The sequence below is a fragment of the Nocardioides acrostichi genome (assembly GCF_015319165.1).
Classification (GTDB): domain Bacteria; phylum Actinomycetota; class Actinomycetes; order Propionibacteriales; family Nocardioidaceae; genus Nocardioides; species Nocardioides acrostichi.
The window spans coordinates 1-57,671 of sequence record NZ_JADIVZ010000011.1 but is presented as its reverse complement, the minus strand read 5'-3'; the positions used below and the strand labels follow the sequence as shown (position 1 = coordinate 57,671).

The following is a 57,671-nucleotide window of genomic DNA, read 5'->3' as shown; positions in this document are numbered from 1 at the left end:
CCGGGCACACCCGCCAGGGCGCGCACACCTTCACGGCCGCTTCACGTCTCGATGACCTTCGGCCTGGTTGTGACATTCGTCTCCCCGACCTATTGACGACGACTAGCACGTGCTAGTTCAATGCGTGACACACGCCACACCGGCGTCCGTTCGCACTCACCGTCCGCTTCACCGGCCGCTGTCCGCGGCCCCCGCGAGAGGAATCAACCGTGCCCCACTTCGCCCCCTTCACCGCTGGCTCACGACGCTCCCGATGGGGTGCCGCCGCGCTCGCAGTCCTCGCCCTGGGGATGGCTGGATGCTCGGGTTCCGCCTCGTCGAGTGCGACCGCGGGCGGGCTCGACGACGGCCTGGGCAGCCGGGCCGAGAACCGCACCGTCGACTTCTTCACCTACTACGACCCCAGCGCCGACGCCTTCTGGAAGCAGATCCTCACGGGAGCCGAGGACGCCGCCTCCCTCACCGGACTGAAGATCGAGGCCCAGACCGCCTCGGGCGACACCGGCAAGATGACCGACCTGATCAGCGCGGCCATCGCCAAGAAGCCGGCCGCCATCGTGGTCTCGTTCAACGACCCGTCCTGGGAGAGCGCCGCCTGCGAGGCCTCGAAGGCGGGCATCCCGGTCTTCGCCTACAACGTGCCGCCCTCGGAGACCGCCGCCGACTGCGTGGTCTCGTTCGTCGGCCAGGACTTCCGCGCCGTCGGCAGCATCATCGGCCAGTCGTTGGTCGACCAGGTCGACATCGGCTCCGGCGACAAGGTTCTGTGCCCCGCCGAGGAACCGGACCAGCAGTACGCGATCCAGCGCGGCGGCGGTGTCGACGACGTCCTCAAGAAGCTCGGCACCAAGTGCACCTTCCTGCGCACCTCCGGCGACGACGGCCAGGCGCTCGACGCGATGACCACCTGGCTCACCGCGAACCAGGACGTCAAGGCGATCGTGCCACTCGGGGGCACCCCGCACCGCAACGCCGTGGCCGCCCAGGACGCCGCCGGCGTGAAGGTTCCGATCATCGGCTTCGACACCTCACCCCAGGTCGTGGACGGCATCAAGAGCGGCCGCATCCTGGCCTCGGCCGACCAGCAGGGCTACGTGCAGGGCTTCCAGCCCGTCCTCGAGGTCGCGCAGCTCATCGACTTCGGCATCTCGCCGGCCGACATGAACTCCGGCGGCAACGGCCTGATCACCAAGGACAACGTGTCCAACCTCGAGGATCCCGACCTCGAGGGCATCCGCTACTGACGGCTCCTGTCGTCGCCGACCATCCCACACACCTGGGGAGCCGGAGCCGCGGCTCCGGCTCCCCGACCCCACCCGGAGCCGACCTGATGACCCACGTGTCCCACGAAACCGATGCGGCCAGCGCCGCCCCTCCCCCGAGTCTCACCCTCGACGAGCCGGTGCAGCGCCGTCGGCTGGCCGACTCCCGACCGACCACGCTGGGCGGGCGTCTGCGCGAGACGCTGTACTACATGCGCGGGCGCGGCGCGCTCGAGATCGGGCTGATCTACGCGCTCATGCTCGCGGTCTTCGTCGTCTGGAGCCTCGTCGACCCGCTGGGCTTCCCGTTCCTCTCCAGCAACAACCTCTCCGGGGTCGTCACCCAGAGCGTGCCCGTGCTGGCCATCCTCGCCATCGGGGTCGGCATGCTCATGGTGACCGGCGAGTTCGACCTCTCGGTCGGCTTCGTCCTCTCCTTCGCCGGCATCGTGTTCATCAAGCTGGCCCAGAGCCACGACTGGGTCGTCGCGGCCCTGCTCACCGTGGCGGTCGCGATCGCTGCGACCACCGCCAACGGGCTCATCGTGGTCTACACCCGGATCCCCTCGTTCGTCGCGACCCTGGGCATGTCCTTTGTCTGGAAGGGCGCGGGCATCGCGGTCAACGGCACCGCCCCGGCCTACCTCGCCGGCGCCGACCCCACCTTCGTGAAGACCTTCGCGGGCGACTTCGGCTTCTTCCGCGCGCAGATCCTCTGGATGATCCTGCTCGGGGTCGTCGCGTTCGGCATCCTCCAGCGCCACCGGGTCGGCAACCGGCTCTACGCCGTCGGCGGCAACGCCGGCGCCGCCAAGGCGGTCTCGATCAAGCCCGACCGCATGCGGATGTTCGCCTACGCGTTCTTGGGCCTCTGCGTGGGTCTCGCCGCCATCTTGGTCGTGGCACGCACCTCGACCATGCAGCCCACCACCACCGAGGAGTACACGCTGTTGGCCGTCGCCGCGGCCGTGGTCGGCGGCTGTGCCCTCGACGGCGGCCGAGGCACCGTCATCGGCATGATCGTGGGCGCTGCCCTGATCCGCACCACCGAGAACGCACTGATCCTGGCCAACGCGCCCGGCCTCTACGTGCAGGCCTTCTTCGGCATCTCGATCGTCGTCGCCGCCGTCATCAACAAATACGTCGAGGAGCGTGCCCAGTGAGCACCCTGATCACCCCGCCCGAGCCCACCGTCCCGACCAAGGACGCCACCGCGTTGCTCGAGCTGCGCGGCGTCAGCAAGGACTACGGCCCCAACCGGGTGCTCGACGACGTGTCCTTCGGCATCGGCACCGGAGAGGTCGTCGGCCTGCTCGGCGACAACGGAGCCGGCAAGTCGACCCTGGTCAAGATCATGTCGGGCGTCGTCTCGATGACCTCGGGATCGTGGCTGTGGCGTGGCGAGGCCCTCGACAAGGTGACCCGTCCGGAGACGGAGCGCCGCGGCGTCGAGACCATCTTCCAAGACTCCGCCCTGGTGCCGAGCATGTCGATCACGCGCAACATCTTCGCCGGCCGCGAGCTGACGAACCGCGCGGGCTTCCTGCGGCTGCGCGAGATGGACGCGATCACGACCGACATCCTCGACAGCGTGGTCTCGATCGAGGGCATCAAGAGCGCCAAGCAGTTGGTCAGCTCGCTCTCGGGTGGTCAGGCCCAGGCCGTGGCCATCGCGCGTGCCGTGCACTTCAAGCGCAGCCTGCTCATCCTCGACGAGCCGACCAGCGCCCTGGCCGTGCGCGCCACCGAGGCGCTGCTCAACTACCTCGTGCAGCTCAAGGGCGAGGGGGTCAGCTCGGTTCTGGTGACCCACAACCTCCATCACGCGTTCAAGGTCTGCGACCGGCACATCGTGATGAACCACGGCCGCAAGATCCTCGACGTGCGCCGCGAGGACACCTCGGTGGAGGAGCTGACCGCCGCGGTGGTCGAGGGCGCGGAGGGTGTGCGCCGCTACCGCGCCGGGCGTGATCTGGCCTGACCCGGGACTCACCCGTCGGGGCGTGCGGGACGCCGCCCCGACGGGTGGACATCACCCCTGCGGGTGGCGACCCGTCGCGCCCGCTTGACAAGGACTAGCACGTGCTAGTCCCATGGTGTCCGGCACCACAGTGATGGACGCCACCCCCACTTCTCAGCAAGGAGCCCAGCCCATGTCCGACCTGTCCAAGCTCAAGCTCGGCACCGCCCCCGACTCCTGGGGCGTGTGGTTCGCGAGCGACCCCCACCAGGTGGGCTGGGAGCAGTACCTCGACGAGATCGCCGCCACCGGCTACGTCTACACCGAGCTCGGGCCGCAGGGCTTCATGCCGCAGGATCCCGAGCAGCTCAAGGACGAGCTCGCCCGCCGCGACCTCACCGTCTGCGGCGGCACCGTCTTCGCCGGGCTGCACCAGGGCCCCGAGGCGCTGGAGAAGGCCAAGCGCGAGTTCGGGCAGGAGGCCCGGCTGCTCGCCGCCGTCGGAGCCGAGTACCTGGTGCACCTGCCCGAGCAGTACACCGACATGCACACCGGCGAGGCCACCCAGGGTGCCGACATCGACCCCGAGCAGTGGAAGCACCTGGTCACCGGCACCGACGAGCTGGCCCGCTACCTGCTGGAGTCCTTCGGCATCAAGCTGGTCTTCCACCCGCATGTCGACACCCACGTCGACACCCAGGAGCGCATCGAGCGCTTCTTGCAAGACACCGACCCCGAGCTGGTCAACCTCTGTCTCGACACCGGCCACGTCTCCTACTGCGAGGGCGACAACGTCGAACTGGTGCGCAAGTACCCCGAGCGGATGACCTACGTGCACCTGAAGTCGGTCGACCCCGAGGTGCGGGCCCGCGCCCTGGCTGAGTCGATGCCGCTCTCCGATGCCGTCCAGCACGGCGTCATGTGCGAGCCGTGGGACGGCGAGCCGCACATGCCCACCTTCCTCGACGCCCTCGGCGAGCTGGACCGCGAGATCTTCACCGTGATCGAGCAGGATCTCTACCCGGTCGCCCCCGACGTGCCCTTCCCGATCGGCGCGCGCACCGCGGGCTTCTACGCCGGCTGCGGCGTCGGACCGGTGCGTCGTTGGCGCGGCTCCCGCTGACCCCCTCGGTTCTCGTCCACTCCTCCTCCACCACCCGCCCGCGACAGCGGACCCCACCAGAGAAGAGATCACCATGACCGTGCGCATCGGCGTCATCGGCACCGGCATGATCGGCCAGCAACACATCCACCGCCTCGACACCCTCGTGCCCGGCGCCGCCGTCACCGCGGTGACCGACCACGACGGCGAGGTCGCCGCCCGGGTCGCCGACGGTCTCGACCACGACGTCACCGTGCACCCCGACGGGTTCGCCCTCATCAAGGATCCCGAGGTCGACGCCGTGGTCGTCACCTCCTGGGGCCCGACCCACGCCGAGTTCGTGCTGGCCGCCATCGGCGAGGGCAAGCACGTGTTCTGCGAGAAGCCCCTGGCCACCACGCAGGAGGACACCCTGCGCATCATCGAGGCCGAGGTCGCACACGGCTCACGCCTCGTGCAGGTGGGCTTCATGCGTCGCTACGACGCGGCCTACCGGGCGATGAAGCAGACCATCGCGGACGGCGCCATCGGCGCCCCGCTCGTCTTCTACTCCGGGCACCGCAACCCCGACGTGCCGGCCGCGTACACCCGCGAGATGGCCATCGTCGACACGGCCGTGCACGACTTCGACGTGGCGCGGTGGCTGCTCGACGCCGAGATCACCGCGATCTCGGTCATCGCCCCGCGCTCCAACCGCCACGGCCTGGGCCGCGGCGAGGCCGAGGATCTGCAAGACCCCCTACTGATGACGATCGAGACCTCGACCGGGGCGGTGATCTGCTGCGAGACGTCGGTGAACATCCGCTACGGCTACGACATCCGCGGCGAGGTGGTGGGCGAGGACGGCACCGTGAGCCTGGCCGACCGCGGCCTGGTGCAGGTGCGCACCGCCGGCACGGCTGCTGTCGGCGTTCCCGGCGACTTCGCGTCTCGCTTCCACGCCGCCTTCGACGTCGAACTGACCGAGTGGGTGGCCGAGGTCGCCGCGGGCTCGCCGCTGAGCGGTCCGAGCAGCTGGGACGGCTACGCCTCCGCAGCCGTCTGCGACGCCGGCGTCGAGGCCCTCCAACAGGGTCGTCGTGTCAGCGTCGACCTCGTCGAGCAGCCCGCCCTCTACCGCTGAGCGGGCGCAGCCACCGGCCGCGCCCGACGACCATCGACCCGGAGACCCTGACATGAAGATCGCCCTCGACCCCTACATGCTGCGCACGGTGCCGCTCACCGAGCTGCCCGGCGTGGTGGCCGACCTCGGCTTCGAGTACATCGAGCTCTCGCCCCGCGAGGACTTCACGCCCTTCTTCTTGCACCCTCGCGCCAACGACGCGACGGTTCGCTCCTTCAAGAAGGCGCTCGACGCCGCCGGCGTCCAGGTGGCCTGTCACCTGCCGCTGTACCGCTGGTCGGGCCCCGACGAGATCGAGCGCCAAGCGGCCGTGCGGTACTGGAAGCGTGCCATCGAGCTCACGGTGGAGCTCGACTGCCACGTGATGAACTCGGAGTTCAACGGCCGCCCCGAGGACGCCGAGAAGTCCGAAGGACAGTTCTGGCGCTCGATGGAGGAACTGCTGCCCGTTCTCGAGCGCGAGGGTGTGCACCTGCGCCTGGAGCCGCACCCCGACGACTTCGTCGAGGACGGCCGCACCGCCATCGACATGATCCGTGGCGTCAACTCGCCGCTGGTCAGCTACCTCTACTGCACCCCGCACACGTTCCACATGAACGCGCACACCGCGGAGCAGATGACCGACCTGATGAGCTACGCCGGGGATCTGCTGACCCACGTGCACCTGGCCGACTGCTTCGACCACACCGCGTCGTCGGGGCTGCGCTACATCACCAACCCGCCCGGCAACGCGGTGCGCGTGCACCAGCACCTCGACATCGGCCAGGGCGAGGTCGACTTCGACGCCTTCTTCGCCCACCTGGGCGCGATGGGCTTCGGCCAGCGCGAGGAGACCATCCTCACCAGCTGCGTCTTCGCCTGGGAGGACCGCGCCGAGCAGTCCTGCCGCCACATGGCCAAGACCATCGCCGAGCACGTCGCCCGCTGGTCCTGAGCCTGGATCCAGGCTGAGCCCGGGCGCCGACCACGACGAAAGGGCCCCTCGGACGCTATCCGCGTCCGAGGGGCCCTTTCGTGTGCGACGGACCGCTCGCGTCAGCCGTCGTACTTCACCGAGAGGACGGGGACCGGGCACTCCATCAGCAAACGCTGCGAGACGCTGCCTAGCAGCGCCTTGCCGACCGGGGTGCGGCGCTTGATGCCGATCACCAGTCGCGAGATGTCGTGCTGCTCCACCTCGTCGAGCACGGCCTGCGCCGGATCGCGATCGCCGCGACCGGACCTCTCGATGATCTCGGCACCCTCGGGCAGGTCCATTCGCTGCTCGGCGAGCGGGCGCAGGGCCAGGTTGAGGACGTAGAGGGGCTGGCCGAGCAGCTCGGCCTCGCCCTGCGCGGCGCGCAGGGCGGCACGACCCTCGGCACTGTCGGTGACGGCGACCAGGATGGACATGAGCAGACCTTTCGGGTGGATGACACGGCGTGAGGAGTAGATGGGACGGGACGGCGCGCACCCCCGACCGGTCATGACCGGCTCGGGAGCGCGCGCAGGGCCGAGCAACGGGAGGGGGTCTCGCGGCTCAGGCCGCGCTCATCTCCTCCTCGAACTGCTCGAGGGTCTTGCCGCGCGTCTCGGGCACGGCCAAGGCGATGAACACGATGGAGGCCAATCCCATGCCCGCGAAGACGAAGAACGTCGGCGCGATGCCGAGCGAGGCGACCACGGGCGGGAAGGCGAAGGCCACAGCGGCGTTGGTGATCCAGAGCACGAACACACAGGTGCCCATCGCGAAGCTGCGGATCTTGAGCGGGAAGATCTCGGCCAGCATCAGCCAGACCAGGGGGCCGAGCGAGCCCTGCATGCAGAACACGAAGAGCGCCACCAGGACCAAGATGAGGTAGGGCTTGAGCCCGTTCTCGGGCATCAGCGCCGCCGTGAGGCCCACGGCGAGGTGGAAGAACACGATCAGGCCGTAGCCGCCGAGCAGCATGGTGCGGCGATCGACGCGGTTGATGAGCATGATGCCCGCCGTGATGCCGAGCAGGCTGGCCAGGCCGTAGAGGGTGTTGGCGAGGATCGCGGCGTCGGCGGAGAAGCCGGAGCGCTCCAGCAGCTGAGTGCCGTAGTACATGATCGAGTTGATGCCGGTGACCTGCTGCACCACACCCAGGCCGATGCCGATGAGCACCAGTCGACGCACCCACGGCACCGCCAGGTCGGCCCAGCCGCCGGTCTGCGCCTCCTTCTCCTCCACCACGAGGCTGTGCACCTCGGCCATCTCGGCCTCGGCGCGCTCCGGGGAGCGCACCTGGCGCAGCACCTCCAGCGCCTGGTCGTCGCGACCTTGATCGCTGAGCCAGCGGGGACTCTCGGGCATGCGCAGCATGCCGAAGAGCAGCGCGATGGCGGGGAGCACGGCCACGACCAGCATGACGCGCCAGATGTGCTCGTTGCCGCCCCAGACGTGGAAGATGACGGCGTTGATGACGAAGGCGGCGAACTGGCCCAGCACGATCATGACCTCGTTGCGCGTGACCAGCGAGCCGCGACGCTCGTACGGCGCCACCTCGGCGAGGTAGACCGGCACCGTCGCCGAGGCGCCGCCGACGGCCAGGCCCAGGATCAGCCGGAAGCCGGCCAGCACCTCCCAGATGGGCGAGAGGGAGCAGCCGATCGTGCCGACGATGAAGACGCCGGCCAGCATGATGATGTTGTGGCGGCGCCCGTAGCGGTCGGCGAGGCGACCCCCGAAGAGGGCACCGATGGCGGCCCCGAAGATGAGGATGCTGACGACGATCCCCTCCGAGAGGGGTGTGAGGCCGAGCTGGTCGGTCATCGGCGCCAGAGCGCCGTTGATGACGCCGGTGTCGTAACCGAAGAGCAGTCCACCGAAGGTGGCGACGACCGTGACCAGGCGCAGCCGCGAGACGTGGGGACCAGGGCCGTCCGGTGGGAGGGCGACGGCTCGTTGTCCCGTCGCCGACGACGCGTCGGAGGTGTGCATGGCGATGCCTCTCGTTGCCCCCAGCTCGGGGGGTGAGTCAATGCGTGCCCGAGACACTAGCACGTGCTAGTGGCGTACGTCTCACTCTGCGGGCCATCTTTGTAATAACATCTCGACAATCTCACTTGGAGGTGTCCGTGACCAGTGACACGTACTGGCCCGACCAGATGTTCGCCGACCTCGACCGCACCGGGCCACTCCCCATGTACTCCCAGGTGGCGGAGCGTCTCGAGGAAGCCATCCGCACGGGGGTGATCCCCGCGGGCGGGCGGATCGAGAGCGAGATCGCCATCGCCGAGCGACTGCGGCTCTCACGCCCCACGATCCGGCGCGCGATCCAGGATCTGGTCGACAAGGGACTGCTGGTGCGTCGTCGCGGCATCGGCACCCAGGTCGTCAGCGGCCGCGTGACCCGCGCTGTCGAGCTGACCAGCCTCTTCGACGACCTCGACGCCGCAGGCGCGCGCCCCCGCACCGACCTGCTGCTGCACGAGGCGATCCAGGCTGCCGACGACGTCGCCCACGAACTCGGACTCCAAGCCGGCGCACCGGTGCTGCACGTGCGCCGCGTGCGCTACGCCGACGGCGCACCGGTGGCCGTGCTCGAGAACTGGCTCCCCGGCGACCTCGCCGACCTCACCGAGGAGGCCCTGCGCGAGCGCGGCCTCTACCAGCTGCTGCGTGCGCGCGGCGTCGGCATCAGGATCGCGCACCAGACCATCGCGGCTCGCGGCTGCGCCGGCGACGAGGCGGACCTGCTCGGACTGCCGGCCCGGGCGCCCGTCTTGAGCGTCGAGCGGGTCACCCACGACCACACCGGCCGCACGATCGAACTGGGCCGGCACTGCTACCACCCCGACCGCTATCGCTTCTCCACGACCCTGGTGGCGCGTTAAAGTTAGATTGTTAAGACATTCTCTTGACGAGACGTCTTTCACACGTCAGGCTGGTCCCGCAGACCACGCCCCCGAGGCGAGCCTCCGCTCGTCGACGGCCTGGATCAGGAGAACGGAGCACAAGGCGTGCCATTGAACGAGCAGCCCTACGACGTGGTGTCGATCGGGCGCACCGGCGTCGACATCTACCCTCTCGACCACGGGGTCGGCCTCGACGCGGTCCGTACCTTCGAGAAGTTCCTCGGCGGCAGCGCCACCAACGTGGCCGTCGCCGCGGCGCGCTACGGGCGCCGTGTCGCCCTGATCACCCGCACCGGTGAGGATCCCTTCGGCCGCTTCGTACGTCAGGAGTCCGAGCGCCTCGGAGTCGACCCCCGCTTCATCACGAGCGTGGCCGGCGGACCGCCCACGCCCGTGACGTTCTGCGAGATCTTCCCGCCCGACGACTTCCCCCTCTACTTCTACCGCTACCCCACCGCCCCCGATCTGATGATCGAGCCCGACGACCTGCCGCTGGAGGCGATCGCCGGAGCGCGCATCTTCTGGGCCACGGTCACCGGCCTCTCCCAGGAGCCCTCCCGGGCCGCGCACGAGCAGGCCTGGGCGGCCCGGGGCCGGGCCACGCACACCGTGCTCGACCTCGACTACCGGCCGATGTTCTGGGACGACGCCGAGGAGGCCTCACGCGTGGTCGGCCAGGCGCTGGAGCACGTCAGCGTCGCCGTGGGCAACAGCGAGGAGTGCCGCGTGGCCGTCGGCGAGAGCGACCCCCAACGGGCCGCGGACGCGCTCTTGGAGCGCGGCGTCGAACTGGCCATCGTCAAGCAGGGGCCTCGCGGTGTGCTGGCCGCCACCCGCGAGGAGCGCATCGAGGTGCCCCCCGTGCTGGTCGACGTCGTCAACGGCCTCGGTGCCGGCGACGCCTTCGGCGGAGCGCTGTGCCACGGGCTGCTGGCCGGTTGGGATCTGCGCTCCGTCGTCGAGTTCTGCAACGTCGCAGGGGCCGTCGTCGTCGGCCGCCTCGAGTGCTCGACCGCCATGCCCGACGAGGCCGAGGTGCGCGCCGCGATGAGCGCCCTCATCACCCACTGACCCCCCTGCCGACCCCCTGCGAGGACCCATGACCATGACAGACCTGACCGAGATCCGCGCCCGCCACCCCCACCGGATCGCCGAGGCGTGGGCCGCACGGCGTCGCCGCCGGTTGCTCGAGGACGACGGTCGCCTGATGATCGTCGCCGCCGACCACCCCGCCCGCGGGGCGCTCTCCGTGCGTGGCGAGTCCGGCGCGATGGCCAACCGCCGCGACCTGCTCGAGCGCCTGGCCACGGCCCTGGCGCGACCCGGGGTCGACGGCGTGCTCGGCACGGCCGACGTGCTCGACGACCTGGCGCTCATGGGCGCCCTCGAGGGCAAGGTCGTGTTCGGCTCGATGAACCGCGGCGGGCTGGCCGGCTCGACGTTCGAGATGGACGACCGGATGACCGGGCACACCGTCGAGGAGATCGTCGCGCGCGGCTTCGACGGCGGCAAGATGCTCAACCGCATCTGCTTCGACGACCCCGCCACGGTGTCGATGCTCGAGCGCAGCGCTCAGGCCGTCGACGCCCTCGCCGCCGCCCAGAAGGTGGCGATGCTCGAGCCGTTCATCTCGGTGCGCGACGACGCCGGCCGGGTCAAGAACCTGCTCGACCCCGACAGCGTGATCTCCTCCATCGCGATCGCCGAGGGACTGGGCGCCACCAGCGCCTACACCTGGCTCAAGCTGCCCGTCGTCGACGAGCTCGAGCGGGTCATGGAGGCCACGACGATGCCCTCGTTGCTGCTCGGCGGCGACCCCCAGGGCGACCCCGAGGACACCTACGCCTCGTGGCGCAAGGCCCTGGAGATCGACACCGTGCGCGGCCTCATCGTCGGGCGCGCGCTGCTCTACCCGCCCGACGGGGACGTCGCCTCGGCCGTGGACACCGCCGTCGGCATGGTGCGCGCATGACCCAGCAGACCTCTCCCTGGGTGTGGCCACTGGGCTCCGCCGCGCACGACGGCTGCGACGTCGCCGTCGACGACCGCTTCGAGGGGTGGACGCACACCGGGCTGCGGGTGCTCACCCTGGAGGCCGGAGGCCGCCACGATCTCGAGGCGGGCTCCTGGGAGCTCGTCGTCGTGCCGCTGGCCGGCGGCGACGTCCACCTCGGGGTCACCACGACCGAAGGTCGTCGCCACGAGGTCCGACTGGCCGGTCGTTCCTCGGTGTTCGCCGGCCCCTGCGACGTGGCCTACGTGCCGGCGGGCTCGACGCTGACCCTCGACCCCGACACTCGCGCCGGTTCCGTGCGCGTGGCGGTGTGCGCCGCCCGCGTCGCCTCCCCCGACGCAGCGTCGCGACCCTTCACGCACCTGCCCGCGGGCCGGGTGCCGGTCGAGATGCGTGGGTCGGGCATCTGCTCGCGCGAGGTCCGCAACTTCGCCGTCCCCGGCGTCTTGGACGCCGAGTCGCTCATCGCCTGCGAGGTGCTGACCCCCGCCGGCAACTGGAGCAGCTACCCGCCGCACAAGCACGACGAGGAGCGCCCGGGCGAGGAGTCCGAGCTCGAGGAGATCTACTACTTCGAGACCCAGGTCGAGGGCGCTGCCGCCGGAGCGGCCGGCTCGGCCGCCGCCGACCCCGTCGGCTACCAGCGGGTCTACGGCACCGACGAGCGACCCATCGACGTGCTCACCGAGGTCCGCACGGGCGATGTCGTCCTCGTGCCGCACGGGTGGCACGGCCCCGCGATGGCGGCGCCGGGCTACGACCTCTACTACCTCAACGTGATGGCCGGCCCGGGCGAGACCCGCGCCTGGCTGATCTGCGACGACCCCCAGCACGGGTGGGTGCGCGAGACCTGGTCGCAGCAGTCCCTCGACCCGCGCCTGCCCTTCGAAAGGTGATACGACCATGACCGACCCCCGGACCGTCCGGCTCACCGTGGCCCAGGCCACGGTCGAGTTCCTCGCCCACCAGTGGTCCGAGCGAGACGGGCAACGCCAGAAGCTCTTCGCCGGCTGCTTCGGCATCTTCGGCCACGGCAACGTCGCCGGTATCGGGCAGGCGCTGCTCCAGCACGAGACGGCCGCGCTCGAGGCGGGCGAGAAGCCCGGACTCCCCTACGTGCTGGCCCGCAACGAGCAGGCCATGGTGCACACGTCGGTGGCCTACGCGCGTCAGCTCGACCGGGTGCAGACCTGGGTCTGCACCGCCTCCGTGGGCCCCGGTTCCTCCAACATGCTCACCGGAGCCGCGCTCGCCACCATCAACCGGATCCCGGTCCTGCTGCTGCCCTCCGACACCTTCGCGACGCGTCGCTCGGCACCGGTGCTCCAAGAGCTCGAGCTCCCTCACGCCGGCGACGTCTCGGTCAACGACGCGTTCCGGCCACTCTCGGCGTTCTTCGACCGGGTCGACCGACCCGAGCAGCTACCCGCCGCGCTGCTCTCGGCCATGCGGGTGCTCACCGACCCGGCCGCGACGGGTGCGGTCACGCTCTCCCTGCCCCAAGACGTCCAGGCCGAGGCCCACGACTGGCCGGTCGAGCTGTTCGCCGACCGCACCTGGCACATCGCGGTCCCGCCGCCCGAACGCGCCCGCATCGCCGAGGCCGCCGCTGTCATCCGCAGCGCTCGGCGCCCGATGATCGTGGCCGGCGGTGGCGTGCACTACTCGCAGGCCGAGGACGCGCTCGCCGACCTGTGCCGGGCCACCGGTATCCCGGTCGGCGAGACCCAGGCCGGCAAGGGCTCGCTGCTGCACGGCGACCCGCGGCTCGCGGGCGCGGTCGGCTCGACCGGCACCACCGCGGCCAACGCCCTGGCCCGCGACGCCGACGTCGTGATCGGCATCGGCACCCGCTGGAGCGACTTCACCACCGCCTCGCGGACCGCCTTCCAGTCCGGTGACGTGCGTTTCGTCAACATCAACGTCGCGCCCATCGACGCCGCCAAGCACGCCGGCGTCATGGTGCTCGCCGACGCCCGCGAAGCCCTGGTCGCACTGGGCGAGGAGCTGGCCGGCTGGTCGGTCGACGACTCCTACCTCGACGAGCAGGCACGCCTGTGGGCGGCGTGGGACGCCGAGGTCGAGGCCTCCTACCACCCCTCCCCCGAGGTGACCGGCGCGCTGGCCGACGGCCTGCTCACCCAGGGCCAGGTGCTCGGCCTCGTCAACGAGCTCTCCGACCCCCGCGACGTGGTGCTGTGCGCGGCCGGCTCGATGCCCGGCGACCTGCACAAGCAGTGGCGGGTGCGCGACCGGCGCGGGTACCACGTCGAGTACGGCTACTCCTGCATGGGGTACGAGGTGCCCGCCTCGCTCGGCATCCGCCTGGCCGACGAGACCCGCGACGTCTTCGCCATGGTCGGCGACGGCGGCTACCTGATGATGCCCACCGAGTTGGTCACCGCCGTCCAGGAGGGCATCAAGGTGATCGTGGTGCTCGTGCAGAACCACGGCTTCCACTCCATCGGCTCGCTCTCCGAGGAGCTGGGCTCCCAGCGCTTCGGCACCCAGTACCGCTACCGCGACGACGCCGGCCGTCTCGACGGCGCCGTGCTGCCCGTCGACCTGGCGGCCAACGCGCGCAGCCTGGGCGCGCAGGTCATCGAGGTGCACACCGCCGAGGCGTTCGCCGACGCCGTCCGCACCGCCAAGGCCGGCCCGTCCGATGTGCCCGTGGTGATCCACGTCGACACCGACCCGCTCGTCTACGCGCCCGACAGCCTCTCGTGGTGGGACGTGCCGGTCAGCCAGACCTCGCACCTGGACTCCACGCGCGAGGCCTACGACCGCTACCTGGCACACGCCGCCACCCAGCGCCAGCACCTGCGTCCCGCCACCGGACCGACCACCCGTTCACACGATCGAGGAGCATCATGAGTAGCCCCACCCGCATCACCCACTTCGTCGCCGGTGCCCCCTGGAGTGGCACGGCCGAGCGCACCAGCGCGGTGTTCAACCCCGCGACCGGCGTGCAGACCGGCGAGCTCGACCTGGCCTCGGCCGAGGTCGTGAACGAGGTCGTCGCCACCGCCCGCACCGCGTGGGAGGGCTGGGGCAACCTCTCCCTCGCCCGTCGCAGCCAGGTGCTGTTCAAGTTCCGCGAGCTGCTGGACCGCGACAAGGAGCGGATCGCGGCGCTCATCACCGCCGAGCACGGCAAGGTGCTCTCCGACGCCCTCGGCGAGGTGCTGCGCGGCATGGAGGTCGCCGAGTTCGCCTGCGGCATCCCCCACCTGCTCAAGGGCGGTCACACCGAGAACGCCTCGACCTCGGTCGACGTCTACTCGCTGCGTCAGAGCCTGGGCGTGGTTGCGGTGATCTCCCCGTTCAACTTCCCCGCGATGGTCCCGCTGTGGTTCGTGCCCGTGGCGCTGGCGACCGGCAACGCCGTGGTGGTCAAGCCGTCCGAGAAGGATCCCTCCGCCACCCTCGCGATCGCGGAGCTGTGGACCGAGGCCGGTCTGCCCGACGGCGTGCTCAACGTCGTCAACGGCGACAAGGAGGCCGTCGACGCGCTGCTGACCCACGAGGACGTCAAGGCGATCTCCTTCGTGGGCTCGACGCCGATCGCCCGCTACGTCTACGAGACCGGCACCCGCCACGGTAAGCGCGTGCAGGCCCTGGGCGGCGCGAAGAACCACATGCTGGTGCTGCCCGACGCCGACCTCGACCTGGCCGCCGACGCCGCCGTCAATGCCGGCTTCGGCTCCGCCGGCGAGCGCTGCATGGCCATCTCGGCGCTGGTGGCGGTCGACTCGATCGCCGATGAGCTGGTCGCCAAGATCGCCGAGCGCGTCGCCACGCTCAAGACCGGCGACGGCACCCGCTCGTGCGACATGGGCCCGATCGTGACCGCACAGTCTCGCGATCGCATCGTCGGCTTCATCGATGAGGGCGAGGCCGCCGGCGCGACGCTGGTCTGCGACGGACGCCGCGGCGAGTACGACGCCGACGGCGGACCGCAGGGCGAGCAGGGCTTCTTCGTCGCCCCGACGCTCTTCGACCACGTCACCTCGGACATGTCGATCTACACCGAGGAGATCTTCGGCCCCGTGCTCTCCGTGCTGCGGGTCGAGGGCTACGACGAGGGTCTGGCGCTCATCAACGCCAACCCCTACGGCAACGGCACCGCCATCTTCACCAACGACGGTGGTGCCGCACGGCGCTTCCAGCACGAGGTCGAGGTCGGCATGGTCGGCGTCAACGTGCCGGTACCGGTGCCGGTGGCCTACTACTCCTTCGGTGGGTGGAAGAACAGCCTCTTCGGCGACACCCACGCCCACGGCACCGAGGGCGTGCACTTCTACACCCGCGGCAAGGTCGTCACCCAGCGCTGGCTCGACCCGAGCCACGGCGGCCTGAACCTGGGCTTCCCGCAGAACGACTGACGGGCACCGAACCGCACGCGGCCGGGTCCGCCCCCCAGGGCCCGGCCGCGTGCTCAGCCTGGATCCACGCTCAGTGGCCGAGCTCGGCCCAGAGATCCTCCGGGACGGGCACCCCGAGCATGGCGACGTTGTCGTCGACCTGACCACGGCCACGACACCCCACGGCGACCTGGGTGACGCCGGGGTGACGCAGCGGGAACTGGATGGCGGCGGCGCGCACGGGCACGTCGTACTGCTCGCACAGCTCCCGCACCCGGGCCGCCCGCTGCACGACCGCAGGAGGCGCCTCCCCGTAGTCGTAGGTGCCCCCCGCCCCCGGCTCGGCCATGATGCCGGAGTTGAAGACGCCGGCGACGACCACCCGCACGTCGCGCTCCTCGCACGCCGGGAGCAGCGTCGGGCCGGCCGAGCGATCGAGCAGGCTGTAGCGGCCCGCGAGCATGACGCCGTTCGCCCCGGTCTCCGCCACGATCCGCTGCAGCGGTGCGACCGTGTTCATGCCGGCGCCGACGTGCGAGACCACGCCCTGCTCGCGCAGACCGACCAGAGCCGGGAGCGCCTCGCTCACGGTCTGGGCCAGGTGCTCGTCGGGGTCGTGCACGTAGACGGTGTCGACCCGGTCCAGGCCCAGCCGGGCCAGGCTCGCCTCGAGGGAGCGCAGCACACCGTCACGGCTGTAGTCGAGGACGCGTCGGCAGCGATCGCCACCGAAGAACCCCTCGTCGCCGTCGGTGTCCTCCTCGGTGGGCACCAGGAGTCGCCCCACCTTGGTCGAGACGGTGAACTCCTCGCGGGGCCGCGTCGCCAGGAAGGCCCCGAGGCGTCGCTCGGAGAGGCCGGCGCCGTAGTGGGGCGCGGTGTCGAAGGCGCGCACGCCCAGCTCCCACGCGGTCTCGAGCGTCTCCTGGGCCTCCTCGTCGGTGGTCACCCGGTAGAGACCGCCCAGCTGGGAACAGCCGAGCACGAAGGCCGTGAGGTCGTGCGGGTGCGAGGACGCACTCATACCGAGACCTCCTCGAGGACGCGCTTCGAGGCGTCGCGGGCTGCGAGCTCGACCAGGTCGTAGCGACCCGCGCAGACCCACTCCGCGGGCGCGAGCCAGGTGCCGCCCACGGCGAGCACCGTGGGGAGCGCCAGGTACTCGCTCATCCCCGCGGCCGTGATCCCGCCGGTGGGCACCATGCGGACGTGCGGGAAGGGCGCCGACATCGCGCGCACCATCCTCACCCCGCCCGACGCCGCGGCCGGGAAGAACTTGACGGTGTCGACGCCGGCGTCCAACGCCGCCTGGAGCTCGGTCGGCGTCGCCACCCCGGGCAGGATCGGCAGGCCCTGCCGGTGGCACTCGCGCACGAGCCCGGGGCTGAAGCCTGGACTGACGGCGAACCGGCCCCCGGCCGCGAGCACCCTCTCGACCTGTTCTGGGCGCGTCACCGTGCCGGCGCCGACCATGACGTCGTCGACCGAGCTCATCTCGCGCAGCACCTCCAACGCGTACCGCGAGCGCAGGGTCACCTCGGCGATCGGCAGGCCCCCGGCGCGCAGCGCCGTGGCCACGGCGACCGCGTGGCGGACGTCGTCGAGCACGAGCACGGGCAGTACGCGGCTGCGTCCCATCGCGACCAGCGGCGTCACGGACCTCATGGACCTCATCGCCCCAGCCAGCCGCCGTCGACGGCGAGAACGGTGCCGTGCACGTAGTCGGCCGCCGCGGAGCTCAGGAACACCACGGCACCCGCCACGTCGTCGGCGCTGCCCCAACGGCCCGCGGGGATCCGGCCGAGGATCGCCTCGTGCCGGGCCGGGTCGTCGCGCAGCGCCTGGGTGTTGTCGGTGGCGATGTAGCCCGGGGCCACGGCGTTGACGTTGACGGCCCCCGCGGCCCACTCGTTGGCCAGGGCCTTGGTCAGGCCCACGAGCCCGCTCTTGGCCGCGGTGTAGCCGGGCACGTTGATGCCGCCTTGGAAGCTGAGCAGCGAGGCGGTGAAGACCACCTTGCCGCCCCCGCGGCCAAGCATCCGGCGTCCGATCTCCCGGGTCAGCACGAACTGGCTCGAGAGGTTCACCGCCACGACCCGGTCCCAGAGCTCGAGGGGGTGCTCGGCGGCCGGAGCGCGCTCGATGGTGCCGGCGTTGTTGACCAGGATGTCGACGGGGCCGTCGGCCTCCAGGCGCGCGGCCAGATCGATCACCGCCTCGCGATCGGCGAAGTCGGCCGAGTACGGCGTGAACGTGCGACCGTGCGCCTCCACGGCGCTCCGGGTCGGCGAGTCGCCCTGCGGCATGGACGTCGAGACACCGGCGACATCGGCGCCCGCGGCGGCCAGGGCCGCCGCGACGGCACGGCCGATGCCTCGGCTGGCGCCGGTCACGACGGCGCGGCGCCCGGTCAGGTCGAACGGCGTGCTCATGCTTGCTCCTCGCGGCAGTCGACCAGCACCTTCATGACCTCGCCACCGGCGTCGAGCGTGGCGAAGGCCTCGGCGGCCTCGTCGAGCGGCTGGACCGCGGTGATGAGCAGTTCGGCCGGGATCTCCCCGACGGCGAGCAGTCGCACGGCCTCCTCGAAGTCCGCGCGCTCGTAGACCCGCGCTCCGACCAGCGTCAGCTCGCGCCAGAACACCCGGTGCAGGTCGACCTCGCGTGCAGCGGCGTGGATGCCCACCACCACCAGCCGACCCCGGACCCCGAGCACCTCGAGGGCGCTCGACATCCCGGGCTGGGTGCCGGAGACCTCGAAGGACACCGCGGCGCCCGCGCCCTCGGTCCAGGCCTCGACGTGCGCGGCGACGTCGTCGGACGTGGGGTCGACGACCTCGAACCCCGCCTCGCGTGCCACCGACCCGCGGAAGGACGACGGCTCGACGACGAGCACCTCGGCCCCACGGGCCCGGGCCACGGCGCCCACGAGCAGACCCACCGGGCCCCCGCCGACGACCACGACCTTCTCGCCTGCGACCACGCCGGAGCGTGTCACGTCGTGCACGGCGACCGCGGTCGGTTCCACCAGCGCGGCATCGCGCAGATCCAGGTCTGCAGGCAGCGGCACGATCACGTCGGCGGGCACGACCCACCGGTTGGTGAGCGAGCCCGGGGAGTCGATGCCGACGAAGACCAGCCGCTGACACACGTGCCGGTGCCCGGCCCGGCACGCGGCGCAGGTACCGCACCACACCAGGGGCATCACCGTCACCGGGTCGCCGGGCGCGAGACCCTCGACGCCGGCGCCGCACGACGCGATCCGGCCGCTCATCTCGTGCCCGATGACACCGGGCGGCTCGACGCGGTGGTCCATGTGTCCGTGCAGGATGTGCAGGTCGGTGCCGCAGATGCCGGTGTAGGACACCGACACGACGACCTCGCCGGGGCCGGCCTCGGGCTCGGGTGCGGAGTCGACCGCGATGGTTCCCGCGCCTCGGTACTGGGCTGCGCGCATCAGTGGCTCGCCTCCTGCGCTGCGTTCTCGTCGGCCCAGGCCGCACCCTCGGGGTAGGCATAGCGCGCGAGGGACTCCTCGCGCATCTGGGAGCTGTAGCCGGGCATGGTCGGGGTGACGTAGCGCCCGCCCTCGACGAGCGCGGGGTCCAAGAAGTGCTCGTGCAGGTGGTCGACGTACTCGATGCGCCGGTCCTCCCAGGAGCCGGAGACCGCCACGTAGTCGAACATGGAGAGGTGGCGCACCAGCTCGCAGAGTCCCACTCCCCCGGCGTGGGGGCAGACCGGGACGCCGAACTTCGCCGCCAAGAGCACGATCGCGACGTTCTCGTTGACGCCGCCGACGCGGCAGGCGTCGATCTGCACGACGTCGATGGCCTGGGCCTGGAGCAGTTGTTTGAAGATCACCCGGTTCTGCGCGTGCTCGCCGGTGGCCACCTTGATCGGGGCGACGTCGCGGCGCACCACGGCGTGACCCAGCACGTCGTCGGGGCTGGTGGGCTCCTCGATCCAGTAGGGGTGGTACTCGCCGAGCTTGTTCACCCACCACACCGCCTCGGGCACGTCCCAGCGCTGGTTGGCGTCGATGGCGATCTTGACGTCCTCCCCCACCGCCTCGCGGGCCACGCCCATGCGCCGCACGTCGTCCTCGAGGGATCCACCGACCTTGAGCTTGATCAGGTCGAAGCCGTCGGCGACCGCCTCGCGGGAGAGCCGGGCCAGCTTCTCGTCGCTGTAGCCCAACCACCCTGGCGTGGTGGTGTAGGCCGGGTAGCCCTGCTCCAGCAGGCGGGCCTCGCGCTCACCGCGGGTGGGTCGGGCCGCCTGGAGGATGCTCAGGGCCTCGTCGGCGCTGAGGGCGTCGCTGATGTGGCGGAAGTCGACGATGTCGACGATCTCGTCCGGCGTCATGTCCGAGAGCACCTTCCACAGCGGCTTGCCCTCGCGCTTGGCCCGTAGATCCCACAGCGCGTTGAGCACGGCGCTCACGGCCATGTGGATGACACCCTTCTCCGGGCCGAGCCAGCGCAGCTGGGAGTCGCGCTGCAGCTCACGACCGATGTCGCCCAGGTGGGTCAGGACGTCGTCGACGTCGCGGCCGGCGATCCAGGGGTTGAGGGCGCGGATGGCCTCGGTCTGGATGTCGTTGCCTCGGCCGGTCGTGAACGCGAAGCCGTGCCCCTCCAGACCGTCGCCGGCATCGGTGCCGATCACGACGTAGGCAGCGGAGTAGTCGGGCTCCGGGTTCATCGCGTCCGAGCCGTCCAGCTCCCGAGAGGTCGGGAACCGCACGTCGCGGGTGCGCAGGTCCGTGAAGCGTGGCATGAGCAGATCCTTTGCTGAGAGGTGGAGCGGACGGCGGGGCGAGCCCGGCGTGCCGGACGCCGGGCCGCTGAGGCGGGTGGGGGTGGGATACCGGGCGCTAACCGCGGGCGCGGACGACCCCGATGCGCAGCAGGAGGTTGCCGTAGAGGCGCTCTTCGCCGGTGACGACCACCGCGGCGACCTCCGGGGCACCGGCGGCCCGGTAGAAGTCCCACCGGTGGAGCCTGTCCAGCTGGGTGGGGCCGCCCTCGGCCCGCAGGACGCGCGCGAACTCCGCGAAGATGTCTGGATCCGAGCCCACGGCGTAGGGGCCGTCCTGGTTGGGGGCCATCACCGTGCCGGCCTCGATCGGGACGGCGCCCGCGATCACCTCGGTGACCCGCACGGCGTCGACCAGCCCCGGGGCCAGGTTGAGGTGGATGCGCGGTGCCCCGGGCGGGGACTGCGTCGAGGCCGGGTAGTTGGCGTCGCAGACGAGGATCTGCGCGCCGTGACCGGCCGCGCCGAGGGCGGCGAGCAACGGCGGGTGCAGCAGCCGACCGCGCATCATGAGGCTTCTCCCCTCACGTCACCCAGCCGGTAGAACCGTTCGGCGTTGCCGCCCATGACGGCCGCCTGCTCGGCTGGCGAGAGCTCCTGGACGACTCTGGTCACCGTGGCGTGCCAGGTGAACCAGGTGGTCTCCAGGGTGCACACCGGCCAGTCACTGCCGAAGAGGACCCGATCGGGTCCGAAGACGTCCAGCGCGCGGCGCAGGTACTCGGCGATGAGCGGCTCCGCGCCCCCGCTGGCCTCGGTGGCCAGGCCGGAGAGCTTGCACACGACGTGCTCGTGCGCCGCCAGGCGTTCGAGGTCGCCGGTCCACCGGTCGAGGTCGCCCGAGCCGATCCGGGGCTTGCCGCAGTGATCGAGCACGAGGGTCGTCGACGGGCACAGCCGTGCCAGCTCGACCAGCTCGACCAGCTGGTGGGAGCGCACGCACAGGTCGACGGCGAGGCCGTGATCACCGGCTGCCCGCACCCCGCGCAGCAGGCCCGTGTCGAGGCAGAAGCCGGCGCGCTCGTCCTGGAGCAGCCGGCGCACCCCCACGACCAGGGGGCGTCGCGCCAGCGCCGCGAGGGACTCCTCGACGTCCGGGGATTCCAGCCGGACGGCGGCCACGATGCCGAGCACCGGCACCCCGGAGGCGGCCAGGCTCTCGATCCAGGCCACCTCCCCCGTCGCCGCGGACTCCTCGCAGTCGGCCTCCACGAAGACCAAGCCGTCACTGCGCGGTGCCTGCTGCTGGTACTGCCCGGGCAGCATGGGGCGGAACAGTGCGGGCACCTCGTCCAGCCAGGGGTGCCGCCGGGACGCGGGATCCCAGAAGTGCACGTGGGAGTCGATGACCCTCGGGGCTGTCCTGGGCACGGCTTAGTCCTGTTCCTTGCCGGAGGCGATCCGGCTCACGACCAGGGCACCGAGGATGATCGAGCCGTTGAGGAAGTCGATCCACTCGGCCGGCACGCCGGCCAGGGTGAGCACGTTCTGCACCAAGAAGAGCAGCAGGATGCCGCAGAACGCGCCGAACACGGTGCCCTTGCCGCCGTTGAGGCTCACGCCGCCGATGACCGCCGCTGCGAAGACGGTGAAGATCCAGCCGTCGCCCGAGGAGGCCGACACCGAGGCGAGGCGCCCTGCGAGCAGCACCCCCGCCAGGGCGGCGAGCACGCTGGCGATGACCAGCGTCGTCCAGATGACCCGGTCGACGCGGATGCCCGCCGCCTTCGCCGCGTCGGCGTTGCCGCCGATGGCGTAGAGGGCACGGCCCCAGCGGTGGTAGCGCAGCAGCACCACACCCACGGCGAAGAGTGCCAGCGAGATCCACACCGACGCCGGCAGGCCCAGCCAGATGGCGCTGCCGAGGTAGGTCATGGAGGAGGGCAGCCCGAAGAAGGTCTGACCCTGGGAGATGCCGTTGAGCAGGCCGCGCAGGGTGATGAGCATGCCCAGGGTCACGATGAAGCCGCTGAGCTTGAACTTCACCATCAGCAGGCCGTTGACCAGACCGATGACGACGCCCACGGCCAGGGCGATCGGCAGCGACAAGGCGCCGGGGAGTTCGAGCCCCTGGCCGTGGCCGGGGTCGATCGGCAGGATCAACCACACCGCGATGCCCGGGGCCAGGCCGACGGTCGACTCCAGGCTCAGGTCGAGCTTGCCGACGATCATGACCAGCACCTGGCCCAGCACGACCAGCGAGATCTCGGACTGCTGCTGCAGCACGTTGACCAGATTGGTCTTGGTCAAGAAGTAGGGGTCGGTGAACGACCCGATCACCAAGATCAGCGCGATCGCCGGCAGCAGCGCCAGGTCTCGCAACTGCGCCAGGCGCACGCGGGGGCCGTGCGAGGCTCCCCGCCCGGAGGCGGACCGCGACGCGGTCTTGGTACCGCTCAGCTCTCGCACGTCGGCACCGACTGACTCAGACATTCTCCTGCTCCATTCCTTCGATGGACGCGACGAGGTCGTGTTCGGACCAGCCGGCGTCGAACGATGCGACGAGTGATCCCTGGCGCATCACGAGGACGCGGTCGCAGGGGTAGAGATCCTCCAGCTCATCGCTCACGATGATCACGGCGGTGCCCTGCTCGCGGACGCCGTCGACGACCGACATCAGGGTCTGCTTCGAGCGGACGTCGACGCCCGCCGTGGGGTGCATGAGCACCAGGACGTCGGGGTCGTTGGCCAGCGCCCTGGCCATCACGACCTTCTGCTGGTTGCCGCCGGAGAGACTCCCGACGGGCTGCTCCGGACCGGTCGCCTTGATCGAGAGATCGGCGATGGCTCGGTGGGCGCTCGCGTCGCGGCGACGCAAGTCGATGAAGCCGAAGCGGCCGAAACGCTGCGGCACGGTCATCGTCGCGTTCTCGCCGACGCCCAGGAGCGGCACGAAGCCCTCGTGGCGGCGGTCGCGCGGGACGAAGCCGATGCCCGCGGCGAGAGCGGCGGGCACCCCGGCGCCGACGTCTCGGCCCCGCACCGTGCGGGTTCCGGAGTCCTGCTGGCGCAGACCCACGATGCACTCGGCGAGCTCGATGCGGCCACTGCTGGCGCTGCCGGTGATGCCGACGACCTCGCCCGGCTGCACGTGCAGCGACACGTCGTCGAACTCCCCGGCCCGCCCGAGTCCGGTGACGAGCAGGTGCGGCTCCCCGGGCCGGGCCGCGCTGACGCGCTCGTCGGCCGCGGTCGCGATGTGCGCCTCACCGGTCATGGCATCGATGAGGTCGGACTTCGGGAGCGCCGTGACCGGGCTGGTCACGATGTGGCGAGCGTCGCGGAAGACGGTCACCGTCTGGCAGATCTCGTAGATCTCCTGGAGGTGATGGCTGATGAAGAGCACGCTGACCCCGCGCCCCTGGAGGTCGCGCAGACGCGAGAAGAGACGCTCGATGCCGCGCGCGTCCAGCTGGGCGGTCGGTTCGTCGAGGATGATCAATCGGGCACCGAACGAGAGCGCCCGGGCGATGTCGACCATCTGGCGCTGCTCGACGCTGAGCTCGGAGGCCATCGCTTCCGCGCGCACCGGGATGTCCCACGCGTCGAGCAGCTCCTGGCTCTCCCGCTTCACCGCCGACCAGGCGATGAGTCCGCCATTGCTGCGGCGCTGACGGTTCAAGAAGACGTTCTCGGCGACCGTGAGGCTCGGGATGATGGTGGAGTGCTGATAGACGCAGGCCACGCTGCTGCGCCATGCGTTGCGGTCGCTGACCGCGGGGGCTGGCCGGCCGGCGAACGACACGGTGCCCTCGTCCGGGGTCTGCAGCCCGGTCACGATCTGCACGAAGGTCGACTTGCCGGCGCCGTTGCGCCCGACGAGCGCGTGGGCCTCGCCGTCGGCGATGACCAGGTGGGCGCCGTCCAAAGCGGTGGTCGGCCCGTACCTCTTGACCAGGTCGCGGGCCTCCAGGGCGGGCGGCAAGGCGGCGGGCCGGTCGGCGGACAGTGCTGCGGAGACGTCACGGGGGGCGCCGAGATCCGGGCTGGGCGTGCCAGTCACGTGGTGTCCTCTCCAGGGGTGGTGTGCCGAGATGGTGGTGCTGGTCGGCCGCCCCGGGATCACCAGGAGCGGCCGACCAGGTCGGGTGGGGTCAGAGGGTGTTGCCCCACAGATCGGGGTCGTCGACGTTGTCCTTGGTCACCAGGACCGAGGGCAGCTGGTCCTCGAGGAACCCGTTGTCGTCCTCGACGATGGTGCTGTCGTGGTCGGTCTCGCCCGGCTCGAAGGTCTCGCCCTTGATGGCAGCCTCGGCGTAGTAGAGGCCGTACTTGGCATAGAGGTCGGCCGGCTGGGAGACGGTGGCGTCGAGGGTGCCCTCGGAGATGTCCTTGTACTCCTGCGGGATGCCGTCGTTGGAGACGACGAAGACGTGGTCGGGGTCGCTGGGGTCGGTGGGCTTGCCCGCGGCCTTCAGCACCTGGATGGTGCCGGCGAGGGCGAAGCTCGAGGCCATGTAGACGCCACGGACGTCCTGGTTGGCGCCGATCGCGGTCTGGAGCTGACTCTGGGCCTTGTCGGCCTCCCACTCCGACGGCTCCTCGATGACGCGGATGTCGGGGTACTTCGACTTCATGCACTCGCCGAAGCCCTCACGGCGGTCGCGGCCGTTCACGGAGTCCTGGCCGCCCATGAGCTCGACCACCGCACCCTTGCCGCCCATCTGCTCGCCCAGGTACTCGCACGCCTGCTCACCCAGGGCCTTGTTGTCGGCACGCACGACCATGTAGGCGGTGCCGCTGTCGGGCGCCGTGTCGAGGCTGACGACCGGGATGTCCTTGGCAGCCATCTGCTCCAGCAGCGGAGCGACCGCCGCGGTGTCCTGGGGCGCAATGACGACGGCCTTGCCGCCCTGGTTGACGCAGGCGGTCACGTTGGCGACCAGCTTCTGCACGTCGCCGGCGGAGTTGCTGGTGCTGACGTCCAGATCCATCTCGTCGGCGTACTGGGGAACGTAGGAGATGAAGGCGTTCCAGAAGTCGGTGTCCGAGCGCGGGAAGTCCACGCAGATCTTGGCTGCGTCGGACGACGCCGAGCTCGTCGTCGACTCGCCTCCGCAGGCTGCCAGGGGCGCGGCCGAGAGCGCGATGGCGGCGACGCCGGCGACCTTCGTGCGAAGTGTGCTCACCAGATTCTCACTTTCACTGAATCACGGCCGATCCGGCGACCGCCGGAGACCACTCGATGGAGTTCGCCAGCACGTTGACTGTGTGACGACGACCACGAGACTAGTGTCACAATCATGTGATGTCTAGCAACAGCTACTCGTGAAATTGTAAAGATTGAGTCTGCTTAAGCCTTAAACATCATACGACCTTCAAGAGTTCTCCAGCAGGTCGTCGGGCGCCTGGGCATCGGGACTACTGAGGAAGTCCTCGACCTCCACCAGGTGCACGGCCATGCGCAGTCGGGCCCTCTCGGGATCCCCCTCACGCAACGCCTCGAGGATCGCGCGGTGCTCTCGGTGCGTGCTGCGGCTCACGCCCTCGGTCACCAGGGCACGCCACATGCGCGCGCGCACCGTCTTGGAGGAGAGCGCTCCGATGAGGGTGCGCAGGATCGGGTTGCCGCATGCCGAGGAGATGATGTCGTGGAACTCCATGTCGGCCTGGAGCCCGCGCGACTCGTCGAACGTGCCCTGCTCCAGCATCTCGTCGACGCCGGCCAGCACCGCCTCGGCGCGCTCGAGGGCGGCGTCGTCGATGAGCAGCGCCGCCCGGGCACACGCCTCGGTCTCGAGCACCCGACGCACGGTGTGCAGATCCGACTCCACGTCACCGGAGTGCAGCTCGACAACGAACTCCAGCGGCGCCAGCAACAGCTCGGAGTCCAGAGCCGTGACGAAGGTGCCGGCGCCCTGGCGCACCTGCAGAACCCCCATCATGGCTAGCGCCCGCACCCCCTCGCGCAGCGGACTGCGCGAGACCCCGAGCCGCTCGGCGAGCTCCTTCTCGATCGGCAGCCGGTCGCCCGGTCGCAACTCCCCCTCCACGATCATCCGTTTGACCTTCGAGACGACGATGTCCGTTTGTGACATGCGTGCCTCTCCCCCTTCGGAATCGCGCTCCATGGCTCCCCTTCCCCGAGACTCTCCGGCCCGGCTCAGACACCGTAGGACACCGAACGCACGGGATCCCGGCGGCGCGAGCATCGCTCGCGCCACCGGGATCCGCGGGTCGGTGACGTCAGTGCGCGGCGGTGAAGGACCAGCGCAGGTTCGGGCTGCCGTCCAGCACCCACTGCTTCAGCGGCGCGCCGTCGGAGACGTTTCCGCCGCTGTCGAGCCCCAGGCCGGTCGCCTTGTTGACCACGTAGGACCAGCCGTCACCCGCTGCCTGGAGGCTCCACAGCTGCGAGTCCGCGTCCGAGGACTCCTCCTGGGTCACGTGGGAACCGGAGGACCGCTCGAGCCCGTCGATCACCCACCCCGTGGCCTCGTTCTCGATCCGGTAGTAGTCACCTCCGGCCTCGACCAGGCGCCACTGCTGGTCGGCGGCCGAGTCGGCCGCGTGCTGGGCGACCTCCTCGCCCGCACCGAGCTCGTCGCCGTCGATCACCATGCCGTTGGTCTGGTTGGTGATGAGGAACGGCTCGGAGACGTCGAGGGCGACCTCGACCGAGCCCACGCTGTGGCGTGCCAGACGCGCCTGGTCGCCGGTGTAGGTGGTCGGCGTGCCCGAGAAGTCGTCCTCGGGGTAGACCGTGACCTGAGCACCCGCGCCCACGCGCAGTGAGCGCACCTTGTCGGCGTCGACACCGAGCTTCTTGAGGTCGGAGGCGGTGTAGCTGCCCTGGGCCAGGCGGGCGCTGCGGCCGTGAGCCCCGGTGCGCTCGAACAGCCCGGCCGTCCCCGAGGAGACCGGAGCCGGGAGCTTGTCGCCGAAAGTCAGCTTGACCACATAGGCGTCCTGCTTGACCGGTCGCCGGCTCGGCATGGTCACCTCGAGCGCCGAAGCCGTCTGCTCGTGACGCAGATTGCGGTAGGAGTGCGCCTTGGGCCCGATCAGCTGGACCTTGGAGAGGTCGCGCAGGTCGACGTCGTCGGAGCCCAGGGTGTCGATGTCCAGGGTCGCGCCGTCTCCGGGCCAGCCCAGGACGGTGGCGTAGAGCACCCGGTCCGAGCGGCTTCGGGTGAATCGGATGTCCTGGGCGGTGCCGGCCTTGGGCGCGGAGAAGATGCCGCCGCCCATGAGCGTCGGGCCCTCGCCGTAGACGTCCCAGGCACGGGTCTTGTAGATGGACTCGCCGTTGCGGTGCAGGTAGTCACCCATGTCGTAGAGCACGTCTCGCTGCGCCTGCGGGATCGTGCCCTCTTTGGTCGGCGAGACGTTGAGCAGCATGTTGCCGTTCTTCGAGACGCGGTCGATGAGCGCGTGCAGGATCGCCTGCGAGGAGTAGTAGCCGATGCCCTGGGTGTAGCTCCAGCTGCTGCTGCTCACCGCGTCGTCGGTGAGCCAGTAGGGGCGCACGATGTCGGCCGGGCCGCCGCGCTCGTAGTCGGCGACCTCACCGTTGGTGTTGAAGCCGCTGTCGAAGTGCTTGTAGGTCGCCACCACGTCCTTGCCCCACTTCTGGGCCTGGTTGTAGTAGTAGGCCAGGAAGTTCAGGCGCTGCTGCTCATCGACCGCACACGGGCCGTCGTTGAAGCAGTAGCCGGGGCTGTCGAGGCCGAAGTCCTGCCAGAGGATGTCGGGGTGGGCCTCGTCGATGACCTCCTTGAGCTTGTCGAACCAGAGCTGGTTCTCCTCGTCGCGGGGCAGCTGACCGTAGAGCTTCTGCAGACTCGGGTCGGTCTGCTCGGGCGCGTAGTCGTAGAAGCCGTTGAAGTTGAACGAGTGGTGCATGGCCACCAGCAGCTTCATGTGCTGCTTGCGGACGGCGCGCGAGAAGATCTTGAGCAGGTCGAGGTTGGGTCCGCGATCCACGGAGTTCCACTCGTTGACGTCGCTGTCCCACATCGAGTAGCCGTCGTGGTGCTCGGCCACCGGACCGGCGAACTGCGCGCCGGCCCGCTTGAACAGTCGGGCCCAGGCGTTGGGAGCGAACGACCCGCCCTGCGACTTCAGGACCGGCTTGAACTGGACTTCGTTGCCTGCCTTGTCGGTGCCGCCGTCGATGAAGTTCTCATAGCCCCACTCGGTGGGGTCGCCGTAGGTGTCCTGGTGGTGCCGGTTCACCGACGAGCCGTCGATGAACATGTCGCGGCCGTACCACTCACTGCCGTACTCGGGCTCCGTGAACGCGCCCCAGTGCCAGTAGATGCCGAACTTGGCGTTCTTGAACCACGCCGGGGATGCCTGGTGCTGGTCGACCGATTGCCAGGTCGCCTCGTAGGGGCCCGGCCGGTCGGAGGCCGTGGACCGGTCTGCCGGGTTCGCCGGCGCGCCGACGGAGGCCTGCGGCAACGCTGTCAGCGTCAGCGGTACGGCCACGAGCAGGGCGGCTGCCCCGAGTCGCGAGCGCTTGATTGATCGCATGATCTTTCCTCTCGAAGTGAAGCTCGTCACAACTTGCAGGCGTCAATCTGTCGCACTTGTGGCTTGATGTCGAACGATGCTGTGTTAAAGATCAGATCAATACTTGCTTTGTTGTGATCGCCATCACTACCGTCGGCGTGCCGGCATGGCGCCGGTCCCTGACCCCTGGAGGCATTGATGGTCCCTGGACACGCATCGTCACGACCCACCCCGGAGCCTCGTGGTGGCGGCGGTCCGGCACTCTCGCGACGTGGCCTGCTGGGAGCCGCCGGAGTGGCCGCGGCCCTCTCCCCGCTGGCGCTCAGCGCGGGCCCTCGCGGGTGGCTCCCGGCCGCGCTGGCCGACACCCAAAGCGACCTGGCCTCGCTGGTGAATCTGCGGTTCGGCATGTTCAACCACTTCAACCTCGGCACCTTCACCGACGAGGAGTGGGCCGCGCCCTTCCAGAATCCCGCTCGCTTCGCACCCACAGCGGTGGACTGCGGCCAGTGGGCCGACGCGGCGGCCGCGGCCGGCATGAGCTACGGCGTGCTCACCACCAAGCACCACGACGGCTTCGCACTGTGGCCCACCGCCTACGGCAGCCAGAACGTGAGCCACTCCTCGTGGAACGGCGACGTCGTGCAGGCCTACTGCGACGCATTCCGCAGCCGCGGCCTGCGGGTCGGGCTGTACTTCTCCATCTGGGATCGCACCCACACCGTCGAGGCCTACGGAGGGCACGTCTCCGACTCCGCCCAGGAGGTCGAGCCCGAGAACCTGGCCTTGATCGAGGGCCAGATCACCGAACTGCTCAGCAACTACGGCGCCATCGACATGTTCGTGACCGACGGCTACGCCTGGCAGATGGGCCAACGCCGCGTGCCCTACCAGCGCATCCGCAACCTGGTGAAGTCGCTGCAGCCCCACTGCGTCATGATCGATCACGGCGCGCTGTCGGTCCCGTGGCTGGGCGACGCGATCTACTTCGAGGAGCCCCTGGGCGTCTCCGCGCCGGCGAACAACACCTACGCCGGCGTGCAGGGCCAGACCATCAGCAACGGCTGGTTCTGGCACCCCTCGACGCCGAGCACCGACCCGATGAGCAAGCAGTCCATCCTCGACCATCTCGCCTACCTCGAGCCTCTGTGGACCAGCTTCCTGCTCAACTGCCCGCCCAACCGCGACGGGAAGCTCGACACCAACATCGTCACCCGGCTCGCCGAGGTCGGCGCCGCCTGGTCGCCCAACACGTCGCGGCCGGCCCTGCCCACCCAGCCCCTGCGCGCAGAGTGGCCGGTCACGCCGGTCGCCGCCTACGCCACGGGGTGGCACGCCGGCGAGGGCGCCATGCGCGCGATCGACGCCTACAGCGACCGCGGCGCCGAACAGTGCTGGTCGACGTGGAGCACCACCAACGGCACCGGGGCACTGGCCCTCCCCCAGAGCCTGGTGATCGACCTGGGCGGCGTGTGGAGCAATGTCTCGACCCTGGAGTACCTGCCCAAGCAGTGGAACCGCACGGGTGGCTCCGACGGCGACATCACCGCCGCCACCATCTCGGTCTCCACCGACGGGACGACCTGGACCCAGGTGGCAAGCCCCTCGTGGGCCGCCGACAACAAGCCCAAGCTCGCGGAGTGGTCGAACCGCAACGTGGGATTCGTCAAGATGACCGTCACGGCCGCCTCGGGCAACTACGCCAACGTCAACGACCTGCGCATCGGCGGCCGCTCGGTCAAGCCCACCCTGGTCAGTCGCACCGTGAGCACCGGCACCACCTACCGCCTCGTCAACCGCAACAGCGGGCTGGTGCTCGACGTGTACTACTACGGCACCGCGAACGGGACGAACATCCAGCAGTACACCTGGACCGGAGCCGCGTGCCAGAAGTTCGCCTTCGTCGACGCCGGGGACGGCTTCATGAAGCTCAAGGACCAGAACTCGGGCAAGCTCGTCGAAGTCGCGGGTCTCTCCCGCGCCACGGGCGGCAACGTCGGACTCTGGGCCGACGCCAGCTGCTACCAGCAGCACTGGGCGATCACCCCCGTGGGCGGCGGGTACGTCATCATGACCAACCGCTTCAGCGGACTGGTCATGGCCGGCACCAGCAGCTCGACCGCCGCCGGCGCCAACGTCGAGCAGGCCGAGTACGACGGATCCACCCGTTGCCAGTGGCAGCTGGTGGCGGTCTGAGAAGACCGAACCGGCATCTCACGGCCCCGGTCGCGCCTCTGCGAGGTACGACCGGGGCCGTCGTCGTCGTAGGCGGCCGGCGCTACCTCACAGCCTGGTCACAGACCGGCGAGCGGGTTCTCCCAGCCTCGCGCTGTGCACTCCTGCCATGACCTCCTCATCTCGCGACCACGACCACGACCACTCCCACGACCCGGCTCAGGGCGGCGACCTGCTCGACCGCGGCCTGCACTTCGACCTCGCGCACCTGCGCGACCGCCGGGCCGCCCTGAAGCTGATGGGGCTCTCGGCCGCCGGACTCGGAGGGGCCGCCGTCCTGCTCGGGTCGGGCGCCGGGGGCGCCGCGGCCCTGGCGAGCAGCGGCACCAGCACGTGTACCGCCGAGGAGATCCCCGAGGAGACCGCCGGCCCCTACCCCGGCGACGGCTCCAACGGACCCGACGTGCTGACCGAGTCCGGGGTCGTGCGCCGCGACATCCGGCGCAGCTTCGGCGACTCCACCACCAAGGCGCCGGGCGTCAAGCACACGTTCGTGCTGCGCCTCACCTCGACCGAGACGTGCAAGCCCCTCAAGGGCCTGGCGGTCTACGCCTGGCACTGCAACCGCGAGGGCAAGTACTCGATGTACTCCGAGGGCATCACCGACGAGAACTACCTGCGCGGGGTCCAGGTCAGCAACGCCAAGGGCCGGGTCCGCTTCACCTCGATCTACCCCGCCTGCTACTCCGGCCGCTGGCCGCACATCCACTTCGAGGTGTACGCCAACAAGAAGCAGGCCCTGAACGGGGGCGACCCGATCGCCACCTCCCAGATGGCCATGCGGCGCAAGCCGTCGATGCACGTGTACCGCAACGCCACCGGCTACAGCGCATCGGTGAAGAACCTCGAGAGCATCTCTTTGTCGAGCGACAACGTGTTCGGCGACGACAACGGCGTCGACCAGCTCCCCACCACGACCGGCAGCATCGAGGACGGCTACCACAGCGTCCTGCACGTGCCGATCGACCTCTAAGGACGCTCCGCGCGCGCGTCCGGCCCCGAGCCGACGAGGGCTCGGGGCCGGACCAACGGCGCGGGCGCCGGCCTCAGCGCAGCTTGTAGAACCCGCGCTTGCGCGTCACGTTGCCGGCGACGTCCTTGCCGACGACGACGTAGCGCACGATGTCGGGGCGACCCTGACGCCGCGTGCGGTGGGTGCGGACCTTGCAGCCGTCGGCTCCCGAGACCGCGTCGTGCACGGCGCAACGGATGTGTCGCAGGCTGGAGTAGGTCTTCTTCGCCTTCACCCCACGCACAAGCACGCGAGGTGCGGTGCGGTCGATGTCGATGCCCGAGACGGTGACGCTGTCCGCCCCACCGTCGGAGGCCTGGACCGAACCCTGGGCGCTCTGTCCGGCACCGTCGTCGCCCAGCACCACGTCGTCGGGGCACGTGTAGGTTCCGGTGCCGCCGGTGCAGGTGAAGGAGACCGTGACCTTGGAGGTGAACCAGCCCGACGAGGAGGCCGGCTTGCCCGAGCCCACGAGAGCGGTGATGGAGGGATCCTCCCGCGTCGTGCTGCCCGTCGCGGCCGCGTGCGCGGCGTCACCGGAGTAGGCGGCGCTCACCGTGTGCTTGGCGCCCGTGGGAACGGTGTAGGTCAGCGTCGCCACGCCGTCGGACACCTGCGCGGAGCCCACCTGGGTACCGTCGACCGAGAAGTCGACCGTGCCGGTGGGGTCGACCTGGCTGTCGGTGGCGCGCACCGTGGCGGTGAGGGTGTCGGCAGAGACACTCACCGCGACCGTGGAGTCCGCGGCGGTCACGCTCATGCTCTGGGAGACCGTCGCGGCGGCGTCGTAGTCATCGGAGCCGGCCTGGTCGGCCAGCACCTTGCAGGTGCCCGCGGCGTCGAAGCTCACGACCGCATCGCTCACGCTGCACACGCTCTTCGAGGCCGTGGCCACCGAGAAGACGACCGGGTTGCCGGAGTCACCGCCGGTGGCGGTGGGGGTGTAGGAGTCACCCACCTTCGGCGACGTCGGCGCGGTCGAGGTGAACGTGATGGTCTGCGGGGTCTTCGCAGCACCCACCGTGATCGTCGTCTCCGGAGCGGGCACGACGAAGCGCGAGTTGAACGCCGAGACGGTGAAGGTGTACTCACCCGACGCCGTCGGCGTCCCGCTCAGCGTGCCGGAGTCTGCATCCAGGCTCAGGCCCGGGGGCAGGTCACCGTCGGAGACCTCGTAGCGCGGCGTGGCCGACGTCGTCCCGGTGTAGCCCGCGGCGTAGGTGTAGGAGTACTCCTCCCCCACCCGCGCGTCGGTGGTGGCATCGGAGGCCGAGAAGACCGGCGCGGTGACCTGCACGAAGACGTCGCGCGGGTCGGTGAGCCCCGTCACCACGACGCTCATGGTGCCGTCGGGTGCGATGGAGACGATGCGACCGTTCTTGTAGTCGGCGTTCAAGACGTCGCCCTCGTCGTCGAGCGCGATCCCCGCGCCGCTGACCTGGGTCGACAGCACGGTCTGGGTACCGTCCGGGGCGATCTTGTACAGCGCCGGCGTCAGGTCGGTCACGTAGACGTTGCCCTCGCTGTCCTCGGTCACTCCCTGAGGCGTGTCGAAGGCGGTCGACAGCACGGTCTTGGTGCCGTCGGCGTTGAGCCGGTAGACCGAGTTCGCGCCCTGGTCGGCCACGACGATGTCGCCGTCGATCGCGTCGAGGTCGACCGGCGTGGTGGAGCCCACGAGCTTGGTCACGGTCCCGCTCGAGTCGATGCTCGCCACTCGGTAGTTGCCGAAGTCGGAGAACAGCACGTTGCCGTCGTCGTCGAGGGCCAGCCCGCGCGGGAACTTGGCGTTCGGCTTCGCGGCCAGCGTCGTGGTCCCCGAACCGTCGGCGGCGACCTTGCTCACCGAGTTGCCGTAGTAGTCGGAGAAGTACACGTTGCCGGCCGCGTCGGCGATCGCCGACATCGGGTAGGTTCCCGTGGCCACCACGTCGTTGGCGGAGAGGTCGGCCGAGTAGTGGTGCACACCCGTCGCGGTGTCGGTGACCACGAGGTCGCCGAACGCGATCCCGTCCGATGCGGCGGCCGCGGTCGTCGAGAGCGCCGGCAGGATCGTCAGGGATCCGGTCAGGATTCCCAGCAGGGCCAGCCCCGCGCGGGGTCGAAGTCGAGGTTGCACGTCTTCTCCGTTTCTGGGTCGCCGGGGAGGGCCCGACGCTGAAGTGTTGAGAGCCGCACGGTAGGCAAGGGCGCACGCCGCAGCGCGCCGCAACCGGTCAGGGCCGAAATCAGACAGCCGGTCTGGACCTGGCCGTCGCGCCCGACGGCCCCTGGGAGCCGGCGGACCTTGGGAGCCGGCGGACCCTGGGAGCCGGTGCCCACAGTGCGCTCACAGCCGCGCGCGAGATGATGGGCTCCCACCCACGAGACGGAAGAGGATGCCGCGATGAGCGTCGAGAAGGAGACGTGGGAGTTCCTCGGCTTGAAGCTGGAGGATCTCGAGGTCTACCGGGCCTGGCTGAGTGAGCCCGGATCCTCCAGCGAGGCGCTGGCCGCGCACTGCGGACTCCCCGCCTCCACCGTCGCGGAGTCGCGTCGCAGGCTGGCTGGGGCCGGGCTGGTGCGCCGGATCGGCCCCGAGACGGTGCCGGCGGACCCCGCCACCGGGTTCGGCCGGATGGCGACCCTCCTGCGCCACCAGCTCGACGAAGTCGAGCACCAGGCGCAGTTGATGCACCACCTCTACGCCGCGGGACGGCGGGCGGTCGACCCCCGTCTGCTCTTCGACATCGTCACCGGGAGCGAGCTCATCGTCGACCGACTCAGCTCGCTGCTCGACGCGACCGAGGAGGACGCGGTGTTCTGCGACGCGCCCCCCTACATCGCCGGTCCGACCCGCAGCCTGAGCCCCTGGGAGCGGCGCGCCCTGGAGCGGGGGGTGCAGATCCGGGTTCTGCACGGGCAGGGCGCCTACCGCGACCCCGAGCACGTCGAGGCCCTGCACGAGGGCATGCGCCTGGGGCTGCGCAGCCGCGTCTATCGCAACCTGAGCCTCAAGATCGCCATCTTCGACGAGCGCACTGCGGTGATGCCACTCAGCCTGGGCACCGACCTCGCCACCATGCACGCGGTCTTCATCACCCACGAACCCTTCGTGCGCGCCCTGGGGGCGCTCTTCGAGCTCATGTGGGACCAGGGCACCCCGTCGGTGCCCGACGTCGACGACGAGCAGGCCGACAAGGCGCAGGCCTCCCAGATCGCGATCCTGCGGCTCATGGCCTCCGGGTTCAGCGACGGTGCCATCGCCCGGCAGCTCTCGATCAGCGACCGCACCCTGCGCCGACGGGTGCTCGCGCTCGAAGAGCAGCTGGGGGCCAACAACCGCTTCCAGCTTGCGCTGCTGGCCAGCGAGGCCGGACTCGTGCACGGCACCGACGACGAATGGGCCGCGCATCCCGGAGATCCGCCACCGGCTCGCCCCCGCCCGCTCGCCTCGGACTCCGGCGCCTCCTCCCGAGCGCGGCTGGCCGCACGCACCGTCTCCTAGGGCACCGCTCCCACGAGCACCGGCACGTCGGGCCCCGCCGGCCGGGAGTCTCGGTGCCGGCCGGCGAGGGGTTCCTCACCACACTCCGGGTCGCCCCGGGAACCTCGCCGGCCGGGAGTCTCGGGGCCACAGCCGGCGAGGTGTCTTGTCACCGCACCCGGTAGTGGCCCGAGACCACGCGGCGGTTGCCGGCCTCGTCGACCGCCCGGGCCCGGTAGCGGATCACGAATCCGTGCGCGCGGTCGACCCGGCGCTGGTGCAGCACACAGGGACCGGCCAGGCCCGAAAGGGCGTCGGAGGCACGGCAGCGCACGGTCTTGCGATGTGCGTAGACCTCGCCGTCGCGCACCCCGCGGATGCGTACCACGGGTCGCGTGGCGTCGAGGTAGACGACCTGTCGCGCCGTGGCGGAGCCGCCGTCGGTCGCGCTGACCGATCCGGTCACGAACTGTCGTGCGCCCTCGGTGGCCACCACCCGGTCCGGCGCGCACCCGTCGTCGTCGAGGGGTGCCGACGTCGCGGCGCAGGCGAACCGCACCGTGACGGGGGCGCGGTACCACCCCGAGGCGGCCCGCGGCCGACTGCTGGCGACGGTCGCGTCGATGCTGGGGTTGTCTCGCGTGTAGGTCGTGTAGGAGAGCTTCAGATCCCCGTTGGAACCGAGGTAGAAGGCCGAGACGTCGTGGGCGTGGTCGGTGGGCACGCGGTAGTCGATCGTGGCCGAGCCGTTGCGCAGGTAGGCCCCGGTGATCGAGTAGCCGTCGAGGAAGAAGTCCACGTAGCCGACCGCCGGCCCGGCCCCCGGGGCCACCGGGGTGACGGTGGCGGTGATGGTCGTGGCGGTCACGCTCACCTCGGTCGTCGTCGCCGTCGAGTCGACGGCGAGGGTGCGAGATGCCTCGGAGGAGTCGAAGGTGTCGTCGGTGGGCTCGAAGGACGCCGTCAGCTCGACGTCCGGAAACACCGCGAAGGCCGGGCTGGTCGCCGTGCCGTCGGTGCCCACCGCGACGGGGTCGCCCAGGTTTGTGCCGTCCACGGCGAACTGGACGGTGCCCGGCACCGCGTCGGCCACGGTGGCGGTGGCGGTGACGCTCTGCCCGTAGAGGGCGCTCGTGGTGAGCGCCACCGTGAGGGAGGTCGCCGTCTGGGCGATCGCCGCCGGCGCCGCCAGCACGAGCAGCACCGCCCCCGCCACGACCGCGCCGAGCACGCTCCTGCCCAGGCCGCGGCGTCGTCCGGTGCTCGTCATGGCCATCGTCTCGATCCCCTGCTCCTGCGTTCTCTGGTCTTCGGTGCGGCTGCGTGCCGACCTCGCGCGGTTCACTGGTCCAGCTCCACGATCGCCTGGGCCTGCTCGTCGGCCACCGAACTGGTGACCAGGCCCAGGTAGTCGCCGTCCGCCCCGAGATCCTGCCAAGCCAGGTCGATCCGGACGGGATCGCCGGCCGTGGCCGCGGCGGTGGACTGGGTCGCCGTCACGTTGGCCACGTCGTCCTGCGTCACCACCCAGGTGCGCAGGCGGTAGCCCGCGGTCGTCGTGGCATCGTCGGCCGGTGTCCGGCCCTGCACGTAGACACGGTAGGAGCCAGGCTTGAGCTCACCCCAGACCGGCGAGATGTCGTAGTTGCCCCAGGTGAACTGCTCGTCACCGGTGTAGGTCAGGGCCGATCCACCGACCAGACGCTGGCTTCCGTCGTCGGAGACCCGGTAGACCCACAGGTCGAGGTCGTCGTCCGGGTCGTCGGCATCGAGTGTGATCCGGCCCAGCACCGTGTGCCGCGGGATCGTGAGGTCGTAGGCGTTGATGCTGTCCGAGGCCTCGGGCTGCGAGGGGATGGTGGCGTCCTCGAAGCCCACCTCGTCGCTGACGTCCGTCGCCGCGGTGAAGCCGGCCACCGACGTCGTGACCGCCCCCGTCGTGCCGGGCACGAGGGACAGCGAGGTCGAGCCCTTCGAGGCATCGGCGACGACGTCGGCGTCGGCGAAGGCGCTCGAGGAGGGGCGCAGCGCGACCGGCATGGTCAGGCTGCGGTGACCACTGGTGAGCGTGACCCGGCCCGTCGCGTACTGGTGCAGGAAGGCGTCGGTGCGCCGGAAGGTGAAGGTCACCGTCTTCGAGGCACCAGGGCGGATCGTGAAGGTCTTCTGGTCCACGCTCACGTCCCATCCCGGGACCGACCCGGCGACGCTGAAGGTGCGCGGGCGAGAGGCCACGCTCGTGAAGGTGCGCTGCACCTCGAGGTCGCCCACCACGGCTCCCGCGCCGAAGGATGCGAGGTTCAGCTGGGGGCCCGAGACGCTGGTGACGTCGTCGCTGGCGCTGGCCCAGCCCTCGTACTGGAGGTAGCCCTGCCAGTCGGCCAGGCCGGAGTCCAGGACGAGCAGCGGGTTCATGGCCTGGACGGGACGCACGTTGCCGGCGCCCTGCGCGAACGGCGAGGTGGTGCCGACCGTGTCGCCGGCCGCGAGCATCATCGCCGACTTGACCTCGGCGACGCTCCAGTCCGGATGGGCCGCCTTGAGCAGGGTCGCGACGCCCGCCACGTGCGGGGCCGCCATCGAGGTTCCGCTCTCGAAGTCGAAGGCCCGCCCGTTGGTCAGCGAGGTCTTGGCGACCGAGGCCAGCACGTCGACGCCGGGGGCGGCGATGTCGGGCTTGAGCAGATCCCCACCGGTGGTCTGGCTCGGCCCGCGGGAGCTGAAGCCGGCCACGGCGGGCGCCTGGGTGACCGAGTCGCCCACGACGGTCGGCACGATGGCGCCGGTGGGATCCGCGGTGTCGAGGTAGGCCATGACCGCGTCGTAGGCGGTGTTCTCGAGGTGCACCGACGGCACGGAGTGCACGTCGGCGAAGGTCGCCGAGATGTCGGTCGGGTTGAGCAGCACCATGCCCACTCCCCCGGCGTCCGCGACGGTCTGCGACTTCTCCGTGCGCGCGTTCGTACCGCGGATGCAGACCACGAGACGTCCCGCGACCTGGTCCGGATCCAGGGATCCGGTCGCACACAGTCGCGCGGCCTTGGCGGTCGAGCCGTCCGCCATGGCGTCCTCGGAGAGCACCATCGGCGTCTGGTCGGGCAGGGAGTCGGTCAGGGAGGCGCCCACGAACTCCTGGCCGTCGCCGAGCACGAGCTTCTGCTCACTGACCCGCCAGGTGCTCGCGGCCACGGTCGTGACCCACGGGCTGGGGTGGTCCAGCGTGCTGGGCTCGGGACCGCTATTGCCCGCGGACGCGGAGACGAACACGCCGCTGGCCGCGGCGTTCATGAACGCCTCCTCGGCCGGCGAGAAGGGGTAGGCCTCGTACGGCGAGCCGATCGAGTAGTTGATGACGTCCACGCCGTCCGCCACGGCGTCGTTGATGGCCGCGACCAGGTCGGAGCTGTAGCAGCCGCCGCCGTCCTCGCCCTGCCAGCACGCCTTGTACATGGCGATCGAGGCGCCCGGGGCGATGCCGCCGATGGCGCCGTAGTCCTTGCCGTCGATGAAGGCGTGCCGCACCCGGTTGCCTGCGGCGGTCGACGAGGTGTGAGTGCCGTGCCCGACCGCGTCACGCGGGGAGAGGTACTCGACGCTGGAGAGGTTCTCGGCACCGAAGCCGGACACGTAGTAGCGCGCCCCGATGATCTTGCCGTTGCACCCGTCGCTCGGGAAGGAGTCGTCCTCGCCGGTGTCGCAGGTGCCCTGCCAGCCGGCGGGCGCGTGCTGGCCCTTGAGGTGCCGGAACGAGCGGCTGTCGGGGCGGATGCCGGTGTCGATGACGCCGACGACCTCCCCGCGACCGGCCTTGGCCCGGCCGCCGGTCTGCTTCCAGACCTTGTCCATCTTCAAGAAGTCCGAGGACGAGCTCGGCTGCGCCTCGTCGAGCGGCTGCATGGTGTCGGCGGAGATCGCGGTCACGTCGGAGCGACCGGCGAGCTCGGCAGCCTGAGCCGCGGTGAGATCGGCGGCGACGCCGTTGAGCACGGTGGTGTAGCGGTAGATCGGCCGGGAGTCCACGGCGTCGAGGGCCGCGTCCTGCTCACCGGTCAGGTAGTCCTGGTAGCGCTGGACCGGCCGGGAGTCGGTCGCCAGGCGGCGTCCGGCCACCGGTGCCGTGGCCGGGTAGCCGGTGATGCCGCCGGCGTAGGTCGCGGCAGGCGCATCGGAGAACTGCACGAGGTAGCGGCCGGCCTCCCAGTCCGCGGGGTCGGTGGAGAGCACGCGCGTGTTGGCGACCCCCGTGGCGGACGCCGCCACCTGACCGCTGACCATGGCCGCACCGTCGGCGCTGGTGAGCGTCGGCTTGCTCGGCGTCTGGCCGGCGTCCTGCGACATCGAGGGTGCCGCCGCGGCGAGCGCGAGCGCGAGCGCGCTGGCGCCCACCGCTGTCCAACGCCACGTCCCTCGAGGGTGACGGCTGTGGGGCATGCTGCGACCTCCGTGCGGCTCACGTCGCGGTTCGGAGACCTTCCGCCCGCGTGCTCGCACACGGTAGGAAGCCGACACCGCCGCACGGAGCCGATCCCGGTCACCCGCCGGATCCGGTCACCCGGCCGGGACGACCGGGATCGACCCGGTGGCGAGATCAGCTGGAGCCACGGAAGGTCGCCGACGCGCAGCAGGCGAGATGCGGTGGATCCGGGATCAGTGGTCGAGCGCGAGGTGCAGTGCCAAGAGCGCCTTGCCGTAGTCGTTGCCGTTGGGGGTGCGCGTGATCGCGTGCACGTGCTGGCGCGAGACCGTCTGGTCGGCGCCGTAGCCCTGGCCGACCGGGCCCGGGGTCTCGCAGTCGAACTCGATGTAGATCACCGGGCTCTGGATGCGGAAGTAGAAGACCGAGTCCGCGTCGGTGCCGCCGATCCAGCAGAAGTAGGTCTGGTCGGCCTGCTCCTTGACCTGAGCCATGGTGACCTTCGCATGGCCGTCGTCGACGTTGTTCACGAACAGCCCGGTGAGGGTCCACAGCTTCTCGAGCTGGTCGTCGTCGAGCTTGCTGGCCACGATGCCCTGGTAGGCGACCTCGGCGTTGTCGGCGAAGGCGACCGCCTTGATGTCGTCGCCGGTCTTGTCGGAGCTGACGATGGCCACCGACTGCTGGTCCTCGCTCAGCGAGGTCACCATGTCGATCGCTGCGGCGAACTCGTCGTCGAACAGCGAGAGGCCCTCGTAGTCGGAGTCGATGTCGAAGTTCGCCTTGACCGGCTCCGAGCCCATGAAGGTGGGAGTCATGACGACCTGGTCGCCGAGCACGAAGTAGTTGATGACCAGGTGATGGCCGTCGATCTGCCAACCCCAGGGGTCGGTGGTCGACGGCGTGCCCATGATGGTGAACCAGTAGAGGCCCTCGTTGAACTGGTCGGTGTTGCCGATCAGCTCGCCGGCGTACTGGTTCAGCTTGATGATCGTGTCGGCGTTCTCCAGGCCCTTGGCGCTCAGGCCGGCCTCGAGGATGCCCATGGCCAGGCTCTTCTGGTCGTCGGTCATGTCGGCGAGGCTGATGCCCTGGCGCTGGTAGCCGTCGACGTTGCTCCAGAGGCGGAACTCGTCCTCGGTGTAGTCGTCGGGGTCGATGTCGAAGGTCACCTCCTTGCGCTGGGCCGTGGTGAGGCCGGCGAGCCAGGCGTTGGCGGCGTCCACGACCCCGTCGGTGCTGACGCCGGTGCGCTGGATGGCGTAGAGATCCTCGATGACGGTGCCGTCGGTGGTCAGGCCCTTGAACTCCTCGGTGATGCCCTCGCTCATCCCGCCCGGGCCGCCGCCGCCCGGGCCGCCGGAGGGTGGGGTTCCGCCGGGGCCCTCGGAGGAGGCCGACGCCGAGGACGACGAGGAGGAGTCGTCGCAGGCGGCGAGCATGCTGCCGAACGCCACGACGCCCGTCGCGGCGAAGAGCCGCGTCATGAACGTGCGTCGCTGCATCTGCAGCGCCGAGTGCGGTGCGTGGATGCGGTGGCCGGAGTGGTCGCGGGCAGGGGTGTCGTCGGAGGACGGCGTCGGGATGCTCATGGGGACAGAGAACCGTCCATGCTCGGGAGTCCGCCCAGTGCCGCCTGTGTGCTTCCTGTGAGACCGCGTCTCAGGGCTGCACCGCCTTGGCCAGGGTGACCATGCGCGTCACCTGCTCACGCTGGGCCGGATCGAGGGACCGGACACCGGCGGGGGCCTCCTCGACGAGCCAGAGGGCGCCGAGCACGAAGCGGACGACGCACCAGGCCACCGCGCGGCGCTCGTCGAGGCCGGCGGCGTCGACCACCGCCTCGAGTCGGGCCCGGACGGCGCGGCGGACGTCGCCGGCCATCTCCTCCCACCGGTTCCACAGCAGCGGGGCGGGCTCGAAGTGCGGGTCGCCGCTCATCGCGTGCGGGTCGATCGCCACCCACTCCCCCTGCCTCGCGAGCACGTTCTCGTAGTGCAGGTCGCCGTGCACCAGCACGGCGGTGCTCGGGTCGCCGCGGCGCAGATCCCGGGCCAGGTCGCGGATGTGTGCCGCCGCCTGCTCCACCAGCCGCCGCGGCAGCGGCGCATCGCGGGGCAGGGCGAGCAGCCGGGCACGGTAGCCGGCCACGTAGTCGGCGAGCAGCATCAGCTGCGGTGGGGCGGGCACGTGCAGCCGGCCGTACAGCTCCCCGACGACCTGGCATGCTGCGACGTCCCACTCCTGGGTGAGGTCGCGGCGCTCCAGGCGCTCCAGCAGCAGCGCCCGGCGGTGCGGATCGGCCCGCAGCAACCGCACGGCGCCCCGCCCGCCCCAGCGCTGGAGCGCCAGCGCCTCGTGCTCGGTCTCGATGTCGGGGAAGGCGACCTTGAGCACCCGCGGCGCGCCGTCGGCGTCGTGCACCGGCAGCACGACCGACGCATACCCCCACCAGACCTCGCCCGTGGGCATCAGCGACCACTCTGCGACCAGGTCGCGCAGACGACCCGGGAGCGCGTCGACGAAGGCCGACCACGCCGGCCCGCGCTCGGCGAACGCGAGCACGGGCGCGGGGAGGGCCGGGACGGTGCGGGGGCTCACCGCCCCGACGCTAGTGGCGCGCTCCTGACGGTCGGCCCTCAGGCGTGCGCGATCGTGTAGGCGACCGCTACGTCCTTGGTCTGCACCGTGTGATCGGTGCCCGACTTCCAGAGCTTGACCGTCCACGGGTCGCCGGACTCGTCGATGCCGTTGCCGTCGGGCGGGCCGTAGACCGAGCCGCGCTCACAGGAGTAGAAGCCCACCCAGTTCGGATGTGTCGGCAACTGGCCCCAGGCACCACCGAAGCGGATCGAGCAGGTCTGCACGCCCTTCTTGGCGGCGAGGTCGAGATCGACCACCGGGCGGCCGTGGGCCGTGCCCTGGCGCTTGATCTCTGAGTACTTGGCGCGCACGAGGCTGGTGCTGCGGGCATCACGCAGGCAGAGCACGGTGTGGTGGCGCGAAGGGAAGCAGGAATGCAGGTAGAGCGCTGTCGGATAGCAGCTCACGACATCGTGACCGACCCCCTTCGCGTAGCCGTAGCAGTCGACCTTGGTGTTCTTGAAGTCGTCGATCTTGCGCACGGTGTAGCCGTCGGCGGGGTTGCCCGCGCTGTCGACCGGTTTGACCAGCACGTGCTGGGTGGAGGCGACGGACGCGGCGTCCGCGGCGTCCACGCCACTCGTGCCGCCGAGCAGTACCAAAGCGGCGACGCCGGCCACCGCCGCCACGAGCGAGAGGGTGGAACGACCGGCGGTCACGAGACCGCGCGCCAGGGACACACTGAACATGGTGGTTCTCCCGAGGGGTGGGGATAGGACACCCTGGAGACGCCACCGAGGGCGAAGAAGTTGTCGCCGGCTCCTATTTCTTGGAGTCCCCCGCCGGGCCGCCGGTGGAGAGAGCGGCCACGAAGGCCTCCTGGGGCACCTCGACGCGACCGACCATCTTCATGCGCTTCTTGCCCTCCTTCTGCTTCTCCAGCAGCTTGCGCTTGCGGCTGATGTCGCCGCCGTAGCACTTGGCGAGGACGTCCTTTCGGATCGCGCGGATGTTCTCGCGGGCGATGACGCGCGCGCCGATCGCGGCCTGGATCGGCACCTCGAACTGCTGGCGCGGGATGAGCTCCTTGAGCTTGCCGGCCATCATCACGCCGTAGCCGTACGCGGCGTCCTTGTGCACGATGGCGCTGAACGCGTCGACCGGCTCGCCCTGGAGCAGGATGTCGACCTTGACCAGCTCGGCGGCCTGGTCGCCGGCGCGCTCGTAGTCGAGCGAGGCATAGCCCTTGGTGCGCGACTTCAGCTGGTCGAAGAAGTCGAAGACGATCTCGCCCATCGGCAGCGTGTAGCGCATCTCGACGCGGTCCTCGGAGAGGTAGTCCATGCCGCCGAGGGTGCCGCGCTTGGTCTGGCACAGCTCCATGATCGTGCCGATGTAGTCGCTCGGGCTCAGGATCGTCGCCTTCACGACGGGCTCGCGCACCTCGGCGAGCTTGCCCTCGGGGAACTCGCTCGGATTGGTGACCTCGTGCTCGGTGCCGTCCTCCATCGTGACCTCGTAGACCACGTTCGGGGCAGTCGAGATGAGGTCGAGGTTGAACTCACGCTCGAGCCGGTCGCGGGTGATCTCCATGTGCAGCAGGCCGAGGAAGCCGCATCGGAAGCCGAAGCCGAGCGCGCCCGAGGTCTCAGGCTCGAAGGTGAGCGCGGCGTCGTTGAGCTGAAGCTTCTCCAGTGCCTCGCGCAGGTCGTTGAACTGGTCTCCGTCGATCGGGTAGAGCCCCGCGTAGACCATCGGGTTGGGGTGCTTGTAGCCGCCGAGCATGTCGGTGGCGCCGTGGTGCTGGGTGGTGACGGTGTCACCCACGCGCGACTGGCGCACGTCCTTCACACCCGTGATGAGGTAGCCGACCTCGCCCACGCCGAGCTCGCCGGCCTTGGTCTGCTCGGGGCTGATGACTCCGACCTCGAGCATCTCGTGGGTCGCCCCGGTCGACATCATCTTGATGCGGTCGCGGTGGTTGAGCTTGCCGTCGACCACGCGCACGTAGGTCACGACCCCGCGGTAGGTGTCGTAGACGGAATCGAAGATCAGCGCGCGGGCCGGCTTGTCCTTCGCCCCCACCGGCGGCGGGGTCTGCTTGACGATCTCGTTGAGCAGGGCCTCCACGCCGAACCCCGTCTTCGCGCTGACCTGCAGCACTTCGCTCGGGTCGCAGCCGACCAGGCCGGCCAGCTCGGCGGCGTACTTCTCGGGGTTGGCGCTGGGCAGGTCGATCTTGTTGAGCACCGGGATGATGTGCAGGTCGGCGCCCATCGCCAGGTAGAGGTTCGCCAGCGTCTGCGCCTCGATGCCCTGGGCGGCGTCGACCAGGAGGATCGCGGCCTCGCAGGCCTCGAGCGAGCGCGACACCTCGTAGGTGAAGTCCACGTGGCCGGGGGTGTCGATCATGTTGAGCACGTAGGTGCCCGGCTCGGTGCCCTCGTCGTTGCCCTCCGCCACCGCCCACGGCAGCCGCACCGCCTGGGACTTGATGGTGATGCCGCGCTCACGCTCGATGTCCATCCGGTCGAGGTACTGGGCTCGTGCGGCGCGCGCGTCGAGCACCTCGGTCATCTGGAGCATCCGGTCGGCCAGCGTCGACTTGCCGTGATCGATGTGGGCGATGATGCAGAAGTTGCGGATGATCGAGGAGTCGGTCTGGCCGGGCACGGGCCAGGACTTCGCGGGAACGGCAGGCACGGGGGTCTCGAAGGCCTCTCGTGGGTCGGTCGGGAACTCCCCCATCCTCCCACGCCGCGCTGCGTCGTCCCGATTCCGGCGGTCGAGCCCAGGTCAGCGGTGAAGGGGCCAGGGTCCACCGCCCCGATGCGATGGCTCACTCACCGCTCTGGCGCGGCAGGCCCGTTGTCACCGCCCGCACCTATGGTTCACACCATGAGCGAACCCATCGCGGTGGCGGCGCTGCGCGAGTTCTGGCGTGCCTGCGAGGCGCGCGACTGGCCGGGCCTGGCCGCCACCCTAGCCCGCGACGTCGTCTACACCGTGCCCCAGACCCGCGAGCGCGTTCGCGGTCGTGATGCCTATGTTCGGTTCAACGCCGAGTACCCCGGCGACTGGCATCTGGTCATCACGCGCTTGGTCGGCGACGAGCGCAGCGCGGTGTCGTTCACGTCGTTCACCATCGGCGAGGAGACCATGACCGGCGTGTGCGCGGTCGAGGTCGACGACGACGGACTGCTGGTCAGCCTCGAGGACTGGTGGCCCGAGCCGTACGAGCCGCCGGCGGGCCGGTCACACCTCGTCGAGCGGTTCTGACCGACGGCTCCTCACTCGGCGCTGGTGACGATCTCCTTGCTCTTGGCGATGGCGAAACCCCAGCCCTGGGAGAGCTTGGGCTTGCTGGGCACGGCGATCTCGTCGGGGTTGGTGACGACGTCGAGCAGCACCGGCCCGTCGTGCGTCATCGCCTCCTCGACCGCGGCCTCGAGGTCGTGCGGGTCGGTGACCCGGATGCCGTGGATGCCCATCGACTGGGCCATGGCGGCCAGGTCGGGGTTGTGCAGCACGGTGCCGTACTCGGCGAGGCCGACCTGCTCCATCTCCAGTTTGACCATGCCGAGGCGTCCGTTGTCGAAGACGACCAGCTTCACCGGCAGTTCGTGCGAGGCGATGGTGAGCAGGTCGCCCAGCAGCATGGTGAGGCCGCCGTCACCGCAGAACGCCACGACCTGGCGTCCGTGGTCGAGCGCCTGCGCGCCGATCGCCTGGGGCATGGCGTTGGCCATGGAGCCCAGGTTGAAGGATCCCAGGAGCCGACGGGTGCCGGTGAAGCGCACGAAGCGCGAGAGCCAGGTGGTCGCCATGCCGGTGTCGGTCGTGAAGATCGCGTCGTGGGCGGCGTGCCGGTCGACCAGTCCGGCCAGCAACTCGGGGCGGATCTTGTGGTCACGGTTGTCGAGCCGCTTGCGGATGAACCCCATCTTGTTCTGGTCGTAGTCGGGGTCGACGAAGTGCTGCTGGAGGTCCAGCCACGTCGTGTACGCCTCGCGGGAGTGGTCGAGGTGACCGCGGTCCTCGCGTGGGGAGACCCTCGGCAGCAGCCAGCGCACGGCGGTTCCGGCATCGCCCACGACGCCGACATCGACCGGGTGGCGGCGTCCGATGTGCGAACCGTCCACATCGACCTGCACGACCGTCTTGCCGGAGGGGTAGAACTCCCGGTACGGGAAGTCGGTGCCGAGCATGAGCAGCACGTCGCAGGTCTCGAAGGCCAGCGTGGCGGCGGGGTTGCCGAGCAGTCCGGACTGGCCGACCTCGTAGGGATTGTCCCGCTCCAAGCCCTCCTTGGCCTTGAGCGTCAGCACCATCGGTGCGGCCAGCCTCTCGGCGAGCGCGAGCACGTCGTCGCGCGACTCGCGCACGCCCTGACCCACCAGCATGGTCACCTTCTGCCCGCTCTCGACGGCGGCGAGCGCGGCGTCGAGCGCGGCGTCCGCGGGCTGCGGCACCGGGTGCTCGGCGACGAAGGACGGCACCGCGGTGTGGGAAGGGACGTCGAGCCCGCCGACGTCGCCGGGGATGGTGAGCACGGCGACGCCGCGTTGCTGCAGGGCCGCATTGCCGGCCTGCTCGACCAGGTGCGGCAGTTGCTCGGGGTCGGTGAGGGTGGCGTGGAAGACCGAGACATCGGAGAACACGACGTCGTTGTTGACCTCCTGGAAGAAGTCGCTGCCGATGTCGGGGCGCGGCACCTGACCGACGATGGCCAGCACGGGTGCGTGGGACTTCTTCGCGTCGTAGAGGCCGTTGAGCAGGTGCACGGCACCGGGGCCGACGGTGCCCATGCACACGCCGAGCTTGCCGGTGAGCTGCGCTTGCGCGCCCGCGGCGAACGCGCCCGCCTCCTCGTGCCGCACCCCCACCCACTCCAGGCGGTCTTCCCTCCGGATGGAGTCGGTGACGGGGTTGAGGGCATCACCCACCACTCCGAAGACGTGGGTGACGCCGTGATCGGCGAGGGCGGTGACGATGAGGTCGGCGACTGTGGGCATGGCTCCAGCATCCTGCGCCGGAGGGCGGCTGATCAGGTCCGTTCGGGTGACGCCGCCGCACACCGCGAGGGGTCGCGAATTGTTGTCCGAGGGGTCAGATATTGCGCAGGCGCGCAGCAGTATTCGACCCCTCAAGGAGCCATACGCGACCCCTCGCGGTCTTCGGTGCGGGCAGGTCAGGGACGGAAGGCGTCAGGGGTGGCGCGGTCCCAGCTTGCGGCCCAGTCGTCGGGCGCCTTCTCGAGCAGCTGCCCGGGTTCGAGCTGCACGTAGAGGTCGGCGTAGTTGCTGACCATGCCGTGGTCGACGTTGCGGCGCAGCATGTGGGGGCGCAGATCCTCGAAGCTGGTCAGACCCATCGAGGCGAGCACCTGGAGGGCCTGGTCGACCGTGCCCTTCTGGAACGAGGTGACCCGCTCGGCCTTCGACGGCACGTGCAGCGCGCGCATGCGCCGCGGATCCTGGGTCGCGACACCGACCGGGCAGGTGTTCGAGGCGCACTCCTGGGCCTGGATGCACCCGACTGCCATCATCATCGCGCGGGCGGAGTTGCAGTAGTCCGCACCCTGGACGATGCGCTTGACGATGTCGATGCCGGTAGCGACCTTGCCACTCGCCCCGATCTTGATGCGGTCGCGCAGGCCGGCCCCGACCAGAGCGTTGTGCACGATCTGCAGCCCCTCGGTCAACGGCATGCCCACGTGGTCCTCGTACTCCAGTGGGGCGGCCCCGGTGCCGCCCTCCGCGCCGTCGACGGTGATGAAGTCGGGGGTGATGTCCTCCTCCAGCATCGCCTTGATGAGGGCGAGGACGTCGGTGCGCGAGCCGACGCACAGCTTGAAGCCGGCCGGCTTGCCACCGGAGAGCTCACGCATGTGCGCCACGAAGTGCACGAGCTCGCGCGGGGTGCTGAAGACCCGGTGGTAGGGCGGGGAGATCACGGTCTGGCCCTTGGGCACGTCACGGGTGCTGGCGATCTCGTCGGTCACCTTGCTGCCGGGCAGCACCCCGCCGAGGCCGGGCTTGGCGCCCTGGCTGAGCTTCAGCTCGACCATCTTGACCTGCGGATCCTTCGACTTGTCGGCGAACTCGTCGGCGTCGAAGCCGCCGTCTTCGGTGCGGCAGCCGAAGTAACCCGATCCGATCTCCCAGACCAAGTCACCGCCGTTGCGGTGATAGGGGCTGATGGCGCCCTCGCCGGTGTCGTGGGCGAAACCGCCCGCCGCGGCGCCCTTGTTCAGGGCCTCGATGGCGTTGGCCGACAGCGACCCGAAGCTCATCGCCGAGACGTTGAGCAGGGCCATGTCGTAAGGCTGGGTGCAGTCACGGCCGCCGATGCGCACCCGTGGCGCCTGCTCGAGCACCTTGGCCGGGGCAATGGAGTGCACCAGGTACTCGTAACCGGTCTCGTACACGTCGCGCTCGGTACCGAAGGGCTTCTCCTCCTTCTCCCCCTTGGCTCGCTGGTAGATCGAGGAGCGGGTGTTGCGGTCGAACGGGCGACCGTCGAAGTTGCGCTCGATGAAGTACTGCTGCAACTCCGGTCGGATCGCCTCCAGCAGGTAGCGCATGTGGCCCAGCACGGGATAGTTGCGCAAGATCGCGTGCCTGGTCTGGAGCAGGTCGTAGACACCCACTCCCAGCAGCACCACGACGACCGCGAGCAGCAGCAGCCAGCCCAGCCCGCCGATGGCAGAGGCGAGCGTGGCGACCGCACCGAGGAACAACAGCAGGCCCAGCACGAAGAATCGACGCACATCCCAGGTCTAGCATCGCCGCACCCCGCCCGGGTCGCCCGAGGGGAGACACCGGGTCGAAGATGTTCCTGTGTCTTTCTCGGACTCCTCCTCACTCGCGTTCCCCCACGGCCGCACCTCCCGGCGCGTCGAATGGACCCACCTACCACCCGGGGTGCGCGCCAAGGTCGAGGCCAGGCTGGGCACGCAGGTCGTCGACGCACGCTCCGCCACCACCGGGTACACGCCCGGCATGGCCTCGGTGCTGACCGGCGCCGACGGCTCGCGCACCTTCGTCAAGGCGGCCGCGACCGTGGCCCAGCGTCAGTTCGCCGACGCCTACCGCCAGGAGGCGGAGCGCCTGCGGTCGCTGCCGAGCGACGTCCCGGCGCCCCGACTGCTGTGGAGCCTGGACGGCGACTGGGTGGTGCTCGGCATCGAGCACGTCGAGGCGCGCCACCCCCGGCGTCCGTGGCTCGACGAGGAACTCGACACCGCCATGGCGCTCATGGTGGACCTGGCCCAGCGGCTGACGCCGGCGCCGGCGTCCATGCGACTGGTGACCCTCGCCGAGGACGTCGCCGACCTGCCCGCCGCCTGGAACCGCATCACCGCGGCCTCGGTCGGGCGGGTGCCGCACGACGTGCTGGCCGACGCGACCGCGCTGGCGGCCCGGCTGCCTGACGTCGGCGTGGGTGACACGGCGCTCCACACCGACGTGCGCGACGACAATCTGTTGTTGACCGACGACGGCCGCGTGCTGCTGTGCGACTGGAACTGGCCGTGCCGCGGCCCGGCCTGGTTCGACGCCTTGAGCCTGCTCATCGGGCCGGCCGTCGACGGGCACGACGCCGAGGCCGTGCTGGCCCGCACGCCGCTGCTCGCCGACGCTCCCAGCGAGGACGTCGACACCATGCTCGCGGTGCTCACCGGATACTTCCTCACCAGTGCGGAACTGCCCGTGCCGACCAACTCCCCACACCTCCGCGAGTCCCAGCGGCTCCAGGGCGATGCGTGCTGGGACTGGCTGGCGCAGCGGCGCGGCTGGTGAGCGGCGTCGGATGAGTGGAGTGCTGCGGACCCCCGGTCACCACGCGCCGTGGTCGTCCATGCCCGAGCGCGTGCGCGCCTGGGCCGCGAACGCGCTCGAGGGCGAGATCGTCGGCTGGGAGGAGTGCGCCGGCGGCATGTCACCCGGCTGCGCGACGCGCGTCGTGACCGGCCAGGGCCGGCGCGGCTTCGTCAAGGCCGTGGGCGCCGACCTGAACCCCGACACGCCCACGCTGTTCCGTCGCGAGATCCTCACCCTCGGACTGCTCGGAGAGGATCCACGGTGGGCCGGGCGCCTGGGCTCCTACGACGACGGCGACTGGGTCGCCCTCCTGCTCGAGGACGTGGAGGGACGACACCCCGACCCCGACGACGAGGCCGACGCGGAACTGCTGATGGCCGCCACCGACGACTTGGTCACGTTCCTCCACGAGCGCCTCCCGACTCCGCCGGCCCCCGACCCGGAGCCCGGTGGGCTGCTCGACCTGCCCGCCCATCTTCGGAGGTGGGCCGACGCCCTGGAGCGCCTCGAGGAGGTACCACCCGAGCTGTGCCCGGCGTGGCTTCTGGGCGCGGCCGGGCGACATGCGGAGCATCTGCGCTCGCTCACCTCTCGGCCTGGCACGCAGCTCGTGCACTGGGACATCCGGCACGACAACCTGCTCGTGCGTCCCGACGGACGGCTCGTCTTCCTCGACTGGGGTCAGGCGGGCGTGGGATACGACTGGTTCGACCCGCTGCTCGCGCGGCTGGACCGCGCCGAACTGCCCTGGTTCGACGAAGCGGTCGGCTCCTCTCCCGCCCTGGCGCGGGCCGGCGACGACGCGATCACGACGTTCCTCGTCGGAATCGGCGGCTTCCTGGCGTGGCGCGCGACGGTCGCGGTCGACGTCAACCTGCCGGCTCTGGCAGGCTTCCGGCGGCGAGAGTCCGCGCGGTTCCTCGAGGCGGCCCGCCGCCGTCTGGGCCGACGTGCGGCGTGATTTGGGCGGGTCAGTCCGGCGTTGATAGCCTTGCGTGTCGCTCGCGGCAACGCGCATCTACGCGCCCAGCGGCTTCACAGACGACTCAGACCCGAACCGAACGACGCAGAGAAGGCATCGACGTGGCGAACATCAAGTCCCAGATCAAGCGCAACAAGCAGAACGAGAAGCGCCGTCAGCGCAACCAGGCTGTCAAGAGCGAGCTCAAGACCGCCGTGCGCCGCTTCCACGAGGCCGTAGAGTCCGGCGAGACCGAGAAGGCCACCGAGACCGCCCGCGCCGCCACCCGCAAGCTCGACCAGGCCGTCTCCAAGGGCGTCATCCACAAGAACCAGGCCGCGAACCGCAAGTCGGCGATCGCCAAGAAGGCCGCCGCTCTCTGATCTGAACCCGGGGAATCTCTTCCCCCTCTGAGTCGTCCCACCGACCCGTCCGGACCACCGGGCGGGTCGGTGGTCGTTTTGTGCCGGGGGCGAATTCACCGGACGTCCGGTGAATTCGCCCCTGGGACGGTGAAGTTCCACCGTCCCAGGGCGCAATTCGCCGTCCCGGCCCGGGGCCGCATCCGGATCGGGGCCATCTGTCCCCACGAACCGCCCTCAGCGCCGAGCGGCCTCGCGCAGCTCGGTGATGGTGAGCACCAGCCGCTCCAGGGTGTAGGCCGCGTCGCTGGCGGCGCCCTTGACGTCGGCATCGGCCTGGGCCACGGCACGGATCGCCGCGACGAGTCCGTCCTGGCTCCAGCCGCGAGCCTGGTCGCGCACGGACCTGACCTTCCACGGCGGGACGCCGACGTCGCGCGCGAGATCGTTGTCGCTGCGCCCGCCGCCGCGGGCGGTGGCGGCCTTGAACCTGGCCACCGACCGCGCACCTGCGGCGAAGGCCGCGGTGATGCCGGGCGCCGAGGCGCCGCCGTCGAGAGCCCAGCGCAGCTCTTCGAGCGCCGCGAGGCGGCGCCCGGAGAACGAGGCGTCGGCGACCGCGAAGGACGACGCCTCTGCACGGCCTCCGAAGTACTGCCCCACGCGCTCCTCTGTGAGCTGTTCGTCGGGGAAGTCGCTGGCTAGCTGGTGCACGGCGGCCGACAGCGCGCGCAGGTTGCGCCCGACCGCCTCGACGAGGAAGGAAGCGGCCTGCTGGTCGAGTCGCGCGCCGACGGAGCGCGCTTCGGAGACGGCGAAGGCGGGGTACTCGTGGGACTTGATCTCCGTGGACTTCACCTCGGTGACGGCGCGGATCTTGCGCAGCTTGGTCAGGACGCCCGAGCCCTTCTGCCCGCCGCCGTGCACCAGCACCAGGGCGACGTCGTCGGCCGGCGCGGCCACGTAGTCGAGGAGTCCGGTCACCGAGCCCTCCGGGAGATCCTCCAACCCACGCACCACCACGCAGCGGGTGGCGGTGAACAGCGAAGGTGCCGCCAGCTCGCCCAACGAGCCGGGCGTCAGCTCCGAGGCCGCGGCGTCGCTGATCTCGGCCTCGGCGTCGTAACCACGGACGGCGTCGCGGACCGCCCGCACGGTGCGCTCGGAGAAGAACTCCTCCTTGCCCGTCACGAGTGTGGTGCGACCCAAGACGTCGGAGGCCGACGGGCCTCCCCGGGATCCGCCACCACGCGCACCTGCCACGCCGCAGAGCCTGCCACAGCCCACCGACAACCCCAGCGACGAGCGCCCCCGCCGGTGGTTGAGCCCCAAGGAGCGCCAGCGACGAGCGCGTCGAAACCCGGCGACCCGTACGGCAACGCCAGCTTTCGTCTCACCGGGTTTCGACACGGGACTCGGCTAGCGCCTCGCCCGGCTCAACCACCGTGATGGCCCCGGTGGTTGAGCCGCGAGGAGCGCCAGCGACGAGCGCCCCCGCCGGTGATTGAGCCGTGAGGAGCGCCAGCGACGAGCGCCCCCGCCGGTGATTGAGCCGCGAGGAGCGCCAGCGACGAGCGCCCCCGCCGGTGGTTGAGCCGCGAGGAGCGCCAGCGACGAACGCGTCGAAACCCAGCAACTGTGAAGGCAACGCCAGCTTTCGTCTCACCGGGTTTCGACACGGGACTCGGCTAGCGCCTCGCCCGGCTCAACCACCGTGATGGCCCCGGTGGTTGAGCCGCGAGGAGCGCCAACGACGAGCGCCCCCGCCGGTGGTTGAGCCGTGAGGAGCGCCAGCGACGAGCGCGTCGAAACCCGGCAACTGTGAAGGCAACGCCAGCTTTCGTCTCACCGGGTTTCGACACGGGACTCGGCTAGCGCCTCGCCCGGCTCAACCACCGGCCCGACACGCCTCCGCCTCCGGCATCCGGCGGCTCAACCACCGGCCCGACACGCCTCCGCCTCCGGCATCCGGCGGCTCAACCACTGACCCGCCACGCCTCCACCTTCGGCATCCGGCGGCTCAATGACCATCGGTGGCCACGACCATCTGGCCGTCCTCCAGCCCGACGGCGATCGACCCGTCGAGGTCGGTGCGGTAGACCCGCATCCCGGCGGCGCGGAGGTCGTCGAGCATCGGCTCGTTGGGGTGGCCGTAGTCGTTGTCGGCGCCGACACTCACCAAGGCCAAGCGCGCCCGCAGCCCGGTGAGAAAGGACTCGTCTTGGTACCGACTGCCGTGGTGCGGCACTTTCAGCACGTCGACCGAGAGGTCCGGCACCTCCTGGGCGATGGCTTCCTGCCCGGGCGGCTCGACGTCGCCGGTGAGCAGGATCCGCAACCCGTCGACCTCGGCGAGCAACACGATGCTCGCGTCGTTGGCGGTGCTGCCATCACCCGGACCGTCGTGCACCGCGCCAGGGGCGGGCCACAGCGAGCGGAGGCGCACGTCGCCCACCTGCCACTCCCCCAACGCCGTGGCGGCCCGCATCGGGACGCCCGCCTCACGCGCGGCGGCCTCGACCTCGGCGACGCCGGTGGTGGGGTCGAGGTCCGTTGTCACCAGCACCTGCTCGACGTGCCGACCGTCGAGCACGCCTTCGATGCCGGAGACGTGGTCGGCATGGAAGTGGGTCAACACGAGCAGCGGCACGTCGCGCACCCCGAGCCCGCGCAAGCAGGCATCGACGGGCTCCGGCTCGCGACCGGTGTCGATGACGACGGCGGACGACGGTCCCGCCCGCAGCGCCAGGGCGTCGCCCTGACCCACGTCGCAGGCGACGAGCACCCAGTCGTGCAGTGGCCAGCTCGGCGTGGGCGGACGCACGACGATGACGACCACCAGCACGCCAGCCAGCAGACACGCGGGCAGCGGGCGACCTACGACCCGGGGGCCCAGCAACGCCGCCGCGACGGTCAGCACGGTGAGCAACAGCAGCGCCCACGGCCCGGTGCCCCAGCCGATCGCCGCCGTGGGCAGGGCCGCTCCGTGCTCGGCGACGGCCACGATCCAGGTGACGCACCACGAGGCGAGCCAACCCAGTGCGCGTCCGACGGGTGGCAGCACCAGGCCGACCAGTCCGCCGAGCAGCCCCAGCACCGTGGCCGGTGCCACGACGGGAGCGGCCGCCAGGTTGGCCATCACCGCAGCCAGACTGACCTGCCCGCTGATGGCCGCCACCACCGGCGTGCACGCGAGCTGCGCAGCGATCGGCACCGCCAGCGCCTCTGCGGCCCACCGCGGCATCCAGCGCACCAGGGCGTCGCGCCACGGCGGGGCGAGCCACACGATGCCGGCAGTGGCGAGCACCGAGAGCGCGAAACCCACCGAGGTGGCCAGCCGCGGGTCGAGCAGCAGGAGCACGAGGACGGCGACACCGAGTGCCCCACCCGAGCGTCGCGGACCGTCGCGGCTCAGCGCGACCAGACCCACCGCTCCCATCGTGGCCGCCCGGAGCACGCTCGGCTCGGTGCGCGCGAGCAGCACGAATCCGCAGATGCCCAAGGCCCCGACCAGGAGCAGCCAGCGACCGCGCACCCCGAGCCAGCGCGCAGCGAGCAGCAGGAAGCCGACGACGAGCGTGAGATTCGTGCCGCTCACCGCGAGAAGGTGCGTGAGGCCCGTGGCCCGGAAGTCGTCGGCCACGCCTTCGTCGAGCCCCGCGTCGTCACCGGAGACCAGCGCCGGCACGAGGATGCGCTCCGGCTCGGGCCGGTGCGCCACGCTCTCCCGCAAGGAGGCGCGCACGGCTCCGGAGGCGCGCCACCACACGTCGGGCTCCGTGACCACCTCAGGTGCCGGCGCGCCCAGCAGCACGCCGGAGAGGTCGTCGTCGCGGGCCGGCGTCAGACGGCCCTCGGCCCGCACGCGGGTGCCGATCGGCACGTCGCCCCAAGCCGGATCCCCGATGACCAGCACCGGAGACGCCAGCCGCCAGGTGACGCCGCGCCCGTCGACCTGCTCGACTCTGAGCCGCATCGAGACCGACTCGGAGAACATGCCGGTGACCGGACGCGGATCGCTCGTCACCGTGCCGACCACCTGCACGTGCGCGTGCTCGTCGGCCAGGTCGTGCACCGGACTCCTCGTCACCAGCTCCGTGCGCAGCAGTGCCGAGACGGCCACCGCGACCATCACCAGCGACAGCGCCAGCACGACCGGCCACGGGCGCCGCACCCGCGCTCTGAGCGCCGGCAGCCGGGCTCCGAGCGCCAGCAGGAGCGTCAGCCCGAGCACCGTGCCCATCGCCCAGCGCGCGTCCAGCGACGCCGCAGCGAGCCCACCCGCCCAGGCGGCCAGACCGAGGAGGGGCGTCCGTACGTCGTGGGACGCTCGCTGCTCGGGCACCGACGGTCCGGCTCGTCAGACCGTGACCAACGGACTCACGTCGGCCAGGGTCGCCTCGCCGATACCCGACACCTCCAGCAGCTCGTCGACGCTGGTGAAGCTGCCGTGCTCCTGCCGCCACGCCAGGATCGCCTGGGCCGTGACCGGACCGATGCCGGGCAGGGTCTCGAGCGTCGCCTGGTCGGCGGTGTTGAGGTTCACGAGGGCAGCAGGCACGGACGGGGCGCCCGCAGCGGACGGTGCCGCCCCGGCCACGGGAGCAGGGGCGCCGACGACGATCTGCTCGCCGTCGACCAGTACCCGGGCCAGGTTCAGTCCGGCGAGATCGACGCCCTTCATCGCCCCGCCCACCTCGGCGAGAGCGTCGACCACGCGGGAGCCGACGGGAAGCACGGCGATGCCAGGACGACGCACCTTGCCCTCGACGTCGACGGTGACCGTGGTGCCCGAGGATGCGGCTGCCGAAGGCGTGGCGCCCGGGGACGCCCCGCCGGCGGGCAGCTCCTCGCCCGGCACGTCCTCCGACACCAGCCGGGTCGAGCCGCTGGCGGTGGTGTCGCTGGCCACGGGCCCGACCTGTTCGGGATGCGCCGACACCACCTGCCAGGCCGTGATCGCGATGGCGGCCGCGACCAGCACCGCCACGACCGTCAGGTGGGCCGGGCCGAGGGGTAGCCGCTGCCACCACCCGGGCACACCCTCGTCGGGCTCGTCGGGCACGGGATCTCGACGAGCAGAGTGCCGCCCGGGCACGGGGAAGGCGGACGCGGGCGGCGGCGCCGGCTGCTCGGCCGGAGCGGAGGGAACCGACGGCTCGTACTCGTCGGGCGAACGCAACCCGTCGAAGGAGGACGGCGCGGACCCCCCGGCCTCGCGTCGCACACCCTCGAGCTCGGCCGTGAGCAGCGCCAGCCGGCGCGCCACCGCCTCCTGGTGCACCGGGGTCGGACGTCGAGATCTCATACCGCGACGCTAGGAGAGATCGGTCCTCGCGTGCTGGGCCCCAGCGTCGGCCTGTGGACAACTGCTGCGCGAAGCGCGGCTGTGGAGGCGGAGGGCGGGCTGTCGGCTCACCGGGTCTCGACGACGCTCGCTGGCGCTCGCTGCTCGACCATCGAACACACTTCGCTGGTCGAGCCGCCGAAGGCGCAGGCCAGTCGAAACCCCGCAAGGTGCCAGGCAGCGCCGCCTTCACCGTCACCGGGTTTCGACACGCTCGTCGCTGGCGCTCCTCACGGCTCAACCACCGGCGGACACGCTCGTCGCTAGCTGTTCTGATCACGGACGTTAGGCACCGGCGTGGCTGCTGGACGATGACGAAGACCTCCGGGTGAGGTGTGGAGCTACCACGCACCCACACCTGAATCACCACGGAGGTCTTCGTGTCCCACGCTACCCATGCCAACGCGACCCTGACGCCACGCGGTCGGCTGCTCCTTGCACGTTTGGTCGTCGATGACGGCTGGACCTATGCCCGCGCTGGCGAGCGGTTCTCAGTCGGCA

The 57,671-nt window shown here is 70.6% G+C and carries 45 protein-coding genes and 1 pseudogene; 20 read left to right on the top strand and 26 right to left on the bottom strand.

Annotated elements, in window-relative coordinates; translation table 11 throughout:
* Positions 1 to 209: 209 nt before the first annotated feature.
* From ISG29_RS16875 to ISG29_RS16850, 6 genes are all read left to right on the top strand, one after another.
* Positions 210 to 1,244 carry a substrate-binding domain-containing protein gene (locus ISG29_RS16875; protein WP_194504630.1) on the top strand — a complete coding sequence of 345 codons (1,035 nt, stop codon included), beginning with the start codon at positions 210 to 212 and terminating at the stop codon, positions 1,242 to 1,244.
* An 86-nt stretch (positions 1,245 to 1,330) separates the two neighbouring features.
* On the top strand, positions 1,331 to 2,425 hold the full coding sequence (locus ISG29_RS16870) for an ABC transporter permease (protein WP_194504629.1): 1,095 nt from the start codon (positions 1,331 to 1,333) through the stop codon (positions 2,423 to 2,425).
* Entirely contained in the window at positions 2,422 to 3,243 is an 822-nt protein-coding gene (locus tag ISG29_RS16865) for an ATP-binding cassette domain-containing protein (RefSeq protein WP_207793271.1), read from the top strand. Before ISG29_RS16870 ends, ISG29_RS16865 begins: the two co-directional genes overlap by 4 nt.
* Before the next feature lie 172 nt (positions 3,244 to 3,415).
* A complete protein-coding gene (locus ISG29_RS16860) occupies positions 3,416 to 4,345 on the top strand; it encodes a TIM barrel protein (protein ID WP_194504628.1) in 930 nt (309 codons plus the stop codon).
* Between the two features lie 73 nt (positions 4,346 to 4,418).
* Positions 4,419 to 5,447 carry a Gfo/Idh/MocA family protein gene (locus tag ISG29_RS16855; protein WP_194504627.1) on the top strand — a complete coding sequence of 343 codons (1,029 nt, stop codon included), beginning with the start codon at positions 4,419 to 4,421 and terminating at the stop codon, positions 5,445 to 5,447.
* 52 nt (positions 5,448 to 5,499) lie between these two features.
* The gene (locus tag ISG29_RS16850; RefSeq protein WP_194504626.1) at positions 5,500 to 6,381 is read left to right on the top strand and encodes a sugar phosphate isomerase/epimerase family protein; all 882 of its coding nucleotides are present in this window, start codon (positions 5,500 to 5,502) and stop codon (positions 6,379 to 6,381) included.
* A 101-nt stretch (positions 6,382 to 6,482) separates the two neighbouring features.
* Here ISG29_RS16850 and ISG29_RS16845 read toward each other — a convergent pair whose 3' ends face one another.
* Together ISG29_RS16845 and ISG29_RS16840 are read right to left on the bottom strand one after the other, a co-directional pair.
* Entirely contained in the window at positions 6,483 to 6,839 is a 357-nt protein-coding gene (locus ISG29_RS16845) for a universal stress protein (RefSeq protein ID WP_194504625.1), read from the bottom strand.
* A gap of 127 nt (positions 6,840 to 6,966) precedes the next feature.
* Positions 6,967 to 8,391, bottom strand: coding sequence for a sugar porter family MFS transporter (locus tag ISG29_RS16840; protein ID WP_194504624.1), 1,425 nt, complete (start codon positions 8,389 to 8,391; stop codon positions 6,967 to 6,969).
* Positions 8,392 to 8,528: 137 nt separating this feature from the next.
* Here ISG29_RS16840 and ISG29_RS16835 point away from each other — a divergent pair, with 137 nt between their 5' ends.
* The 6 genes from ISG29_RS16835 (at position 8,529) to ISG29_RS16810 (ending at position 15,710) form a co-directional block, all read left to right on the top strand.
* Positions 8,529 to 9,287 carry a GntR family transcriptional regulator gene (locus ISG29_RS16835; RefSeq protein ID WP_328829605.1) on the top strand — a complete coding sequence of 253 codons (759 nt, stop codon included), beginning with the start codon at positions 8,529 to 8,531 and terminating at the stop codon, positions 9,285 to 9,287.
* 126 nt (positions 9,288 to 9,413) lie between these two features.
* The gene (gene iolC / locus ISG29_RS16830; RefSeq protein WP_328829602.1) at positions 9,414 to 10,379 is read left to right on the top strand and encodes a 5-dehydro-2-deoxygluconokinase; all 966 of its coding nucleotides are present in this window, start codon (positions 9,414 to 9,416) and stop codon (positions 10,377 to 10,379) included.
* Between the two features lie 28 nt (positions 10,380 to 10,407).
* Entirely contained in the window at positions 10,408 to 11,280 is an 873-nt protein-coding gene (locus tag ISG29_RS16825) for a Cgl0159 family (beta/alpha)8-fold protein (protein ID WP_194504622.1), read from the top strand.
* Positions 11,277 to 12,218, top strand: coding sequence for a 5-deoxy-glucuronate isomerase (gene iolB, locus ISG29_RS16820; RefSeq protein ID WP_194504621.1), 942 nt, complete (start codon positions 11,277 to 11,279; stop codon positions 12,216 to 12,218). Before ISG29_RS16825 ends, iolB begins: the two co-directional genes overlap by 4 nt.
* A 7-nt stretch (positions 12,219 to 12,225) precedes the next feature.
* Entirely contained in the window at positions 12,226 to 14,199 is a 1,974-nt protein-coding gene (gene iolD / locus ISG29_RS16815) for a 3D-(3,5/4)-trihydroxycyclohexane-1,2-dione acylhydrolase (decyclizing) (protein WP_194504620.1), read from the top strand.
* A complete protein-coding gene (locus tag ISG29_RS16810) occupies positions 14,196 to 15,710 on the top strand; it encodes a CoA-acylating methylmalonate-semialdehyde dehydrogenase (protein WP_194504619.1) in 1,515 nt (504 codons plus the stop codon). Before iolD ends, ISG29_RS16810 begins: the two co-directional genes overlap by 4 nt.
* A gap of 70 nt (positions 15,711 to 15,780) precedes the next feature.
* Here ISG29_RS16810 and ISG29_RS16805 read toward each other — a convergent pair whose 3' ends face one another.
* From ISG29_RS16805 to ISG29_RS16750, 12 genes are all read right to left on the bottom strand, one after another.
* On the bottom strand, positions 15,781 to 16,713 hold the full coding sequence (locus ISG29_RS16805; RefSeq protein ID WP_194504618.1) for an aldo/keto reductase: 933 nt from the start codon (positions 16,711 to 16,713) through the stop codon (positions 15,781 to 15,783).
* Entirely contained in the window at positions 16,710 to 17,354 is a 645-nt protein-coding gene (locus ISG29_RS16800) for a bifunctional 4-hydroxy-2-oxoglutarate aldolase/2-dehydro-3-deoxy-phosphogluconate aldolase (protein ID WP_207793270.1), read from the bottom strand. Before ISG29_RS16800 ends, ISG29_RS16805 begins: the two co-directional genes overlap by 4 nt.
* Positions 17,355 to 17,359: 5 nt before the next feature.
* Positions 17,360 to 18,121 carry an SDR family oxidoreductase gene (locus ISG29_RS16795; protein WP_194504616.1) on the bottom strand — a complete coding sequence of 254 codons (762 nt, stop codon included), beginning with the start codon at positions 18,119 to 18,121 and terminating at the stop codon, positions 17,360 to 17,362.
* Positions 18,118 to 19,146 carry a zinc-dependent alcohol dehydrogenase gene (locus ISG29_RS16790; protein ID WP_194504615.1) on the bottom strand — a complete coding sequence of 343 codons (1,029 nt, stop codon included), beginning with the start codon at positions 19,144 to 19,146 and terminating at the stop codon, positions 18,118 to 18,120. Before ISG29_RS16790 ends, ISG29_RS16795 begins: the two co-directional genes overlap by 4 nt.
* Positions 19,146 to 20,471, bottom strand: coding sequence for an enolase C-terminal domain-like protein (locus ISG29_RS16785; RefSeq protein WP_194504614.1), 1,326 nt, complete (start codon positions 20,469 to 20,471; stop codon positions 19,146 to 19,148). Before ISG29_RS16785 ends, ISG29_RS16790 begins: the two co-directional genes overlap by 1 nt.
* Positions 20,472 to 20,568: 97 nt before the next feature.
* Positions 20,569 to 21,018 (bottom strand): RbsD/FucU family protein, encoded by a 450-nt coding sequence (locus ISG29_RS16780; RefSeq protein ID WP_207793269.1) that lies wholly within the window; start codon positions 21,016 to 21,018, stop codon positions 20,569 to 20,571.
* Positions 21,018 to 21,881, bottom strand: coding sequence for an amidohydrolase family protein (locus tag ISG29_RS16775; protein ID WP_194504612.1), 864 nt, complete (start codon positions 21,879 to 21,881; stop codon positions 21,018 to 21,020). The genes ISG29_RS16780 and ISG29_RS16775 overlap by 1 nt, the downstream gene beginning before the upstream one ends.
* A 3-nt stretch (positions 21,882 to 21,884) precedes the next feature.
* On the bottom strand, positions 21,885 to 22,943 hold the full coding sequence (locus ISG29_RS16770; protein ID WP_194504611.1) for an ABC transporter permease: 1,059 nt from the start codon (positions 22,941 to 22,943) through the stop codon (positions 21,885 to 21,887).
* Positions 22,936 to 24,513: a sugar ABC transporter ATP-binding protein gene (locus tag ISG29_RS16765; protein WP_328829590.1), complete on the bottom strand. Its 1,578-nt coding sequence runs from the start codon at positions 24,511 to 24,513 to the stop codon at positions 22,936 to 22,938. The genes ISG29_RS16770 and ISG29_RS16765 overlap by 8 nt, the downstream gene beginning before the upstream one ends.
* A gap of 91 nt (positions 24,514 to 24,604) precedes the next feature.
* Positions 24,605 to 25,639 carry a sugar ABC transporter substrate-binding protein gene (locus tag ISG29_RS16760; protein WP_207793268.1) on the bottom strand — a complete coding sequence of 345 codons (1,035 nt, stop codon included), beginning with the start codon at positions 25,637 to 25,639 and terminating at the stop codon, positions 24,605 to 24,607.
* 189 nt (positions 25,640 to 25,828) lie between these two features.
* A complete protein-coding gene (locus tag ISG29_RS16755) occupies positions 25,829 to 26,548 on the bottom strand; it encodes a FadR/GntR family transcriptional regulator (protein WP_194504610.1) in 720 nt (239 codons plus the stop codon).
* Positions 26,549 to 26,696: 148 nt separating this feature from the next.
* Entirely contained in the window at positions 26,697 to 28,988 is a 2,292-nt protein-coding gene (locus ISG29_RS16750) for an alpha-L-fucosidase (protein WP_194504609.1), read from the bottom strand.
* Positions 28,989 to 29,261: 273 nt separating this feature from the next.
* Between ISG29_RS16750 and ISG29_RS16745 the strand changes: the two genes are divergently transcribed.
* Together ISG29_RS16745 and ISG29_RS16740 are read left to right on the top strand one after the other, a co-directional pair.
* Positions 29,262 to 31,163, top strand: coding sequence for an alpha-L-fucosidase (locus ISG29_RS16745; protein WP_207793267.1), 1,902 nt, complete (start codon positions 29,262 to 29,264; stop codon positions 31,161 to 31,163).
* Between the two features lie 148 nt (positions 31,164 to 31,311).
* On the top strand, positions 31,312 to 32,175 hold the full coding sequence (locus ISG29_RS16740; RefSeq protein WP_194504607.1) for a dioxygenase family protein: 864 nt from the start codon (positions 31,312 to 31,314) through the stop codon (positions 32,173 to 32,175).
* Between the two features lie 73 nt (positions 32,176 to 32,248).
* Here the strand turns inward: ISG29_RS16740 and ISG29_RS21750 are convergent, their stop codons facing one another.
* Positions 32,249 to 34,333, bottom strand: a complete 2,085-nt coding sequence (locus ISG29_RS21750) for an Ig-like domain repeat protein (protein ID WP_194504606.1) — start codon at positions 34,331 to 34,333, stop codon at positions 32,249 to 32,251.
* Positions 34,334 to 34,600: 267 nt separating this feature from the next.
* On the opposite strand from ISG29_RS21750, the gene ISG29_RS16730 reads away from it, so the two are divergent.
* A complete protein-coding gene (locus tag ISG29_RS16730) occupies positions 34,601 to 35,701 on the top strand; it encodes a helix-turn-helix transcriptional regulator (protein WP_194504605.1) in 1,101 nt (366 codons plus the stop codon).
* 148 nt (positions 35,702 to 35,849) lie between these two features.
* Here the strand turns inward: ISG29_RS16730 and ISG29_RS16725 are convergent, their stop codons facing one another.
* The 6 genes from ISG29_RS16725 to lepA form a co-directional block, all read right to left on the bottom strand.
* The gene (locus ISG29_RS16725) at positions 35,850 to 36,950 is read right to left on the bottom strand and encodes an Ig-like domain-containing protein (RefSeq protein ID WP_194504604.1); all 1,101 of its coding nucleotides are present in this window, start codon (positions 36,948 to 36,950) and stop codon (positions 35,850 to 35,852) included.
* Between the two features lie 71 nt (positions 36,951 to 37,021).
* On the bottom strand, positions 37,022 to 40,111 hold the full coding sequence (locus ISG29_RS16720; protein ID WP_194504603.1) for a S8 family serine peptidase: 3,090 nt from the start codon (positions 40,109 to 40,111) through the stop codon (positions 37,022 to 37,024).
* Between the two features lie 216 nt (positions 40,112 to 40,327).
* Positions 40,328 to 41,686 carry a DUF3500 domain-containing protein gene (locus ISG29_RS16715; RefSeq protein WP_194504602.1) on the bottom strand — a complete coding sequence of 453 codons (1,359 nt, stop codon included), beginning with the start codon at positions 41,684 to 41,686 and terminating at the stop codon, positions 40,328 to 40,330.
* Positions 41,687 to 41,756: 70 nt separating this feature from the next.
* Positions 41,757 to 42,695: an aminoglycoside phosphotransferase family protein gene (locus ISG29_RS16710; RefSeq protein ID WP_194504601.1), complete on the bottom strand. Its 939-nt coding sequence runs from the start codon at positions 42,693 to 42,695 to the stop codon at positions 41,757 to 41,759.
* A gap of 38 nt (positions 42,696 to 42,733) precedes the next feature.
* Positions 42,734 to 43,426, bottom strand: a complete 693-nt coding sequence (locus ISG29_RS16705; RefSeq protein WP_194504600.1) for a hypothetical protein — start codon at positions 43,424 to 43,426, stop codon at positions 42,734 to 42,736.
* Between the two features lie 73 nt (positions 43,427 to 43,499).
* Entirely contained in the window at positions 43,500 to 45,425 is a 1,926-nt protein-coding gene (gene lepA / locus ISG29_RS16700) for a translation elongation factor 4 (RefSeq protein WP_194504599.1), read from the bottom strand.
* Positions 45,426 to 45,575: 150 nt separating this feature from the next.
* Between lepA and ISG29_RS16695 the strand changes: the two genes are divergently transcribed.
* Positions 45,576 to 45,956 carry a nuclear transport factor 2 family protein gene (locus ISG29_RS16695; protein ID WP_207793266.1) on the top strand — a complete coding sequence of 127 codons (381 nt, stop codon included), beginning with the start codon at positions 45,576 to 45,578 and terminating at the stop codon, positions 45,954 to 45,956.
* 11 nt (positions 45,957 to 45,967) lie between these two features.
* On the opposite strand, the gene ISG29_RS16690 is transcribed toward ISG29_RS16695, so the two are convergent.
* Both ISG29_RS16690 and ISG29_RS16685 read right to left on the bottom strand, forming a co-directional pair.
* Positions 45,968 to 47,692, bottom strand: a complete 1,725-nt coding sequence (locus tag ISG29_RS16690) for a thiamine pyrophosphate-dependent enzyme (RefSeq protein ID WP_194504597.1) — start codon at positions 47,690 to 47,692, stop codon at positions 45,968 to 45,970.
* 176 nt (positions 47,693 to 47,868) lie between these two features.
* Entirely contained in the window at positions 47,869 to 49,449 is a 1,581-nt protein-coding gene (locus tag ISG29_RS16685) for an FMN-binding glutamate synthase family protein (protein WP_194504596.1), read from the bottom strand.
* A gap of 70 nt (positions 49,450 to 49,519) precedes the next feature.
* Here ISG29_RS16685 and ISG29_RS16680 point away from each other — a divergent pair, with 70 nt between their 5' ends.
* The 3 genes from ISG29_RS16680 (at position 49,520) to rpsT (ending at position 51,844) form a co-directional block, all read left to right on the top strand.
* Complete coding sequence (locus tag ISG29_RS16680; protein ID WP_194504595.1) at positions 49,520 to 50,479, top strand: phosphotransferase; 960 nt, start codon at positions 49,520 to 49,522, stop codon at positions 50,477 to 50,479.
* Positions 50,480 to 50,489: 10 nt separating this feature from the next.
* Positions 50,490 to 51,461, top strand: coding sequence for a phosphotransferase (locus tag ISG29_RS21055; RefSeq protein WP_194504594.1), 972 nt, complete (start codon positions 50,490 to 50,492; stop codon positions 51,459 to 51,461).
* A 122-nt stretch (positions 51,462 to 51,583) separates the two neighbouring features.
* The gene (gene rpsT / locus ISG29_RS21050) at positions 51,584 to 51,844 is read left to right on the top strand and encodes a 30S ribosomal protein S20 (RefSeq protein WP_194504593.1); all 261 of its coding nucleotides are present in this window, start codon (positions 51,584 to 51,586) and stop codon (positions 51,842 to 51,844) included.
* Between the two features lie 216 nt (positions 51,845 to 52,060).
* Here rpsT and holA read toward each other — a convergent pair whose 3' ends face one another.
* The 3 genes from holA to ISG29_RS16655 form a co-directional block, all read right to left on the bottom strand.
* On the bottom strand, positions 52,061 to 53,086 hold the full coding sequence (gene holA / locus ISG29_RS16665) for a DNA polymerase III subunit delta (RefSeq protein WP_194504592.1): 1,026 nt from the start codon (positions 53,084 to 53,086) through the stop codon (positions 52,061 to 52,063).
* Between the two features lie 757 nt (positions 53,087 to 53,843).
* Complete coding sequence (locus tag ISG29_RS16660; protein ID WP_194504591.1) at positions 53,844 to 56,168, bottom strand: ComEC/Rec2 family competence protein; 2,325 nt, start codon at positions 56,166 to 56,168, stop codon at positions 53,844 to 53,846.
* A gap of 15 nt (positions 56,169 to 56,183) precedes the next feature.
* Positions 56,184 to 57,131 (bottom strand): ComEA family DNA-binding protein, encoded by a 948-nt coding sequence (locus tag ISG29_RS16655; protein WP_194504590.1) that lies wholly within the window; start codon positions 57,129 to 57,131, stop codon positions 56,184 to 56,186.
* A gap of 419 nt (positions 57,132 to 57,550) precedes the next feature.
* On the opposite strand from ISG29_RS16655, the pseudogene ISG29_RS21370 reads away from it, so the two are divergent.
* Positions 57,551 to 57,671 (top strand): annotated as a pseudogene (locus ISG29_RS21370) (leucine zipper domain-containing protein); the annotation flags it as partial.

Bases quoted from the DNA above. Each gene is read 5' to 3' on its own strand.
- ISG29_RS16810 (WP_194504619.1), top strand. From the start codon at position 14,196: ATGAGTAGCCCCACCCGCATCACCCACTTCGTCGCCGGTGCCCCCTGG.
- ISG29_RS16785 (WP_194504614.1), bottom strand. From the start codon at position 20,471: ATGCCACGCTTCACGGACCTGCGCACCCGCGACGTGCGGTTCCCGACC.
- ISG29_RS16800 (WP_207793270.1), bottom strand. From the start codon at position 17,354: ATGAGGTCCGTGACGCCGCTGGTCGCGATGGGACGCAGCCGCGTACTG.
- ISG29_RS16730 (WP_194504605.1), top strand. From the start codon at position 34,601: ATGAGCGTCGAGAAGGAGACGTGGGAGTTCCTCGGCTTGAAGCTGGAG.
- ISG29_RS16655 (WP_194504590.1), bottom strand. From the start codon at position 57,131: ATGAGATCTCGACGTCCGACCCCGGTGCACCAGGAGGCGGTGGCGCGC.
- ISG29_RS16695 (WP_207793266.1), top strand. From the start codon at position 45,576: ATGAGCGAACCCATCGCGGTGGCGGCGCTGCGCGAGTTCTGGCGTGCC.
- ISG29_RS16850 (WP_194504626.1), top strand. From the start codon at position 5,500: ATGAAGATCGCCCTCGACCCCTACATGCTGCGCACGGTGCCGCTCACC.
- ISG29_RS16855 (WP_194504627.1), top strand. From the start codon at position 4,419: ATGACCGTGCGCATCGGCGTCATCGGCACCGGCATGATCGGCCAGCAA.
- ISG29_RS16780 (WP_207793269.1), bottom strand. From the start codon at position 21,018: ATGCGCGGTCGGCTGCTGCACCCGCCGTTGCTCGCCGCCCTCGGCGCG.
- ISG29_RS16750 (WP_194504609.1), bottom strand. From the start codon at position 28,988: ATGCGATCAATCAAGCGCTCGCGACTCGGGGCAGCCGCCCTGCTCGTG.
- ISG29_RS16870 (WP_194504629.1), top strand. From the start codon at position 1,331: ATGACCCACGTGTCCCACGAAACCGATGCGGCCAGCGCCGCCCCTCCC.
- ISG29_RS16860 (WP_194504628.1), top strand. From the start codon at position 3,416: ATGTCCGACCTGTCCAAGCTCAAGCTCGGCACCGCCCCCGACTCCTGG.
- ISG29_RS16795 (WP_194504616.1), bottom strand. From the start codon at position 18,121: ATGAGCACGCCGTTCGACCTGACCGGGCGCCGCGCCGTCGTGACCGGC.
- ISG29_RS16705 (WP_194504600.1), bottom strand. From the start codon at position 43,426: ATGTTCAGTGTGTCCCTGGCGCGCGGTCTCGTGACCGCCGGTCGTTCC.
- iolD (WP_194504620.1), top strand. From the start codon at position 12,226: ATGACCGACCCCCGGACCGTCCGGCTCACCGTGGCCCAGGCCACGGTC.
- ISG29_RS16770 (WP_194504611.1), bottom strand. From the start codon at position 22,943: ATGTCTGAGTCAGTCGGTGCCGACGTGCGAGAGCTGAGCGGTACCAAG.
- ISG29_RS21055 (WP_194504594.1), top strand. From the start codon at position 50,490: ATGAGTGGAGTGCTGCGGACCCCCGGTCACCACGCGCCGTGGTCGTCC.
- ISG29_RS16840 (WP_194504624.1), bottom strand. From the start codon at position 8,391: ATGCACACCTCCGACGCGTCGTCGGCGACGGGACAACGAGCCGTCGCC.
- ISG29_RS16755 (WP_194504610.1), bottom strand. From the start codon at position 26,548: ATGTCACAAACGGACATCGTCGTCTCGAAGGTCAAACGGATGATCGTG.
- ISG29_RS16720 (WP_194504603.1), bottom strand. From the start codon at position 40,111: ATGCCCCACAGCCGTCACCCTCGAGGGACGTGGCGTTGGACAGCGGTG.
- lepA (WP_194504599.1), bottom strand. From the start codon at position 45,425: ATGGGGGAGTTCCCGACCGACCCACGAGAGGCCTTCGAGACCCCCGTG.
- ISG29_RS16725 (WP_194504604.1), bottom strand. From the start codon at position 36,950: ATGACGAGCACCGGACGACGCCGCGGCCTGGGCAGGAGCGTGCTCGGC.
- ISG29_RS16790 (WP_194504615.1), bottom strand. From the start codon at position 19,146: ATGCGCGCAGCCCAGTACCGAGGCGCGGGAACCATCGCGGTCGACTCC.
- ISG29_RS16740 (WP_194504607.1), top strand. From the start codon at position 31,312: ATGACCTCCTCATCTCGCGACCACGACCACGACCACTCCCACGACCCG.
- ISG29_RS16845 (WP_194504625.1), bottom strand. From the start codon at position 6,839: ATGTCCATCCTGGTCGCCGTCACCGACAGTGCCGAGGGTCGTGCCGCC.
- iolB (WP_194504621.1), top strand. From the start codon at position 11,277: ATGACCCAGCAGACCTCTCCCTGGGTGTGGCCACTGGGCTCCGCCGCG.
- ISG29_RS16805 (WP_194504618.1), bottom strand. From the start codon at position 16,713: ATGAGTGCGTCCTCGCACCCGCACGACCTCACGGCCTTCGTGCTCGGC.
- ISG29_RS16715 (WP_194504602.1), bottom strand. From the start codon at position 41,686: ATGAGCATCCCGACGCCGTCCTCCGACGACACCCCTGCCCGCGACCAC.
- ISG29_RS16825 (WP_194504622.1), top strand. From the start codon at position 10,408: ATGACCATGACAGACCTGACCGAGATCCGCGCCCGCCACCCCCACCGG.
- ISG29_RS16690 (WP_194504597.1), bottom strand. From the start codon at position 47,692: ATGCCCACAGTCGCCGACCTCATCGTCACCGCCCTCGCCGATCACGGC.